Genomic DNA, 57,671 nt, shown 5'->3' with positions numbered 1-57,671 from the left:
TCGTCAGCGAATACGGCATGACGAAGGTCAGCCGCTTCACCGCTCCGAACGTCGCGCTCGCCCATGCGGACCTGCTCAAGACGACCGCCGCCGGCGAAGTCGATTATGCGGCGAGCGAGGCGTTCGCGATGGTCGATCATCAGGTGGCGCACGTGTACTGCAAGAGCGCCGCGGCGATCGATGCGGCGGCGAAAACGCTCGGCGGCCTGCCGGAAGTGGCGCACATTTACCGCGGCGATCAGCGCGGCGACGTCGGGCTCGACTGCGAGCGGGCGGGGGACCTGGTGGTGTTCGCGCACGGCGATGCGTGGTTCGAGTATCGGTGGTGGAGCGATTGGGCGAAGGCCCCGGCGTATGCATGGATGGTCGACATTCACCGCAAGCCCGGTTACGACCCCTGCGAGATGTTCGCCGATCCCGCCACGCGAAAGATCGAGGCGGATCAGCCGCAGCTCATCAAAGGTTCGCACGGCGCCCTGCCCGCCGACGAAATCGACTGGCCCGTCCTGCTGGGCCACCCGACGGCACGGGCGAAGATCGACGCGACCGACGTGGCGGAGCTGATATGAAGCTTTCAGCGGTCAGGTATCAGCGGTCAGTGAAGGCGCTTCTCTGGCTGACCGCTGACACCTGACCGCTGACCCGTCCCTTTTGCAGCAATTTCCGCGGGTTTTCCGATAAAAGACGAATGAGAAAGCCGTACAAATGGATCGTGACGATCCTGGTGGTGATGTTCATCGTATGGCTTCTGGTGAAGGTCGACGTGTGGTACGCCACGCAAAGCGCTCAGCCGCCGTCGCCCCCGCCCGAACCGCAAGGGCAACCATGATCGGAAGACTCGCCATCGTGCTGACCATCGTCGCCGCGGCCCTTGCCGGCGGATATGTCGTGCACCAGCTTCAGCCCCCGCAGCTTGCCTCCGCCACCGTCATCCGTCATCACTCCGTCAACGCCCCGACGATCGAGCAGGTGCGCCAGCTCGCCTCGCTCGTCACGCTCGAAGTGCCGATCTCCGATGTGCAGGTCAGCGAGATCGAAGGATTCACCGGAAGCGTCAAGCTGGTCATGAGCGTGCGGGGCGATGTGCAGATCGTCACGGATCTGTCGCAGGCGAAGTTTGTCGATGTGGACCGGGCGAAGCAGACGGCGGTATTGTCGCTGCCGACGCCGCATGTGTCGCGCCCCCGCCTCGATCACGATAAAACGCGCGTGCTGGAGATGACGCGCAGCGGGATGTGGAAATTCCTGCCGGGCGAAGCGGGGGAGTCGGTGCTGACCAACCGCGCGATGATCGAAGCACAGCGCGTCCTCGGCGAGGCGGCCAACCGCCCCGAACTGATCGCCCAGGCGAGCGATCATGCCCAGACAATCCTCTGCCAATTCTTCGCGGCGCTCGATTGGAATATCACCATTCAGTGGAACGCCCCCGAGAAAACCGCCGCTGTCGTCGAGTAAATCGCACGATGCGCGATAGCCGGGTCGCTACGCGACCCTGGTATGCCATGTCGCGCTAAACTGTGACGCATGTACATCGTCTACGCGATCATTCTGCTTTCGTTCAACGCGATGAGTCTGCTGCTGGTGGTGCTGGGGCTGCCGGGCAACTGGCTGATGGTGCTGGCGACGGGGGTGTTCGCATGGGCGATGTGGGATGTGCATGCGATCACGGCGATCCCGCTGGCGGCGATCGGTTTGCTGGCATTAGTCGGTGAAATCCTTGAAACGACGCTCGGCGCTTCGGGCGCCCGCAAGGCGGGGGGCTCGCGCTGGGGCGCGATCGGCGCAATTCTCGGCGCCCTTGTCGGCGGGATCGCCGGCACGTTCGTCATCCCCATTCCCGTCGTCGGCTCGATCCTCGGCGCCTGCATTGGCGCGGGCGTCGGCGCGATCGGGTTTGAGCTGGCGGGGGGGCAGAAACTCGGCGTGTCCCTCCGCACGGGCAAGGGCGCGGCCGTCGGCCGACTTTACGGCACGATCGCCAAACTCGTCGTCGGCGTGACGATCTGGCTCATCGTCGCGGCGGCTCTGTTCATTCCGTGAGCGGTGCCAGACGCTTCGCCGTGAAGCGCGGCGCAGCGTCGGCGTGTGGGAAACACGATCGCTACCTCACGGGCTGCGGCAGCGGCAATTCGCGGTCGATCGCTTCGGCGATACGGGCAAGCTGCGGCATCAGCTCGGCGAACTGCTGCGGGTTGAGCGATTGCGCGCCGTCGGACCATGCATGAGGCGGATCGTGATGCACTTCGACCGCCAGCCCGTCCGCCCCGCAGGCGACGGTGGATTTGCTCATGGCGGGGACGAGATGGGTATGCCCCGTGCCGTGTGACGGATCGCCGACGACCGGCAGATGCGTGCGATGGTGAAGCTCGACGATGGCGGCGAGCGAGTAGGTGTTGCGGCAGAACTTCTCGAACGTCCGGATGCCGCGCTCGCAGAGGATGACATTGGGGTTCCCCGCCGCGAGGATGTAGTCGGTGGCCTGCAGATATTCGTCGATCGTCATCGCCATCCCGCGCTTGTACAGCACCGGCTTGGGCTGCGAACCGACCGCCTCCAGCAGCTTGTAGTTCTGCGCATTGCGCGTCCCCACCTGCAAACAATCCGCATAGCTCGCCACCAGATCCACATCCGCCGGCGTCATGACCTCCGTGACGATCGGCAACCCCGTCGCCTCCCGCGCGACGGCAAGCATCTTCAGACCGTCTTCGCCGTGACCCTGGAAACTGTAGGGATTCGTGCGTGGTTTGAACGCCCCGCCGCGCAGCGCCGTCGCCCCGGCTTCCTTGACGATCCGGGCGGTGCGGACAATCTGTTCCTCGCTTTCGACGCTGCACGGCCCGGCGATCACGGCGACGGCCTTCCCGCCGACGACGCAATCCTTGCCGATCGTGACCTGCGTCCGTTCGGGGTGATGCTCCTTCGACGCCATCTTGTACGGCGCCAAGACTTTCATCGCCTTCGCCACGCCCGGCAGCGTCTCGAACTGCGACGGATCCTTCTTGCGGTCCTCCCCGATGACCGCGACGACCGTCAGTTCCGTGCCGGTGATGACATGCTCTTTGAGTCCCATTTCGCGGATCAGGCCCACGACCTGCTCGATCTGCTGCTTCGTTGCGTCCGATTGCATCACGATGATCATGACGGGCTCCTTGTGCCAACAAAAAGCCCCGCCTGCGGCGTTCCGCATCGGGGCTGACAGTTCGTTTCAGAAATCCGGTTCATCCGGTCTGCGTCACACCCTATGCGGTTTGTCCGCGGGAAAAGTAAAACGCAAACCAGTCAAATCGACCGTTCATGCCTTCATTATGCCCCCTGTTCCTGGTAAGTCAAGAATTTCACGCGGGGCTCGGGAAGCGGGGCGCCTTGCCCAATCGCACCGGCGCGGCAATCGAGCGGCGGGGCGCGCGACCGATGCGTCGCTCCATTTCCTCATCAGAATCGTCGTTTCCCCACGCTTTTCTCTGCAAACCGCGCGCACAGGCGCGCCCGTGCGCACGGGCGCGGAGGCCCCGTCGCGCCCATGCGCGATCGAATAAGGACTTACATAAACGCATGCGCACGGCTGTGGCGAATGCGACCAGCCGGTGCGCGAATTGCGCATCAACTGTGCGCGAAGCGGATGAGATGACCGCGTCGCGACCTCAGCGATCCAGCATGATGCGCAGGCGGGTGGGCGCCATGGCTTGAGCGCTTCGCCCAAACCGTGCGCGTTGAACACTCAAACCTCCGCCCTTCAGAGCGCGCCTTGCACTCAACGGATACGCTCTTGAGAAGCCGGAGACGGCACGAAAAGGGCCTGTCAAGCGGCGGTTCCCCACGGACGCTCAGCAGCTCTCCTTCGTGCGCCGTGCTGCCATTGTCCCGGCTTCAGGGCGTGCCTTGCCAATAGAAAAACGCACCGTCGGACGCCTGCCGGAGGCAGTAGTTGTTGCCGCCGGCGAGATTGTTTTCAAGCGGCTGGGTGTAGGTATTCTCACCATCGACATGCCCATCGGCGCAGACAACGTATTGCCATGAAGGAAGCTTGTCAGCCGGATTCCCGACGTGATTGATCATGTACTGATCGCCCCATGGGAAGGCCGGCCCGCCGCCCCAATAGACCAGATCGCAGGCGACCACGGCCTGTGCGGGCGACTTCTGTTGGGTCATCCGCCACATGGCAGGCGGGCGACGGTTCGCGTTGAAAAGCGTCGACGACACGTAAGGCGTCTCAAATACGCCCACCAGATACGCGTAGTCCATCTGCACGAAACGCCCCCAATCCGCCGGCAAATAGGTATGCTGCGCCAGCGGTTTGCGACCGGCGCTGGGGCAGATGACGGATGCGTCGTTCACGCCAAACTCCGTCAACACCTCCCAGGGCGTACCGAAGATCTGCGGCTGCGCGGCGTCTTCGTCAAAGTACGACACATCGCCGGGGTGGGCATCATTGAAAAAATGAGGCCGCGGCACTTTTGATTTCCAGTTGCGATACGACTTGGGATAGAACAACTCATTGGACGATGCGTAGTTCACCGTCGCCAGTTGGAGACCGTGCAGATGGGCCGCACAGGCCGCACGCCGCGCCATTTCCTTCGCCCGGTGCAGCGACGGGAGCAGGATCGCGATCAGCAGCGTGATGATGCTCACCGCGACAAGCAATTCAATCAGACTGAACGCCTTGTGCTTCATGCAAGATGGCGCATGCGGCGGCGAAGTCCCGCCAGCGCGAGCAGGCCCAGACCCGCTGTCAGCGGCGATGGCGCGGGAATGACCACCACATGCAGGTTGTAGTTGACGTCACCGGCGCTGGTGTTGAACGTGACGGTGGCGTTGTAGTCGCCGGGACTGGCGCCGAGAAATTTCAGGTCATACTGGACGTTGGACGCCCCGCCGGCGGTAAGGGTCGTGTTGGCGTAATCGGGTGAGGAGAACAGGCCCGCGTTCGCCCCGCCGAAACTGATGCCGGTGACGTTGATGGTCGTCGTGGGATCGCCGTTGTTGGAGAGACTCACAGCGTTGAACTGGGTGAGCATCTGCGAGGGATTGAGCGTGCCGAAGTCGATGGTGTTGCCGGAGACGGGCGACGCGACGAGCAGCGTGCTGGACCCGGTCACGGAGACGTTGTCCAGCAGCCCGTCATAGCCCGAGCCGCCGATATCGCTCATGTCGGTGAGCGTGAGTTTGACGCTGTTGCCGGTGCCGGTGAAGGTGGTGGAGACGGTCAGCCAGCCGCCGTTGGGGGTGCTGTTGTTCGTGTTGTCGGCGGCGTTCGCCGGCGACAGGACCGTGGCGGCGGTGACATCGTCAATGATCTTGTATTGCAGTCTGAAGGTGCCGGTGTTGCCGTCGAAGATTTTCTGATAATTGAAAGACAGCGTGTACGAACCGCCGGCGACGGTGTTGAAGGACTGCGACAGGACGCCGTTGGGCGTATTGCCGCCGCCGTTCCAGACCAGGGCGCGGGTGCCGTCGGTGGGCGTGCGATTGTCCATGGCCGCCGCCGTGGTGGGGATGAAGTCGCCCGCGCCGCCGGTGTGCGTCCATCCGGAGAGCGTGCCGGTTTCAAAGCTGCCGTTGGTCAGTAGCTGCGCCGCCGAGGCGCCGGCCGGCAGCGCGCCGCCGAGACTCAGCATCGCAGCCCATGCCGCGAACGCGTTTGTGCATTTTCTCAGATTCATGATTCGGTTTCTCCTTGTGATCGTGCGGGCGATTGATGGTTTGGGATGGAATCGATTCACAATGGTTTTTCCTGTAGGCCGACGATTGGGGATGGCTATCGTTCTCCCGGTGAATCCGGCGGCAGAGGCCGAACGCTGACCTGATCGATCGCGGCGTCATAATTGACGCCCGCGATATCGCTTTGATCCTTGAACCGCAGCAGGGTTCGATCACTCGTCGCGGTGAATTCAACCATGACCGTATGGAAAGCCCACGGCTGTCGTCCTTCCGCATTCACGCTTCGGTTTGTCGCCGCGCTTTTGGAGGCGATCGTACGGTCGGCGTTGATATCCCTCAATTCCGCAAGCACGCGAGCCGTGCCCGCGGCGCCTCGATATTTGGCGATCGAAAAGCTCAGGCGATACGTCACGGCCGGTATCGTGTGAAGGACTTGCTCGATCGTCGCATTGGGGAGCTGGTTGTTGGCGTTGAGGCATAATGCGTTTCGGCCTTCCATGACGAGGCCGGGCGACACGCCGGCTTCGATCACGGAGGCGTTGCCGCGAATGGACCAGGCGTTCTGGTCCGCCGCGGATTCAAAGCCGCCGTCGACCACCAGTTCTTGATCCGCGGAGATGTCCGCCTGCCGCAACGAGCCGTCCGCCTCGCAGACCATGATCTGCCCGGTGACGAGCAGATGCGTCGGCGACTGAACCTCCCGGCCGGAGATTTGAACCCGACCTTCACGAACAAGCACATAGTCGCGTCCGGAGGCGTTCGCAACGACCGTGAATCGTGTGCCCAAGTCCACCACTTTCGCCCCGCCGGGCAGATCGACGGTGAACCCATGCGCTTCGGGGCGGCAGTACGCTTCGAGTTTGCCGGACGTGAGCATGCCCCGGTTGGGTCCGGTCATTTCAAATTCACACGGGCCGGTCAGGTCGACGACGGCGGTGGATTTGAACATGAGTTGGGCGCGGCCGGAGGTGAGTTTGATCGGGGCGGTGAGGCCTTCGCCGAGGGAACGCTCGCCATCGGCGAAGATCGCGTCGGGGGACATGTCGCTGAGCATGGCGTATGAGGCCGGGGCGGCGGAGTGCGGAGTTGGGAGTGCGGAGTGGGGAGTGAAAGGCACAAAGACATACAGGAGCGTGGCGGCGAGCGCCAGTAGCGCGGCGAGCGCGGCGCCTGTCTTGATGCTGAACCCAGTACTCAGACCCCTGAACCTTTTTTCGTACCAGACGCTTCGCCCGCGGACGGGCTCAGCGTCGGCGTGGGGGGGAGATGTCCGCTGTGCGCTCACGCCGACGCTGCCTGCCCTGAGCTTGGCCGAAGGGAGCGGCGCTTCGCCGCGAAGCGTCTGGTACGGATAGGTGTCGGCGAGCAGCGTGTCGGTGAGCAGGAGTCGCACAGCCCGGCGGCGCAGGTCGGCGTCGCCGCGCAGATGTTGCGACAGGGCGGCTTGGGACTCGGCGGTCAGTTCGCCTTCGAGCAGGGCGGCGAGAAGTTCGTCGATCGTGGGGCTCATGCTTCACCCCCGGACATCCGGGCACGGATGCAGTCGGCGAGGGTTTGGCGGATGCGGAAGAGCGTCTGTCGGACGGAGCCGGCGGGGCGGCCGAGGGCGGCTGCGAGGTCGTCGATCGACGAGGCGGTCGAATAGCGACGCTGAATCAGACCGCGATGCGCGGCGGAGAGGCGGCCGAGGCACGACGCCAGCGCGGCCTTCTGCTCGGGCAGATCAAGCGTTTCCTCGGCGGCGGCGTGAGCCATTTCTTCGGCGAGGGCTTCATCAAAAATGAGCCGACTGCGGGCGAAGGTCTGACGCTGCTTGAGCACTTCGTAGTGCGCGATCTTCAGGGCCCACGCGGCGAAGTCGGAGCCGAGCGTGAACTGCTCGGATTTTTTGATGAGGACGAGATTGGTCTGCTGGAGGATGTCGTCGGCGGCGACGGCGTCGCCGACCATGGCGCGGATGTAAACCTTGAGCCGGGGCTGGACGGCGAGGAGAAGCTGGGTGAATTGGGCCTGACGTGGGTCCATGTCGGGTTCCGGGGGTCTCCGTAGGGTACACCTCGCGCGGGGGGCGGGTGTCAACATGAAGTTGGGAAATTTGGGGAGGGGGGTTGGGGGATTGGAAGCCCTCCCCCGTTGAGGGGGAGGGTTGGGTGGGGGTGGATTGCGTTAGTTCATGATGCGTCCGCATCGATGCGGATGCGTCACGACGGATGCGCTTCACCCGCCCCCAGCCCCGCCCTCAAGGGCGGGGGGTCGGAAGGGGCGCACGCCGCGAGCGGCGTCGCTAAACGGGGATGGCGGGCCGCGGCGCGGCACCCGCTAATGCGGGGGGATGGGGGTGATTTTTGGGGTGGGGGGCGTACAATCGTAACCATGAGCATTCGCGTCGCCATCATCGGGCCTACGGGGTATACGGGTTACTGGCTGATCCATCTGCTGTTGCGCCATCCGGGGGCGAAGATCACGTATCTGGCGAGTCATCGCGATGAGCTGCCGAACATTGCCGACGAGTTCCCGATGTTGCGGGGGCGGTGCGAGATGGTGTGTCGGCCGGTCGATGCGAAGGCGATCGCGGGCGAGGCGGATGTGGCGTTTTTGGGGCTGCCGCACAAGGCGGCGATGGCGTATGTGCCGGCGCTGCTCGAAGCGGGGCTGCGCGTGATTGATTTGTCGGCGGACTATCGGCTGCATGATCCGGCGTTGTATGAAATGGTGTATCAGACGCCGCACGATGACAAGGCGAATCTGGCGGATGCGGTGTACGGGTTGCCGGAGTATTTCGCGGACGACATTCGCAATGCCGATCTGGTGGCGAACCCGGGTTGCTATCCGACGGCGGCGGTGCTGGCGATCGCGCCGCTGATCCAGCGCAGCATGGTCAAGACGGACGGGATCATCATCAATGCGGCGAGCGGCGTCACCGGGGCGGGCAAGTCGCCCAAGCCGAACCTGCACTTCCCGGAAGTCAACGAGTCGTACGCGGCGTATGGTTGCGGCAATCATCGCCATCAGCCGGAGATCGAGCAGACGCTTTCGACGATCAAGGCCAGGCCGGTCACGACGCTGTTCGTCCCGCATCTGTTGCCGATCGATCGGGGGATACTCGAGACGATCTACATGGACCCGCAGGACGAGGACGTAAGCGAAGCGGAGTTGTTCGAGGCGTTCGACGATGCGTACGGGAAGGGGGGATTCGTGCGCGTGGTGCGCGACATGCCGAATGTGAAGAACGTCCGCGACACGAACTTCTGCGATCTGACGGTGCGCTTCGCCGCCGGGAAAGTCGTGGTTTTCTCGGCGATCGACAATATGATCAAAGGCGCGAGCGGTCAGGCGGTGCAGAACATGAATCTGATGTTCGGCCTCGACGCGAAGGCGGGATTGATGTGAAGCCGCAAGCGGCTTGAGGCATCGACGCGAAGCGGTTGCACGGGGGTGTATATGGTTTACGGGTGGTTTGCGCTCGCGTACATACTGACCCGTCCTTCAGCCGACCTGCCAATTGGAATGGTGATGGGGCTCGCGTTCATGAGCGGTTACGCGCGGGCGCAGTGGGCGCGATTGACGCCGCTGGTGCCGGCGGTGCTGTTGGTGGCGTATTCGTGGTCCGCGGCGGCGGCGGGTCGCGTGCCGTGGCCGATGGTGGGTATCTGCATCGGCGTCGGATATATGTTCTGGCTGATCGGTGACTGGGTGCGCGACGCCGAAGACAGATAGTTGGCGTCACGCATCGACGCGCTGCGCCGGCGTCAGACTCGCCCGCACGGCGTCAATCGGCAGTTCATGCCGCTTGCGGTCGATGAAATGATTGATGTGCGTGTAGCCGGCTTCGGTGAGGCGGTCGCACGCATCGACGAAATTCGCCGCGACGCGCTCGGGCACATGGGCATCCGCTCCGATGACCACCGGAATCTTGCGGGCGCGCATCAGCTTGAGCATTGCGACGGACGGATTCATCTCGGGAATCGTCTTGTTGAGCCCGGACGTGTTGAGCTCCATCGCGCAGCCGGTGCTCGCGATGCGGTCGAGGGCGCGTTCGATGTGGGGCTGAATCAGATGAAAGTCCCAGTCGCTGGCGGTCATGTTCTTGACGAGATCGGGGTGGGCGATCGTATCGAACAGCTCGGTCTCGGCGGCCTCGGCGATCTGGTCGAAGTAGTTGATCTGCGTCTGCATCGGCGTGCCCATGCCGAAGCGGTGCACCCACACGTGCAGGAACGGATGCACGGAGCCGAGGACGTGATTGAGATTCAATGGCGCGAGCGTGTGGCGCACATATTCGAGATATCCCGGGAAATAGTCGCATTCCATGCCCAGCCGCACATCGAGCTTGCCGGCGAATGCGTCGGTCGCGCGCTTGACGATGCGGACGTATTCATCGACTTCGTCAGCGCGCATGCGTCCGGCGTGACCGTACGAATCGGGCATGGGGTTGTGACAGGTGAAGACGATCCCGGCGAGGCCGCGCTTGTAGGCGAACATAGCGTACTCCTCCGGCTCGCCGGCGGCGTGGCGGCAGAGGGGGGTGTGACAATGCTGTTCGTAAAGCAGGCGGGGCATGCGGGCGTCCTCGGGCGGAATGGGATTGTTGACGCCTGCGCCGGCGATTTCCACCATCCGTCCGATCAGGCGTTTCTCCTGACCCGCCCGCCGCTCGATTGAATTACTTGGCGTCTTCGCTCGTGACCATCTCGACCGATGCGATCGAGCCGTTCTGCTCGAGATTCTTGTCGTAGTGCAGCGTGACGCGAAGCAGCGTGCCGCTGGCGCCCTTGATCGTCGCCGTCGGAGCATTGCAGTAGCCCGAGCCCAGGTCCGTCATGACGATCCGCTTCACCTTTGCGTCCTCGACGATCGCATACCCCTTCGCCTCGCGCGTCGGCCAGATCCTCCCGCTGTCCGGGCGAAACCGATAGTAATTCGCCACCTCGTCCAGCCGCTCGTTCGTCACGCCGTGCGGCCGCAGGACCTTCATCATCGCCTCCTTGTTCTTCCTCGCCTCCGCCTCCGTCGGCCCCCGCCCCCGCGCCGGCGTCACACCACTGAACGCCTCCCGAAACACATCCGTCTCCACCCCCAGCCCCGCCGCAATCAGCGCCACCGGCCGCCCGTAATCGTGATCCCCAATTTCGTGCCCCCCACTGAACACAATCGCCTGCTTCGTCTCATCCGCGCGTAACACCCCGGCAAATACGAAGATCGCCCCCATCGCCAGCGCCATCATGACCATCCCGTTCATGTAATTCACGCGCATGTCAAAGCTCCTGTGGTGAGAGGTTCATGCCTCCACATTCCTGACACGCACCACCCCGCCCCAATTGCGCAATTTTTGTAGGGCGGGTCATCGACCCGCGTCTTTTTTTGTGATGCACCCCATGCTCGGCACGGGGCAATGACCCGCCCTGTCGCTAAGGCATGGGCGGCGGTGTGACCCACCAATCGTCCCGCACACACAAAAAGAAAACCAGCACGCCCATCAATGCGATCAGCAGCACGACGCGGAACCACCGTGCGTTGATTTGCCATCCGCTTCCGATCCCCACTCCGATCGCGGCCAACATCGACGGGATGAGAAGCCTGCTCCCATTGCCGAACTGATCCCCCGGCGTCAGGATGCCCCACGTGAGGCTCCAAGCCGCGAATCCCACCACAGCCGCGACAATCGCGAAATTGATCTGCGCCAGTCGTGACACAAAAAGAGCCCTCGGCGAATGTGTCGACCACATCATATGCATTGAGTTTCGCAGGGCGGGTCATCGACCCGCGTCTTTTTTTGTGATGCGCCCCAAGCTCGGCGCGGGTCAATGACCCGCCCTACATGGATCGCCGCCTGTCTTGACGTAGGGCGGGTCATTGACCCGCGTCTTGCGCCATCCGATGATGCGATCCATGCCCTTCTACCGTCGCAAGCGTCTGCAAGGCGGAACATACTTTTTCACTCTCGTCACTGCTCAGCGTCAGCCCATACTCACCACCGATACCGCTCGCGTGATGCTGCGTCGCTGCATCACGGAGGCGCGTCAAACGCGGCCGTTCGATGTTTTGGCGTTCGTGCTGCTCCCGGATCATCTGCATACGCTCTGGACCTTGCCCGATGGTGACGCGGATTATTCGACACGTTGGCGTCACATCAAAGGCGCATTCACTCATCACTGGCTCCGATCCGGCGGCGCCGAGCGATCGGTATCACCGGGCCAGCAGCGTCATCACTATCGCGGTGTCTGGCAACCCCGTTTCTACGAACACACCATCCGCGACGAAGACGACCTGCGAGCGCATGTCGAGTACATCCACTACAACCCCGTCAAGCACGGTCTGGTCGCATGTCCCAAGGACTGGTTCTGGTCGAGCTTTCATCGCTATGTCGCCGACGGGATTTACTCCATCGACTGGTGCTGCGGCAACGAATACCCGCAACCCGCATCCGTCCCCACCGGCAACTGGCTCGAGTAGAGCAGGTCATCGACCCGCGTCGTTTTCTTGCGATCCGCCACAAGATCGGCGCGGGTCGATGACCCGCCCTACGTCGCTTGACCACAGTCAACATGTAACCTTAAAATGATGGTAGAATTATGAAGCTGGGGGTCTCATGTCTGCTCTCAAATGTCCAAGTTGCAATAGAGTATTTCAGCCACCTCAAAATCAGCGCCCTCGCCAGATGCGGTGCGGTGCTTGTGGAGCAGATATCCGTTTCAGTGGCAATGGCGTGCGATTGATCGAGGAGAATGTTGCTCGGAGTGGCTCTGGATTGCGGTATCAGTCGTTATTCGAGGCGGTTGGCGCATGCACAGCCGCCTTGGGGGTATTGGCAGTCGTCGTTGTATCCATATCGGCATTTTCGACCGTTCCTCAAGTACCCACAATTGATGATTCGAACGCAACTATCGGGCTATTAGGCGCGCATACATTCACAAGCGGAGAATCGAGAGAAATAAATCAATCCTATCTCGATACATTACGAGAGGCCGAACACTCCGAAAATGAATCGAATTCCTTCCCGTCTAACACTGCTGCTACCTCAATGCGGCATGGCGATTCGACGGAACCGATAGCCCCACAAGTAGCCAATTTCCAGACCCCATCCCGTTTTATTGGTCCCGCCGATCAAAGTCAACTTTTCGGTTCCGACTTCGATGACCGATCACCTTCGGTAGCTACAAGTAGACCAAACTCCGGCGTACAGTATTCGTCCAACCGCTATTACGATTACTACTATCGTCCACCTGTGGGCGAACACTATGTCAGTGGATATGTTCGTCGTGATGGCACATATGTTCAAGGCCATATGAAAACAGACTCCGATGACAGCTTCTGGAACAACTGGAGTTCAGAGGGCAACATTAATCCATATACGGGTGCTGTCGGTCATCGTAATACTTCCAGTGGACATTCGACGGGTGGGCCAATATATGTCCGCGGCTATGTGCGAAGCGATGGGACTTACGTATCTGGTCATTATCGATCGCGATAATCACGTGGGATATGCACCGTCCACCGTTTTTGGGGATCCTTCTGACGAACACGGTGTGCGGTACTCAACCTACTTGACTTTGCCGAAGAGTCGGCGGAAGGCGTCCTGCGACTTGGCGATCGACTCGGGGGTCAGAATGACGGACTTGGCCTTGGAGCGCGGATCGCTGATGAGCCCCTTTTGATGAAGCCGATCCAGCGCGTCCCAGTCGAGTCCCTTCCATGCCCGGCCCCCGTGCTCATCCACCTCATGAAGCGTCAGGTACAAGAGAGCCAGCACCGCTTCGTCAATTTTGTCGGTGTCGTAATCCATCGGTTTCATTATAGGTGCATAACGGGAGACGACGTGACAACAATCAGATTACGGCGGGTCAATCGCATGACGTTGATTCGTCGGCGAGCCAGTCCTGATGGGTGGTGAGGTCGTTCGCGAAACCCGCGGCGACGAGGACGTCGCGCCAGTCGGTTTGGGCGATGTGGACCGCTTCACGCAGCTTGTCGAGGCGGCCTTCGGAGAATTTCAGAGCGGCGAAGCGGATGCGCTCCAATGCGAACATGTCCGACTTCTCGCAGAACGGCAGATTGTGGCCGCACGCATCGACGAGCAATTGAGCGGCGAGGGGGCGCAGCGCCTCGTCGAACACGCGGTCGAGTCGGCGCTGTGTCTGCGGACTGAGGGGCGGACCGGGCATGGGACGCTCGCGGAGGGGTGTTGGAACGTGTGTGAGAAGGCGGAATTTAACGAGCCGCGACCGTCAGGGAGCGGTCACGGCGCCGCTCATAGGCGCAAGTTTCGACCGCTCCCTGACGGTCGCGGCTCGTCGATCAATTGCCTTCTCACACGCATCCTTAGATATTATCGCATCAATTCGACGGTAGAACACGCGTCGCTGTGGGGGCGAGTCGGTCGACTGCTGTGGATTTTTCAATGCGAGCCCCGCCGCTTATACTTTGGAAGTCGAATTTTGACCGGCCTGCCTACGTTGGAAGATACTCATGACTCAGACACCGCCGCCCAGTCCCGCGCCGTCCGCCGCCTCTGATGCGATCGAGCCGGACCTTTCGGATTCATCGATTTTGATCGTGGACGATAATCAGCAGAACTGCGAGCTGCTTCAGGCGTATTTAGAGGTGTTGCCCTGCAAGATCGCCACGGCGCACGACGGGATCGAGGCGCTTGCGATGATCGAGCAGAGCAAGCCCGATCTGATTCTGCTGGACGTGATGATGCCGCGGATGAGCGGATTTGAGGTGTGCCAGAAGCTCAAGACCGACCCGAGCACGCGCGCGATTCCGATCATCATGGTGACGGCCCTCAACGAGCTGGGCGACATCGAGCGCGGCGTCGAGAGCGGCACGGACGATTTTCTCACGAAGCCCGTCAACAAGCTGGAGCTGATCACGCGCGTCAAGAGCTTGCTCCGCGTGCGACACCTCAAGCGTGAACTGGACCGCACACTCGCCTACATCGAACAGGTCGAAACCGATCCGTCGCCCGACAAGGACTGATCGCCCCCGGAACCGGATCGGAATTGAGAACTCTGAATAACCACCAAGACACCAAGAACACCAAGGTGAAATCAGGGTTTTAATTCAACACGGCATTCCTTGGCGACCTTGGTGTCTTGGTGGTTCGATTCTTCACAGGCCCAATTGATCGTTCGCTCAACCAGGAGTTCATGTATGCCCATGCGTCATGTGGTCGTTCGTCGTGTTGTCCTTGTGATGCTGGGTCTTTTGGCGATGGCGCCGATCGCGCGGGCGGGGGACAAGCTCGAGTATCGCGTGCTCAGTCAGCGGCCGGACCGGTTGATCGTGCAGCTTCCCGACGGGCTGGTCGTTCTGGCGCAGCAGATCAAGACGGCGCCGGTGGCGTCGGTGCACTGCTGGGTGAAAACGGGGTCGGTGTACGAAGGCAAGTACAACGGGATGGGGCTGAGCCATTTTCTGGAGCATCTGGTTTCGGGCGGGACGACTTCGCACCGCAAGGAATCGGAAAACAACGCAATCCTCGGCAAAATCGGCGCGGAGACGAATGCGTCGACGAGCTTGGACAACGTGCGCTACTACATCAACACGTCCAGCGAGCACGTGTCGGAGGCGATCGACCTCATCAGCGACTGGATGAACAATTGTCAGATCGTGCCGGAGGAATATGCGCGGGAACGGGACGTGATTCTGCGAGAGTTTGCGATGGGGCGGGGCGAGCCGCAGCGGATTTTCTGGAAGGTGACGTCGCTGGCGGCGTATCCGAACCATCCGGCGCGCCATCCGACGATCGGCTACGTCGACGAATACATGACGGTGACGCGCGATCAGATTTATGATTTTTACAAGCGGATGTATGTGCCGAACAACATGGTGTTCGTGGTGACGGGGGACATTGATCCGGTCGCGGTGGTGAATCAGGTGGCGACGCTGTGGAAACCGTACCCGGCGAAGGGATTGCCGGGCGTGGTGCTGCCGGTGCTGGACCCGATCGCCGAGCCGAAGGAAGTCACGGGCTATGCGGATGTGGACCGCCCGCGTCTGCGGCTGGTGTGGCAGGGCGTTCGGCAGGGCAATACGGACGAATACGCGCTGGACATTCTCACGAGCGTGCTGGGCGACGGGGAACTGAGCCGGCTCAATAAGACGGTGCGCGATGCGGACGGATTGGTCACGAGCATCGACGCGTACAACTACAGCGAGCCGTGGGGCAAGGGGCTCATCGGCATCGACGCGACGTGCGAATCGGACACGATCGACAAGGCGAAGGAGGCGATCCTCGCGCAGATCAGCCGGTTGTACGTGGAGGGCGTGACGGAGGAGGAAGTCGCGCGGGCGAAGCGCAAGGTCGTCGCGGGGGCGACGTACGAATCGCAGACGGCTTTCGCGGCGGCGGAGCGGCTGGCGAGCGATTTCATCAACACGGGCGACCCGGATTATCTGGATCATTATGTCGAGCAGCTTCAGCAGGTGACGATCGAACAGGTGACGGCGGCGGCGAAGAAGTATCTGGATCCGCAGCACATGGTGACGGCGAAGCTGCTGCCGCAGAAGAATGTTCAGCCGGAGCTGAGCCGACCCAAGGAGGCGGAGCCGGACCCGCGTTTGGCGAAGAAGGGCGAAGTTTATTTGATGGATTTGGACAATCAGGCGCTGGTGAAGGAGATGATGTCGGAGTCGCAGAGCACGGCGGCGGCGCCGGCGACGGTGATCACGCCGGTGAAGATGGTGCGTCTGCCCAACGGGCTTCGGTTGATCGTGCAGAAGAACACGCGGCTGCCGATCGTGTCGATGCAGTGGTATCAGCTTGGCGGATTGATGGCCGACGCGCCGGGGCATGAGGGTGTGGCGAACGCCATGTGCGACATGCTCACGCAGGGCGCCGGCGACATGAGCGCCGACGACATCGCCCGCAAGATCGAAGACCTGGGCGCGCAGCTCAATTCCGAATGCGGCAACAGCACTTTTTATGTCAGCGCGCAGTCGCTTTCAAAGGACTGGCCGACGGTGCTGTCGATCATGTCGCAGATCGTGACGCATCCGACGTTCGACGAGGGCGAATGGGCCAAGATCAAGCCGCGGCTTCTGGCGGAGGCGGGCTCGCTCAACGACACGTGGTACCAGCAGGTTCGCAATTCGGTGCGGGCGGCGTACTTCGGGCCGGACAATCCGTGGTCACAGGCGACGGTCGGTCGGACCGGCGTGATCGAGAAGCTGAGTGCGGGGGACCTGAAGGCGTTTTACGCCGACCACATCGCGGCGTCGGACAGCGTGCTGGCGGTGTTCGGCGACGTCGACGAAGCGCAGGTCATCGCCGAGGCGACGAAGTTATTCGCCGACATGCCGGGCAAGGCGAAGGTTCCGTTCAAACCGCTCGACACGAAGCAGGCGGAATCGAAGATCGTGCAGGTGACGAGCACGAAGGACCTGGTGGCGGTGCAGATCGCGTACGGGCCGGGCATGGCGCGGCAGAACCCGGACTATGCGGCGCTTCAGGTGATGAATCAGGTGATGAGCAGTTTCCCGGTCGGCTGGTTTGATCAGGCGCTGCGCGGCGAAGGGCCGGGGCTCGTTTATGCGGTCGGGTCGGGGATCATGACGGGCGTCGCGCCGGGGTATTGGGCGGTGATGTTCAACACGAAAGTGCCGACGACGCACGAAGCGATGTCGCGGGCGCTGGCGGTGGTGGATCGCATCCGCAATGAGACGATCGACGCGGCGACGCTCGACCGGGCCAGGACGGCCGTCATCGCCGGCGAGGCGAGCGACATGCAGTCCAACGGGCAGCGTGCGTCGATGGCGGCGCTTAATGAGCTTTACGGTCTGGGCTATGCGGCCGGCGACAAGACGATCGCGCAGCTCAAGGCGGTGACGGCGGCCGATGTGCACCGCGTCGCCAACACGTACCTCAAGACCCCGCTGGCCGTCGTGCTCACGCCCGAGCCGTTCAAGGATGGCGACCTGCCTTCGCTCAACGCTTCGCCGACCCCGGCGTCCGCTCCGGCCCCGAAGGCCGCGGAGCCCGCCGCACCGCCCGCCTCGTCGCCGAAGGCGGACAAGTGACCGGGAACTGGCCATCGACACGCATCGACCTCTGACACCCATGACAAACCGCCGGCCCTTGGTCGGCGGTTTTTTCGAGGACGCATGCCCTTTTTTTGCCTTCGGGCCTGATCGCCTAAAATGATGGTGGCAATTGTTTTATGGCTGTGCGCTGCGATTGTCGGCGGCGAAGACCCCAAAAACCTTTTCGCCGGATGTCCAGAATCGTGGGCTCCGCATCGGTATGTCTATGGAGGACGGGCCGCGATTCATTTGCCGCGCGGCCGAATGACATGAACCAACAGCAAATCGTACACAACCTGCTTCAGCAGCGCGTCCAGCTGACCGGATACATCTGGGCCATCGTGCGGGACGCGCACCGGGCCGACGATGTGTTTCAGGAACTGTGCCTCAAAGCGATGGCCAAGGCGGACGAGATCAACGATCCGCCCCATCTGCTGGCCTGGTCGCGGACCGTCGCCCGCGGGCTCGCCCTCGATCTGATTCGCAAGTCCGATCGCCGCCGGCTGGTGCTCGACGAGCGCGTGCTGGACATGCTCGAAGCAGAGTGGGATGAACATGCTCAGCCCATTTCGGCGGAGATGAGCGAGGCGCTGGAGCATTGCGTCAGTCAGCTTTCGGAGCGCGTGCAGCAGATGATTCACGCGCAGTACACGGAAGGGCTCGCCACTTCGCAAGTCGCGCAGAAAGTCGGCATGAGCGTCGCGGCGGTCTACAAGGCGCTGGCCCGGTCGCATCAGTTTCTCAATGAGTGCATGAAGCGACGCATGGCGGGAGGGTCAAGCGGTGTCTGAGCTCTCCCTCAATCTGATGGATTACGCCGTTCGCTACTTCGGCTCGGAGATGTCGGCGGGCGAGATGGATCAGCTCAACGAACAGCTTCTCAATAGTTCGGAGAGTCGTCGCCAATTCGTCGCGCTCTGCACGCAGGTGCAGCAGCTCATCAACCGCGGGCAGATCAAGCCCGCCGGTTTGTCGGCGGATGTGCCGGATGTTCTGATCCTCGACGAGCCGCGACCGATTTTCCGCCGCGCGGTCGCGGTGCTGGCGATGGCGGCGGCGATCGCACTGGTGTGCGGCGTGTGGCTGGCCACATTCTCAAAGAGCGATCGTCATGACGCGCCCGCAACGGACGGCCCTTCGTCTTCGGTCGCCATGCTCACCAACATCGACGGCGCCGAATTCGCCAATCCGCAGATGAACGACAAACTCGGGCAGGACCTTTCGCGCGGCCCGATCGAACTGACGGCGGGCAAGGCGCAGGTCATGTTCCGTTCCACGGCCGTCGTCGATCTGTCCGGTCCGTGCGAATTTGAAATGACCGGCCCCAACCGCGGGCGACTCACTTCGGGCATGCTCCAGGTGCTGGTCCCCGAAGCGGCACATGGTTTCACCGTCGATCTGCCGGACGGTTCGCGCATCGTCGACCTGGGCACGCAGTTCGCTGTCCGCGTGGGAACGGACAAACGGGCGGTGGTTCAGGTGCTTGAAGGCGTGGTGCGCCTCGACACGCCGACGGCTTCGCAGACGCTCCGAGCGGGTTGGACCCGGCGGATCGTCGACGGGCGCGTCGAGGTGGTGACGGATTCGGCGGAGCTTCTGGTGCTGCCACCGACGCCGGCGATCGACGCACGAGCGTTCATCGCAGCGGTCCGTGCGCTGGGGCCGATCGCGTATTGGACCGGCGGCGAAGCGGTGAACGGCCAGGTGAAGGATGTCATGTCGGGTCGGCCGGCTCAGGCGCTCGGTGCGCTCGCCGCGGGCGGAACGCAGAGCAATCCGAATTTCATCTTTGACGGCCACACCGCCCTGAGCATCGACAATGACGAATCGCTGCTCAATCCGGGCAACCGGCTGACGCTGCTGGCGTGGGTCCGCCTCGACAGCGCCGACCCGCAGGCGATCATTCACAACTGGAGCGGCGGGAACGGGTATACGCTCGAAATCTTCGAAGGCCGCCCGGCGTTCGCGGTTGGTCTGATGCGCGATGGCAACTTTGCCGGGATCGCCGACGCCAATGCCGTCGAGCCGATGCCGACGAAGCGCTGGGTGTTGCTTGCGGGCGTGTACGACGGGGCGAAGGTACGGGTGTACATCGACGGTCGGCTCGCCGGCGAGAAGGCGGTCGCGGAGCCGGACCTGCGCGTGTTCCGCGCGGCCGGTCCCGTGATGATCGGCCGCCGAAGCGATATGGAAGACGGTTACGTTCAGGGGGCGATCGATGAAGTGGCGGTGTTGAATCGCGCCTTGAGCGCGGAGGACATCGCGGGATTGATGAGGCATGCTCGCGACGGCGGTTCGCCCGCCGCCGGGCTGGAGGCGCCCAACTTTGGAATCAAGTCCGTCAAGTGATGAGGCGAAGCTTCGCGGCGGATGGTCCGTCCGCAAAGTTTCAGCAAATCCGGTACGGCGGACGTTGAAAGGAAGAATGTGAGTATGAGAACCCAATTCATCCAAGTCGCGATCGCATTGTGCCTCGGGCTCTGCGTCAGCTCGGCCCGAGCGGGGTACTTCGGGGCGTTTATCGACAATGGCGATGTGTATACATGGAGCAGCGCGGGCGACTTCGCCACCAATACGGGCGGCGTGCTCGTCGGCAATCGGTCCGCCGGCGGCAACGGGACGAACACGACCGTGATGGCGGGTCCCAATGGGGAAATCTACGCCTGGTTCGACAACGGCGACATGTGGACCTGGTCCTCCGTCGCGAACTTCCAGTCCGACATCGGCGCGTCTTTGCTCGGCAATCGCGGCATCGATCAGAACGGCATTAATAACTCACTGGCGATGGACAACGCGGGCAACGTCACGGCCCTCTTGTTCAACGGCGATGTGTGGACCTGGACATCCGCGGCGAATTTCCTGAGCAACACGGGCGCCGTGTTCCTCGGCTCGCGCGGGGGCTTCGGGCAGAACGGCTCGAATACGGCGATCGCTTCCGATGGCAGCGGGTTCTACGCCTTCCTCATCAACGGCGACGTGTATTCATGGACCTCGGCTGCGAACTTCGCCACCGACACCGGCGCGGCTTTCCTCGGCAATCGGGCGCCGCTCGGCGACGGGAGCAACTTCGCGATCTTCGCCACCAGCGTCCCGACCCCCGCGGCTCTGCCGGCGGGTCTGTCGCTGATGGGGCTGACGGTGCTGCGTCGCCGTCGTAAATGAGCAATCGTGTACCCCCAAGCGGTCGGACGGCGAAAGCCGTCCGACCGCGTTTCATCCGGCCTCCTGCATCGAGGAACGACACCATGCGACGACGCGCTTTTACGCTCATCGAACTTCTCGTGGTCATCGCGATCATCGCATTGCTGATCTCGATCTTGTTGCCCTCGCTGGCCAAGGCGCGCGATGTGTCCAAGTCGGTCGTGTGCGGCACGCAGCTCAAGCAGCTTTACATGGCGGCGGTGCTCTACTCGTATGACTACAAGAGCGAACTGCCCGGCCCGCGCGAGTGGGTGGACAACTCGATCGCGTGGTTCGATTCGTGGAAGACGCCCGCCGCCGTGACCAAGGGCACGCTCTACAAGTACACCGGCCAGAAGGACGCCCTGTATCTGTGCCCCAAGTTCATCGACGTGTGCCCCAAGGGCGTCACGCCGGCGTTCAGCTACGCGATGAACATCTATTTCATTCTGCCGGGGCAGGTCGGCGCCAAGGGTTGGGCGGGGTATCCGAGTCTTCGCCGGACGACGGATGTGAAGCATCCGGCGAGTCTGATGCTCTTCGCGGAGCAGAATCCCTGGGTGACGTCGTACAACGGCAATGCGATGGACGACGGCTTGTTCGCCGCCACGCTGGACCCGAAAGTGCCCGGCCCGCCGTTCTCCGATGCGCTGGCGACCTATCACAACGGGGCCGATCTGGACACGGGCAAGGGCGACGCGGCGTTCGTCGACGGGCATGTGGCGACCCATTCGATCCTCGAAACCTACGACATCGCCACGCCGATTCAGTACCGCTGATGACCCGACAGGAAGACGTCATGACTGTTGATCGCCTTTGGGGCCCGACAAATTGGCAAAACTCCGCGCGACATGGGGAGGCGCGTCAGGTCATTTCGCGCCGATACGCGATGGCGCGGCTCACGATGGGGATGTTGGCGCCGACGCTGTTGATCGCGCGACCCGTGTGGGCCGATCCGGCGGAGCAGTCGTTTGAATGCGATGTGCCCGGCAACGGGTGGCTGCGCGTCGTGTATGCGCTCAATGAAGTGAGCGACTATCACCAGTTCAACCTCAGCGTCTGGGCCCGATACCGCGCGTATGGCGAGGATGCGGAACGCAGCATACTGAATCTCGGGCCGTTCAACCGGGCCACGCGCGACGCCACGCGCCCCACCAAGATCGCGCCCACCCATCTGCGCATCGCCCTTGCCGGCGTGGGCTTCCAATACCGCGTGCAGATTCAGTTCAAACCCGAAAACGGCAACAACTACACCGGGATCGGCGAGCAGTCCGGCACGTTTTAGTGCGGTTTGGCAAATCAAATAGCGTTTTCAACGAGCCGCGACCGTGAGGGAGCGGTCCAGGAACATGAATGGATGCGGGCTCGACCGCGTCGCTGACGCGCGCGGCTCGTTGGGGATGCGCGGCTGCGGACACGGCCCCGGCGAACATGAACCGGGCGGATACGAGGGAACCACCAAAAGACAAGCCGCCGGCCATCAGGTCGGCGGCTTGGTCTGTACTTCCCTCCGCACCGCGAACGGCGGGGGGCTTGGCGTTGAGGTCGGGGATCAGGGGTCGGGGATCAGAGGTCAGAGGTCAGACACTCCGCATTCCCCATTGCGCACTTACTTTTGTCGTGTCACCACGGCGGGAGTTTCGGCTCCGCGGACCCAGAGGTTGCGTCCGCCGCGCGGGCGGCGGAGGAAGCGCAGATGGCGGAGATAGCTTTTTAATGCAGTTTCGTTGAACTCGATGAGAAACTGCTCGCCGGCGGTGGGGTTGTAGTGTCGGATGGCGTCGATCAACTGGCGTTTACTCATGGGGGACGTTCCTTCTCAAAAGGTCACTGGGCCGAGGAGGATGATCGGCCGGGGGCGGGCGGATGCACGACGTGTAATATGTTCGGACGCAGGGGCGGCGCGTTATCGGAAGATGTGCGAGGTTGACGCACGTCGTCCGGTGCGGTCAACTACGCGACTGACTTGAACAGGGATGCGGCCGCACGTGGTTCACGACAAGCTTCGACACAATCTGCTGGGGGGGGGAGCCCGCTTCGTTTGCGATCGGCCGTGGGTTGTGCTGCTGGCGGCGGGGCTGCTTGCGGCGGCGTCGGTGGGGCTCACCGTGGCGCGGCTCGGATTCGATGCCGACCGCAATGACCTGATCAGCGCTTCGCTGGACTGGAACAAGAAGTACATCGAGTACCGCCGGCAGTTCTCCGGCTACGACTCGATCGCCATCGTCGTCCGCGTGCCCGGCGGGGAGGACGGCCGGTCGAAGGCGGAGGATTTCGTGCGGGCGACCGTGGCGAAGCTCGAACATCATGAAAGCGCCATCCGGCGCGTGTGGTGGGGCTACGACCCGCGGCAGATGTCGCCGATTCTCCTGCGGCTCGATCCGATGGACAGCTTCAAGACCCACCTCGCCGAAATGTCGCAGGCCGGTCCGATGCTCAAGGCCAGGAACTTCGGCGACCTGCTCAGCGCCCTGCCCGCCGCGCTGCAAAGCCAATCGAAGGACACCACCGCCGACCAGGCCGTCGAGATGATCGCCCAGTTCGGCACGCTGCTCGACGGCATCACGCAGGTGCTCGAAGGCGCCGACGCCGGTTCGACCGCGGCGGCGTTCGACCTGTCGGGGCAGAGCGATTGGCAGTTTCTGGACTCCGATGATCATCAACTGCTGTTCATCGAAATCGAGGGCGAGCCGTCCACGGACTCGGTCGACCAGTTCGAGCCGGCGGTGCGGCTGGCGCGGGCGTCGCTCGAATCGACCATGAAGCAAATGCCCGGCATCGACGCGGGGCTCACCGGCGTGCCAGTCATCGAAGCTGACGAAACCAACATGTCGATGCGCGATTCGACCTGGTGCTCGATCATCTCCGTCGTCGGCATCGCCGTGCTGCTCATCGTCGCGTTCCACAGCTTCAGCATCCCGCTGATCATGGTCGGGGCGCTGATGGTCGGCGTGATGTGGAGCTTCGGGTACCTGACCCTGGCGATCGGACACCTTCAAGTCCTCAGCGTCGTCTTCACCGTCATCCTCCTGGGCCTGGGCATCGACTTCGGCATCCATATCGTCTCGCACTTCGAATTGATCCGCCCCAATCACGCCGAGGGCATCGCGGGATTCCGTCAGACGATGATCGACACGATCCAGACGACCGGCCCGGGCATCATCACCGGCGCGATCACCACCGCGCTCGCCTTCGGCACGACGCTCCTGACGGACTTTACCGGCATGGCCGAGATGGGCAACATCGCCGCCGTCGGCGTCATGCTCTGCATGCTCGCCATGCTCACCGTCATGCCCGCCCTCCTGCGCCTCTGCCGCCCGCAGCTTCGCCACAATCCCTCCGCCGAGGGACGCCTCATCGACATGCACCGGCAGGGTTGGATCATGCAGCTCATCCATCGCCCGGTCATCACCTGCCTCGTCGCCGGCGCGATCGTCGCGCTGAGCTTCGTCGGCATGGCGCGCGTGCGCTACGACAACAACCTCATGAACCTGCTGCCCGAAGGGCTCGCCAGCGTGCGGTGGCAGCAGCGCGTGCTCGATCACAGCGCGCAGTCGCTTCTCTACGGCGTGTCGATCACCGACAGTCTGGACGTCGCCAAACGCCGGGCGGAGCAATTCCGTCAGTTGCCGTCCGTGGCGAGCGTGGGCGGCGTCGGCCTGATGTTCCCGGCCGATGAGGACGAGAAGGTCGCGCTCATCGAGGAAACCCGCAAACAGATCGCGCCGCTGCTCGATAGCCCCGTGACGCCCGAAGCGATCGACGCGGGCGGATTGGCGCAGCGATTGACGGGATTGAATCTGGTGCTCTCGATCGCGCTGAATCGCGATGACGTGAAGGCGGAGCCGAAGGTGCATGAAGCGCTCTCGCAGCTATTCGACAAGGTGCGGCGCATTCAGGAAGTGCTCGCGGATGCGAAGTTCAAGGAACATGCGTCGGAGCGCATGGCCGCCCTGCACGGGCTTTTCGTGTCGCTTCAGACGAAGCTGCGCTGGCAGATCGACCAGTCGCTTCTGACGCGCCCGCTGCGCGTCGATGATCTTCCCGCCCTGATGCGCCGCGAGGTGGTGAGCATCGTCAAGCCGGTGCGGTATCAGCTCAAGGTGTATCCGAAAGCGAATGTGTGGGACCCCGGCGCGATGAAGCCGTACATCGAGGAGGTGCGCTCGGTGGACGGGAATTTCACGGGTTCGCCGGTACAGATTTACGAGTCGGGGCTGCTGATGCAATGGAGCTATCAGAAGGCGGGGGCGCTGGCGCTGATCGCGGTGCTGATCGTGGCGTACCTGGATTTTCTGCGGCTTGTCGATGCGCTGTTGTGCCTGTTGCCGGTGTCGGTGGCGTTCGTATTGACCTTCGCGATGATGTGGCTGTTCGATGTGACGATCAACCCGGCGAACATCATCGTGCTGCCTTTGATGTTCGGCATCGGCGTCGCCAGCGGCGTACACATCATGCATCGCTACCGCCAGAACCCGCGCCGCCGCCCCGCCGGGCTCAGCCAGGGCACGGGCAAGGGCATCATCCTCACCAGCGGCACGACCATTCTCGCCTTCGCCTCGATGCTCTTCGCCGAGCATCGCGGGATTCGCAGTCTGGGCTTCGTCCTCGCGGTGGGCATCTCGATGACGCTGATCGTGTGCATGACGATCATGCCCGCCGTGCTGGAGCTGCGCAACCGCATCCACGTCTGGCGCCGCCTGCGCCAATGGCGACGCGCCCAAGACGGACAATCCAAGTAAGCGGCGCGTCGAGGCCGAGGTCTTTATCACGAAGACGCGGAGACGTGAAGACACGGAGAAAACCAGAGGCGGTTTTTTTATCCATTTGATGTTCTTCTTCGTGTCTCCATGCCTCCGTGTCTTCGTGTCAAATCACTCATCACGAGAACGAAATGGCATCGACGGACGTATGATTCTTTAGCTGCCCATGTCTGATGTGAACCCACTGCGTATCGGCATCGTCGCGACCCGCCTGGCGGGGACGGACGGCGTCTCGCTCGAGTCGGCCAAGTGGTCGGCGACGCTGGAGGCGTTGGGTCATACGTGCTATTTCTTCGCCGGGGAATCGGATCGGCCGGCGGATCGCAGCATGGTGCTGGATATCGCGCACTTCGATCACCCGGACGTGCGCGCGATCAACGAGGATCTTTTCGGCAGCACGACGCGCTCGCCCAAAACTTCGCAGGCGGTGCATGAACTCCGCCGTCGGCTCAATGACGCGCTGACGCAGTTCGTGCGGCGCTTCGACATCGATCTGCTCATCGTCGAGAACGCCCTGTCGCTGCCGATGCATGTGCCGATGGGATTGGCGCTGACGGAACTGGTGGCGGAGACGGGACTGCCGACGATCGCGCATCATCATGATTTTCCGTGGGAAAGGCCGCGTTACGACCTGACCGCCGCCGCCGACTACCTTCAGGCGGCGTTCCCCCCGGCGATGAGTCAGATTCATCACGTCGTCATCAATACCCACGCGGCGCACGAGCTGGCGCGCCGCATCGGCATGCGCTGTTCGCTCGTGCCCAACGTCATGAACTTTGAGTCACCCCAGGAATCGCCCCCGCAGCGGTCGCAGGTTCCGACGGACGAACTGCGCGAAGCGATCGGACTTAAGGACGAGGAGCTTTTGATTCTTCAGCCGACGCGCATTGTGCCGCGCAAGCGCATCGAGTGCGCGATTGATCTGGTGCACTGGCTTGATCGGCCGGCGGCGCTGGTGGTGACGCATTCATCGGGCGACGAGGGCGATGCGTATCGCAAGTATCTGGTGCGCTATGCGGAGGCGATGAACGTGCGCCTGATTCTCGCGGCGGACCGGTTCAGTCAGAAGGGCGGGACGGACGACGATGGACGGCGACTATTTTCGCTCGCCGATGCGTACGAACATGCGGACCTTGTGACGTATCCGTCGGCGATCGAGGGCTTCGGCAATGCGTTTTTGGAGGCGATCTACTATCGCCGCCCGCTGGTGATGAGCGCGTACGATATCTTCCGCGCGGACATCAAGCCCAAGGGATTCAAGGTCGTCGCCTTCGATTCGTTCGTGTCGGAAGCCACGGTTGACGCTGCCCGCGCGATTCTCGATGACGCGGCGACGCGAAAGCAATGGGCCGACCGAAACTACGAACTCGCCCGCCGGCATTATTCGTACACCGTCCTGCGCGAATGTCTGGCCAAGCTCGTGCACGAGTCGATGACGGGAATGTTTTAAGGAAGCGGTCAGCAGTCAGCATGGGGCCACTTCTGGTTGACCGCTGATACCTGACGCCTGACACCTTCTTACCACATCAACCAGACGGCCATCGCTCCGGCGATGCGCCAGGCGGCGATGGCGGAGCCGACCAGGACGCGGTCGCGGCGGGGGGAGCGGGTCAGGTACAGGCTCCAGCCGTGGGTCGCGATCATGATGAGGGCGGGCAGCAGCCAGAGCGGACCGCCGCCGAGGGCGAGGCCGATCAGGGTCAGCGCGATTTGCAGGGCGATGCAGGCGAGCATGAGCCGGTCGTAACCGCGCGGCGTCAAGCGCGTGGCGAGCGTATGCACGTCGGCTCCGGCGTCGCCGGGCCGATCCGCCCAGTCCAGCGCGATCGAGTCGGCGAGCAGGAGCGTCATGAGCAGCGCCCCGATGAGCCATTCGTGCACAACCTCGTCGTGCCGCGTCACGCCCTCGGTCACGGCCAGCCCCATCGCCCCGGCGAGCCAGGCGATGGAGATGACGATGGGTTTGACGGTGGCGAAGTCCTTGAGGCGTTTGGCCGGTCCGTCGCGGCGGGGAATGATCGGCATGACATACAGTCCCGCGATGACCGTCAATGCACCCAGCAGCATCCACGTCGCCCGATGCATCGGCATCGAAAGCACGCGCATCATCACGCCCGCCGTCGCCGCCCCCGCCCCGATCAATAGCGGCCATCGCGACCGAGCCATGAAGGCCGCGCGGCGCGGCGCGTTGACGAAGTCCTCCGCCGGGACGCGGAAGAGCCCGGCGTCGACGAGGTAGACCCATGCACACCCGACCGCCGCCCCGCAGTACCAGCGCGGTTCGAGCGTGCGTCCGAGCCAGCGCGCCGCGACGAACACGAACGCCGCCGCCGTGACGGACATGTAGAAGCTGCTGAAATAGAACCCCGACCAACCCGCCCCGGCCCACCGCCCGATCCACCCCGCCCGCGGCGAACGATCCGGGGTGTCCGGGGTGTCGGCCGGCATCGTGTTCACTTCTTGCCGATGAGGAAATACAAAATGGCGCCGACGTAAGGCACGAAGATCGTCACCAGCACCCAGATCAGCTTTTTGGTCGAGTCCATGGAGCCCTTAATGATGTCGATCAGGGCGATGATAACCAGGATCAGGTACACAATGCCGAGGATGCCGGTGTATCCGCCCATAGCCAGCACGTTCGTGAGCATAAAACCCTCCTGGATCAGCACGATCCGGTTGGGTCCATGATCGGTGCTGATAAGCGGTTTTGCAAGTTCAGCCGCGAGCCGGCGGCGAGCGCGGCGGGGCATGAAGCAATCGCCTGCGCCTCGCGGCCAAACGGGGGGCGGACACGCCGGATTTCCCATTTTTCGACGCCGATGCCCGTTGCCATCAGCGGGCGTGTCGGCTATCCTGATTGCCCCTCCTCAGAGGGATTTTCAGGTTCCCTTATCATCGCAGAGGATCACCATGCCCACCGTCGGCAAAATCACCCAGGTCATCGGCTCCACCTTCGACGCTCAATTCCCCGAAGATCAGCTTCCGGAAATCTATAACGCCCTGAAGATCGACTCCGAAGACGGCAACGTCAAGATTCATCTGACCGGCGAAGTGCAGCAGCACCTGGGCGGCGGACGCGTCCGCGCGGTCGCCCTCGGGTCCACCGATGGTCTGCGCCGCGGGCAGGATGTCGTCGATACCGGGGCGTCCGTGACCGTGCCCGTCGGCGAGGCGGTGCTCGGACGCGTGTTCAACCTGCTGGGCGACCCCATCGACAACGCCGGCCCGGTCCATGTCACCAAGCGCAACCCCATCCACCGCGAGCCCCCGGAATTCGTCAACCTCAATCCGAAGACCGAAATTCTCGAAACCGGCATCAAGGTCGTCGACCTGCTGTGCCCCTTCGTCCGCGGCGGCAAGATCGGCCTCTTCGGCGGGGCCGGCGTCGGAAAGACCGTCGTCATTCAGGAAATGATCGCCCGCATCGCCCGCGAGCACGGCGGATACTCCGTGTTCGCCGGCGTCGGCGAACGCACCCGCGAAGGCAATGACCTTTGGGGCGAAATGGCCGAGGCCAAGTTCACCGATGCGCAGGGTCAGGAACGCCGCGTGCTCGACCGAGTCGCCATGGTGTTCGGCCAGATGAACGAACCGCCGGGCGCGCGTCTTCGCGTGGCCCTGTCCGGTCTGACCATGTGCGAGGAGTTCCGCGACGCCTCCGGTAAGGAGACGCTCCTGTTCGTGGACAACATCTTCCGCTTCACGCAGGCCGGTTCGGAAGTGTCCGCGCTGCTCGGCCGCATGCCCTCGGCCGTGGGCTATCAGCCGACGCTCTCGACCGAGATGGGTCAGCTTCAGGAACGCATCACCTCGACCGACAAGGGCGCGATCACCAGCGTGCAGGCCATCTATGTGCCCGCCGACGACTTGACCGACCCCGCTCCCGCCACGGCGTTCAGCCACCTTGACGCCTTCGTCGTGCTTTCGCGCGGCATCGCCGAGAAGGGCATCTACCCCGCCGTGGACCCGCTGGCGTCGACCTCGACGATTCTCGATCCGACCGTCATCGGCGATGAGCACTACGCCGTCTCCCGCCGCGTGCAGGTCATCCTTCAGCGCTACAAGGACCTGCAGGACATCATCGCGATTCTGGGCGTCGATGAACTGTCCGAAGAAGACAAACTCATCGTGGCCCGCGCCCGCAAGATCGAGCGCTTCCTCAGTCAGCCGTTCTTCGTGGCGGAGCAGTTCACCGGTTTCCCCGGCATCTACACGCCGCTCAAGGAAACCATCGACAGCTTCAAGCGTCTGTGCGACGGCGAAGCCGACGACCTGCCCGAAAGCGCCTTCATGTACGTCGGCACCCTCGACGACGCCCGCAAGAAAGCCGAGAAGATGGCCGCGTCGGTCTGAGTCGATGCAACCAAGCGAATTCCGAAGCCCACGGCGTTACGCCGTGGGCTTTTTACTTTGCTTACGCTTGGACATTCATCGATTCCTTTTGATACATAGGTCGGGTTGATTTCTGATTTTCAGTTGGGCGTTTGATTGCTGAGTTCTTGCTATTTGGCGTCTGCATCACGCAGTCTCCTTTCCGGTCAGCTTCGTGAAGTCGACCCGAGCCACTGACGCCGCCATGTGCGCCGTGCTCGGGTGAAGATTCCGCTGGGTTTTCTGGAGCCGCTGGTGCCCCAGCAACTTCCGCAGTTGCGCGATGGGCATCTTGACGTCGTTCACTAGAAGGTGGTGCCTGTGTGGCGGAACGTATGCAGACCGCGAAGTGTGACCTTGATCACTTTGAGATGCGTGTGCAGCCACCCAAGCCACGCGGCGTTAGGGACCAATCCGCAGATGCGGATGGTGTCTACTGAGAGAGCCATCACCATTCGCGAACGCCGGGGAGGATCAGAAGAATTCGACGAGGTATTGGATGGTCGCGGGGGCGTCGGATTTGTCTTTGACGCCGGTGATGATGACCCAGTAGCGGGAGCCGGGGGCGGTGGTCACGTTGTCGGGGCGGAAGATGATGCAGTTGGGGATGGCGTAGCCGGCGGTGTCGATGTGGTAGTAGTTGAGGTTGAGGGCGGGTTCGGCGGCGAAGTCCGCGACGGCGCTGACGGGGCGAGTGACGGGGTGGACTTCGACTTTGATGTCGGACTCGACAGGGGTTTGATACTTGGCTGGGTTGAGTGTAACGCTCCAGGCGTAGTTGGGATGGAAGTAATCGCGGGGCATGTAGCCGCGAGCGGGGTAGGCGACGAAGGCCCAGTCGGAGATGTCGGCTGCGGGTCGCGAGCCGTCGAAGCTCCACATGGCTTGGTAGGTTCCGGCGACGCCGAAGCCGGTCTTGAGCATGTGCGGATTGAGGCACCATCGTCGATGTCCGAGGCGGTCGATGTTGCCGGGGTCGGAGTCATTCATGTAGCCGTTGATCGAATTGCGGGGGACGTTGTTGCCGGCGAAGAGATTGGAGTGGCCGGCGCCTTTTTTGGCGAGTTCGAAGAGGTCATCGGGCAGGCCAGGGTTGCGGTCGGGATTGTGCGTGAGTTGGCCGAGTGCGAGGCAGACCTTGGCGGCGGCGGCACAGGCCTCGTTCTTGTCGGGATCGAGCGCGAGATTCTCGTAGGGAACATCGCAGAGGAATCGGTAGATCATCAGTTGATGCACGCCATCGGCGAATGCCGCGGGGGTGGGGGAGCCGCCGTTGTCGATGGGTGTGTTGTTGATCTGTTTGCCGCGCTGGAGGATGAGGGCTTTGGACTTGGGGTAGATGAGCACGCCGTCGGCCCAGACTTCCTCGGCGGCGAGCTGACCTTTCTCATCCCAGAGCTGCCGCTTGCCATCGAGTTGATCGAGCCGGTAGGTGGACTGCTCCTTGAGTCGACCGGTGGGCCAGCGCTCGCGGTAGAAACCGGTTTTCTGGTTTTGCGCGTTGGTGAGGTATTCGAGGTGAATCTTGCCGTTGTCGAATTTCTCTTCGACGCGGCCGGCTTGCGCGGAGGCGGCAATGATCAGACATAGAGCGGCGAGCCGGAATTGAATGCTTAGCGACATCGGGGTGGATTCCCATGGGACAGGGCGGGCGATAAGAATTATAGCGCGAGTTTGATCGAGCGATTCGGGGCAATTTGTTGCACTTGCTGCGGCCTGGGGCGTGGCTGATAGAATGGATTCGGAGGTGCGCCATGCGTCTGAACACCGTGATGGTGGTGGGGATCGGGATGCTGGCGGCGGTGATGCCGGTTCGCGTTTGGGGACAGAGTCTTGAGAAGGTGCGGGATGTGCCGCTTCCCGGGCGGGCGATTCGATTTGATTATCAGAGTTTTGATCCGACGACGAAGCGGCTGTATTTCACGCATATGGGCGATGATCATCTGGTCGTCTTCGATACCGTGGAGGGGAAGGTGATCGCGCATCTGCCGGGGTTTGCGACAGCGACGGGAGTGTTGGCGATTCCGGAGCTTCACGAGGTCTACGTCAGCGCGCCGGGCGAGCGCGAGGTTGTCGTGGTCGACACGAAGACGCTCAAGACGATCGCGCACGTTCCGGCGGGGCGGTTTCCCGACGGATTGGCGTATGCGCCGCAGGCGCACAAGGTCTACGTTTCCGATGAATCGCAAGGGCAGGAGACGGTCATCGACACCGCGACGCATCGTCGGGTCGCGACCATCGACATGGGGGGCGAGGTCGGCAATACGCAGTACGATGCCGGTTCGCGGATGATCATGGCCAACGTGCAGACGAGCGGCGAGCTGGTGGTGATCGATCCGGCGAGGGACACGATCACCGGGCGCCATCCGCTCAAAGGCGGCGAAGGGCCGCACGGGCTGCTGATCCTTCCGGACAAGCGGCTGGCATTCGTCGCCTGCGAGAACGATGCGCGGCTGTTGGTGGTGGACTTGAACACGTTCGAGGTGAAGCAGGCGCTGAGCACGGGGCTTGGGCCGGACGTGTTGTCATTCGACGCGAAGCTTGGGCGGCTGTATGTGGCGACGGAGTCGGATGTCGTTTCGATCTTCGATCTTCATGACCGCACGTTGACGAAGCGCGAGGATCTTCAGGTCGGGCCCAACGCGCACACGGTCAGCGTCAATCCAGAGAATCATGAAGTCTACTTTCCGCTGGAGGATGTGGATGATCACCCGGTGCTGCGGATCATGAAGCCGACGGGGAAGTGATGTGAATTGGATATTACCCTCTTGGACCGATCAACCATGGAGCGTCAAATGAATGACAATCTATTAATGGTCGTGGCTTGGGGGGTGAAGCGGCGTCGGGTGGTGAGCATCGACAGGAGCATCAGGCCGGCGGGGAGTGCGGCGGGGGCGGGCAGGACGGTGACGGTGATGCCGCTGATGCGTGTGGCGTCGGAGGAGAGGCCCGGCTGAAGGAGTCGGACGACGGTGCCGGGGTTGATGACGATGGACTGGGCGCTTTCACTGCCGAAGAGCATGGCGTAGGGGTGTGCGGCGGTGTTGTCGATGATGGTGATGATGCCGAGGTTCTGCTCGTCGACTTCGCCGGGGTTGAGGATGACCTGCATCTGCATGGTGCGATCGCTCGAGTCGCCGTGGTTGAGCCAGAGGGTGTCGAGCGTGACGGGTTTGTCGAAGGTCAGGTCGAACGCGTCGCCGGGGCTCCACGAATTGTTGCCATCCTGCGTGCTGCCGAGGCCGAGCGTGTTGATGTTGAAGTTGCCGGCGTTGACGTCCTCGAGCGTCAGATGCACGACGGTGTCGGGGAGCGTTCCGGTGAGGGTCATCGGGCCCGCGCCGGCGGCGAGGAAGTTGTCAGTGTTGATATAGTTGCCGGAGCCGAAGGCGGAGTTGGAGTTTGAAGCGTTGTTGATGAACGAGAAGGTGGCGGACTGGCCGGCGATGGACTCGCTGGCGGCGACGACGTCGATGTTTTCGTAGGCGCGGAGGGTCGAGTCGGCGACGGCTTCGGAGGGGTTAGGGCCGTTGAATCCGCCATCGGTGAAATTGGCGGAGAGGACTTCGTCGGAACGGGCGAAGAATCCGCCGTCGTTGGTGCCGGCCCAGTCGGTGGCGACTTTGCCGGTGGCGGCGCCGATGAACTGGTTGTTGATGAAAAGCCGGACGGTGGCGTTGGAGCCGGACAGATCGACGGAGGCGACGATACTTGTCGAGACGTCGAGCAGGGCATCAGGCACGGCGTACATCAGGGCGGTCGAGTCGCCGCCGAGCTCGCGGTTGCCGGACCCGTCGCGGAGCTGAAGCGTCAGGTCGCCGGAGGCGCGGAGCAGGAGGGAGAAGCCGGTGGTGGACCCGCCGAACTCGAAGAGGGTCCGGTTGGAGCCGGGGGTTTTGTCGTGGATGGTGGTTTCGAAGGCGAAGGTCACGTCGGAGGTGGAATCGAGATTCGCGTCGGCGTCGACGGATCCGTCGTTGTAGCGCGAGCTGCTGATGGTGCCGGTGGAGAAGGTCGTCGTCGGCGTCAGCAGGTCCAGGTCATTGATGTTGACGGTCGAGGCGGCTGCGAAATGAGCGGCCGACAACAGGGCAGCGGACGTGAGGGCGCTGTACCGGAATCGTTCGGACATGATGGACTTCCTCTCGGAATCGTTGCTGCGGCGAACCCTTCATTCGCGAGCACGATGCGCAGGATCGACGCACTTCGTCGGCGCAGCAGGCGCCGCGATCGCATTCGATCGGCTCATCCGCATCGCGCGACAGGTCACCGGGTTCGACGAAACGCGCAGCGCGACCGCTGAACGATCGCCGTGAGAACGGCGGGGCTCATCTTTCTCTAAGCCGACACCAAAATCCGATGGTTCCTGTCTTTCTCTCGCGAACCGTGTCCATGATGGACACACCTTTTATTCAAGGTCGATGCTACTGGATGACCTAGTGCATGGCAACACTTTTCTCGCGATTTTCGCAGTATTTTTTAATGCTGTTGCGGTACCGGATTTCATGCGGCTTTGGACCGGCCTGCGGCGCGTCCGCGGCGCAGCAGCAGCCATCCGCCGATGCTCATCATCGCCCACGACGCCGGCTCGGGCGTCACGACCGGCGGGGCGGGTTCGGTGGCGTTGAAGTTATCGAAGGCGAAGCCGCGCGGGTGACCGGCGGTGCGGTTCTGGAATATCTGAATGATGGCGATGCCGCCGTTGAGATTCGCGAAGGAAAATGTCCAAGGCAATCCCGACAGGGAGCCGGGCTCATCGTACGCTTTGCCCAACGGGCTCACCTGCGTGCCGATCGGATTGTCGGCGAGCAGGTCGGCGACGGAGGCGAAGGCCTTGACGGTGTACTGCTCGGGGAAGCTTTGCGGGCCGGCGGCGTTGGAGTCGATGTCCCAAATTTCGCCCGACGCGCTGACGGGCAGTTCGCCGGAGTAGACGATCAAAAAGCCCTGCGTGTTCATATTCGTGTCGACGCCGTTGTTGGTTCCGCCGCCGATGTCGTCACCGTCTTCTTCGGGTCGGATCATCCAGTCGCCGCCGATTTTGCCGGGCGTGGCGTCGTAGTCATAGAAGTAGGGCTGATTGCCGATGCCGTGCGTGTAGCCATGCGGGTCCTCAGCGCCGGGATCGCTGGGCGCCGGGCCGACGGTGCCTTCGCGATCTTCGAAGTGCGCGACGACGTCGATGTCGCCGTCGTTGTCGGTGTCGGTGCCGAAGCTGACGGTGGTGAGTCCGACGGTGTAGCCGCCGACAGCCGCATCATCGACGGGCGTAGCCCCGCCGGGCGTCATTTCGAAATCGATCACCGCCGCGTTCGCCTCGTGCACCAGTCCGACACAAAGCACAAACGTCGCAGACATGAACCCCGCGCGCAGCGTATTCATCGTCACACCTCCAAGTTGTCAAATTGCGCCGCCCCCACCGGATAGACACGTCCGGGCGGAGGAGCAGGCGCAGCATCTCACGAGGCCGGATGCAAGGGCGATGCCTGAACGGCGCGAATGCGCATCATTTTTTTAACTGATGAAATAAATAGGTTTTAGCGGGAGGAGAAAATTCGTCCGCGCAGCCAGATCACGCGCGGGCCTGTACCAATGCGGTACGCGCGCGGTCGAAGCGGTACAAGAAGCCGCGAATTTTCCGAGGGATTTGCACAAATGGACCGGCGGCCCGGCGATCAGGGGCGCGCTTCGAACAGGCGCCATGCCCGCGACTGATAGACGCGATAGTTGGATTTGCCCGAGAAATATCCCGATTCGCCGCCGGGCAGGTTCAGGTCGCGGATTTCGAAGTCGGGGTCGTTGTAAAAAAGGACATGGCCCCCGAGGTAGAGGATGTTGTAGCCCTCGACATGGTGAAAGTCGACGCCGCGCTTGGGCTGTGCGAAGGCGTCCGCCATCAGCGCCGCCCCGGGTGCATCGCGCGTCATCTTCGCGCTGCGCCATGTATCGACCGCGTCATAATTGGGCGAGCCGAACATGCTGTTGTAGTGATACGACGTCTGCATGTAGAGCTGACCGGCGGGAATCTTCGACACATCCTCGAACCATCCGCCGCCGGTCTGACCGAATCCATCCGTGCCGGACGTCTCATACTGAATCCACGGCAGGCGCCAGCTCGGGCAATAGAACATTTTGCCGTTGGGCAGATAGCCCATCGTCACGAGCGCGCCGTGCTTGGTGAAATTGCCGCCGTATTCGGAGCCGCGCGTCGGATGCGGATTCGTCCAGTCGTGCACCCATACCGCATAGTGCCCGCTGTTGCCGATCTTGCTCTTGTCGTGGGTCTTGTCCGCCCGGTCGTGGGCCGCGTCGTACGAGGGCTGTCCCGCCACGAGATTCCAGTCATGATCCTGAGCCCATGCCAGATGCGCCACGCCCGTCTGATGCAGGTTCGAGGCGCAGACGACCCGCCGCGCCAACTCGCGCACGCGCCCGTACGAGGGCATAAAGATGGCGATGAGCACCACGATGATGGCGACCACCACCAGCACTTCCACCAATGTGATGCCGCGACTGAAGCGCATCGCATCGATCTCCATTACAAGCCGCCCGACCGGAATTCACTGCCGCAAAGTGTGTCGGACCCTGTCGATGATACGGCCGGGCAGGGGCGCCGCCAAGAAAAAAATCAGCCATTTACGCCGTGATTTGCGGGGAATCGTCGTCACGCCGCGCGGCGTGGGTTCGGGTGTTGGGCTCGCGCGGGCGGGGAGTTAGAATGATGGAACCTAAGTTCTGGAGAGCGCATGGAATCCAAAGCGGCGGGATCGGGTGTGGCGGAGGCGGTCAGTGAGACGGTCCGCGCGACCAGCGAGCAGGTCGTCAAGGCCCACCGCTACATGCTCGATCAGATGAAGCGCGTCATCGTCGGACAGCACGATGTGCTGGACCTGATGCTCATGGGCCTCTTCTGTCAGGGCCATTGCATCTTGGAAGGCGTGCCGGGGCTCGCCAAGACGCTGATGATCTCCACGCTCGCGCAGCTCACCTCCCTCGAGTTCGGCCGCATCCAGTTCACCCCCGACCTCATGCCCTCCGACATCACCGGCACCGAAATCCTTCAGGAAAACCGCACGACCGGCGAGCGCGGCCTGCGCTTCGTCAAGGGCCCGCTCTTCGCCAACATGATCCTCGCCGACGAAATCAATCGCACCCCGCCGAAGACTCAGGCGGCGTTGCTTCAGGCGATGCAGGAATATCACGTCACCGCCGCCGGCAAGCGCTACGACCTCGATCGCCCCTTCTTCGTGCTCGGCACGCAGAACCCGATCGAAAGCGAAGGGACGTATCCGCTGCCCGAAGCGCAGCTCGACCGCTTCATGTTCAAGATCAAGGTCGACTATCCCACGCAGGACGAGGAAATCGAAATCGCCCTCGCCACCACGTCGCGCGAAGCCGAGGCGCTGGAGCCCGTCCTTCAAAAGAGCGACATCCTTCAGATTCAGCACGTCGTCCGTCAGGTCATCGTCGCGCGCCCCATCGCCGACTTCGCCGTCCGACTCGTCCGCGGGACGCGCCCCGGCGATGCGGCGAATCACGATTACGTCAAACACTACCTCACATGGGGCGCCGGCCCGCGCGCGTGTCAGGCGCTTCTGCTGGGCGCGAAGGCAAGAGCGCTTCTCGATGGCCGTGCGTCCGCATCGATCGACGATGTCCGTGCCGTCGCTAAGCCCGTGTTGCGTCATCGACTCGTGACGAGCTTCGCCGCCGAATCCGAAAACGTCGCCTCCGATGACGTCGTCGATCAACTCCTGCACGATTTGCCGGAGACGATATGAATAGTGGGTCATTTGCCTTTCATTAACCAATAACAAATGCCCAATGCCTAATAGCAAATGCATTGGCTAATGGTCATTAGGTATTTGCTATTGGTTAATGGAAAGACATGCCGAACTGTCTGCCCGCGCTGAGTATTTTCATGGCTAAGCGTCTTCTCGATCCCAAAGGCCTCGGTCTCGTCGGTCGCATGGAACTCGTCGCGCGGCAGGCGGTCGAGGGTTTTCTCTCGGGCCTGCATCCGAGCCCGTATTTCGGGTCGAGCGTCGAGTACGCGGATCATCGCCCCTACAGCGTGGGCGACGAAATCCGCACCATCGACTGGAAGCTCCTCGCCAAGACCGACAAGTATTACGTCAAGCTCTTCGAGGAAGAGACCAATACCCGCTGCACCCTCATCCTCGACACCTCGCGCTCGATGAGCTTCGCGCCCAGCGACGGCGCGCTCGACAAGCTGACCTACGGGATGTTCATGGCGGCGGCGCTCGCCCATCTGATGCTCCGGCAGAACGACGCGGTGGGGCTCGCCCTTTTCGATCACGCCCTGCGCGAATATCTGCCCGCCCGCGCGACGCCCAGTCACTTCCGCAACATGCTCAACCTCATGGAGAAAACAACGCCCGGCGACGACACCGACATCGCCGGCGTCCTCCACGAACTGGCCGGCCGCATCCCCAAACGCGGCATCATCATCCTCATCTCCGACATGCTCGGCGACGTCGACAAGCTCATGGACAGTCTCGGACATTTCAAATATCAGCGGCACGAAGTGCTCGTCTTCCACCTGATGGACCCCGCCGAACGCACGTTCCCCTATGAAAAGCTCACACGCTTCAAGGACATCGAAGGCGCCGGCTCCGTCATCGCCAACCCGCGCACCATCCGCAAGGCCTACCTGACGCGATTGAACGAATTCCTCGACCGCCTCCGCCGCACATGCCTCGAACGCGACATCAGCTACGAACTGATCCTCACCGACCAGCGCTACGACAAGGTGCTCAGCGCGTACCTGGCCCGACGCAACCGCACGATGTGACGCTGCATGATCAATCCGCTTCTACTTTGGTTTCTCCCCGTCGCGCTGGTGCCGATCGCGCTGCACCTCATTACGCTCTACCGTCTGCGCACGGTGGAGCTGAGCACGTACCGCTTTCTGATGGAAAGCTACGTGCAGCAGCGGCGGCGGGTGAAGCTGCTCGAATATCTGCTTATGCTGCTGCGGACGCTCTTCGTCCTGCTGATCGTGCTCACGATGGCCCGGCCGGTCGTCGACCGGTTCGCTTCCCTCTTCGGTTCGCAGGCCGGTCGGGATGTCATGCTCGTCATCGATTCCGGCGCGACGATGGGCCTTCGCACCGGTGGGACGACGGCGCTGGAGCGGGCCAAGGCGGTGGCGAAGACCGTCATCAACCAGCTCGGCCCCGGCGATCACGTCACGCTGATCCGCGCCGCTCACAAACCCGACGTCGTCGTCAGTGCGTATGCGTCCAAGCCGCTGCCGATGCTCGAAGCGCTCGACGCCATCAAGACCGACCTGACGCCCGCCGACGTTCCCGCCGCGATCGGCGAAGCGCTGGCGCAGCCGCCGCACGGGCCGCGCATCGTGTATGTCATCAGCGATGCGCAGAAGCGGGCGTGGTCCGTGCTGCGCGAACATCCGGTGCTGCGGAAGATCGACGACGAGACGCGTCTGGTCGTGATGAACGTCGGCGCATCGGAGCCGGTGGCGAACCTCGCGGTCGTCGGCGATCCGCCGCGTGCGGGTCGGCCGGTCGTGGGGCTGCCGGTGATGCTCACGGCGACGGTCGCGGCGGGGCGGACGAACGGTCCGGTCGACGCCCGGCTCGCCGTCGTGCTCGATGATCAGCAGGTGTCGCAGGTCGATCTGAATCTTCAGCCGGGGCAGAAGCTCACGCGGGCGATCACGATCGTGCCGACGCACGCGGGGATCGTCCGCGGGCGCTTCGAGCTGCCGCCCGATGCGTTCACGGATGACGATCGGTATCTGTTCACGCTCAACGTCGAGCCGCAGATCAATGTGCTGCTCATCACCGCGGCGACAAACGTCAGCGGCGAAAGCGATCCGAAGCTCTACATCCGTGCCGCCCTGCGGGCGCCGCTTCTGGCGCGCGACACGGGCGGCACGAGCGGCAACGAGGAGCAGCGCATCGCCGAGTCGTTGGCGCTGACGCAGATCAACGAGAATCAGATCAATGATCCGCAGCTTGCCAATGCGGATGTGGTGATCATGGCGGACGTGTCGATGGATGCGAACCGCGGGCGGATGCTGCGCAAGTACGTCGAAGACGGCGGGGGACTGTTCGTCTTTGCCGGTCCGCACGTCGTCGGCGCGGATTATTCCAAGCATCTGATCACGACCGAGACGATATCGGGTTCGACGACGCCGTTGTGGTTCGATGCGCCCGTCGGCGACCCGGACAACGAGGCGACGTTCGTCCCGATCGCCACGCTCGATCTGCACCACCCCGTGCTCAGCGCCTTCGAGTCGCGCGAGGACAAGAACGAATTCTTCGGGACCGTGCGGCTCTACCGGTATTTCCCCATCGCGATGAGCGGCGGGCAGAACACGAGCACGACGATGCTCATGCGCCTGGCCGATCGACGCGGGGCGATGGCGGAAATGTCGATCGGGCGGGGCCGGGTCATGCTCGCCGGTTTCGCCGCCACGCCCGACTGGTCGAACCTTCCGCTCAAGCCGGAGTTCGTGCCGCTTTTGCTGCGGTCGGTGGCGCATCTTCGGCGGGACGCGCAGATTCGCGCGGTCGACGCGGTGCGTCCGCACGAGCCGGCGCCGATTCAGCTTGCGGATCGATGGGCCAATGCGAGCGTGCAGGTGGTCGGCCCGGACGACCGCCCGCAGGCGCTGGACATGCAGCGCAGCGATGACCGCATGGTCGGCGCCTTGATGAGCACGGATCGCAAGGGGTATTACACGTTTTCGATTCAGCCGCCGCGCGATGCGCCGGGGCAGATGAAGACCGAGCAGCGGGGATTCGCGGTGAACCTCGACATGGAGGACGCGGGCTTTGAACCGATGAACGAGGCGAACCTCCGCGCGATTTTCGAGCCGCACAAGCTCGTCTACCTCGCCGGCTCGCCCGATGATCCGGTGCTCACGGCCCAGCTCACCGAGCGCAAGGAAATCTGGCGGGCGCTGATCTGGACCATGTTCGCCGTCATCGGCCTCGAGTTCCTCCTCTCGACGCTCAAGCCGACGAGCGCGACGGGTTCGACCGGCGGCGGGATGGGCAGCGCGGTGCGCCGCTTCGCCGAACGCCTCGGCGCACGATCGAACGTCGCGCCCCCGAAACGCCGCGACCTTGCGGGAACGCGAAAGTAGTGAACTTCTGAATCGCTATAATGGAACACGCATGGATCCGCTTCACGCCGATCGTCGCGCCCTGGTGGAACTCATCGATGAGACCGCCCATCAGCTTCGCCGTCATGAGCTGATCAGCGGGTCGGCGTTCGTCGAGTTGGGCGCAGTCGGCTGGCTGCTCTTCGCCGTGACGCTCGACATGCTCTTCGCCATGCCCGTGGCGATGCGTGTCCTGGTGTGGGCGGCGTTCTGGATCATTCTGCTTTCGGCGCTGGGCTACGGCGTCGTCTGGCCGACGTTCCGCAGGCGGAAGGCCGAGGAAGTCGCGCTGCGCATCGAGCGCGCCATCGGGGGCATGCACAATCGCCTGCTGACCGTGCTGGCGCTGGACGCGGCGAACGGGCAGAGCAGGGAGAACCCCGCGTTCGTGGCCCGGCTCATCGAGCAGACGCGCGCCAAGACGGCGGACTATCGCGTTGAGCAGGTGGCGAACCCGGCACGGATGCGGCGGATGGTCACCGGGGCCGGGGCGACGGTCGTGCTCATCGTACTGATGGCGGCGCTGTTTTCGGATCGGATGCCGACGGCCTTGGCGCGGATCATGATGCCGACGGCGAATCTGCCGCCGGTGACGTGGCTTCGCATCGAGGCGGCGGGAGACCTTGAGGTTTTGCAGGGCGAACCGGTGAAGATCGGCGCGATGATCACGCGCGGCGAGGCGGCGTCGCTGACGCTGCATCTCAAGCCCAAGGGCGAAGCGTGGGTGCAATACCCGATGGGCTCCGACAGCGCGACGGACTTCAGCTTCACGCTCAGCGCGGCGACGGGGGACTACGAATACTTCGTGAGCGGGGGCAAGACGTGGACGCCGACGTACCGGATACATGCCGCGCCGCGTCCGATCGTTGAGGACGTCAAGTATGCGGTCCTGCTGCCGGACTACATGAAGCTGCCGGAGCCGCGGATCGTCAGCGCCGATGCGCCGCGCATCGAAGCGCCGATCGGATCGACGCTGCGCCTCAGCGCCAAAGTCGGCGGCGAGCCGGTGCGCGGCGAGATGGGCTTATTCGAACCGAAGCAGGTCACGACGCGCAAGACGATCGAACAGGAAACCGTGTGGTTCGAAGACGAGCTTCCCGCCGACGCGGTGACGCACGGCGATTGGCGATGGTCGACGGTCCGGGCGTTCAGCGGCGTCAAGTCGTTCACCTTCGGCTGGAACCGCGAACCGTTCGCCTTCAAGACGCGGCTGTACCCGATGAGCGCCGCGCCGGAGTCGACGCTCTTCGTGTACGTGTGGCTCGATCCGCAGAGCCCGCCGCAGCGTCTAATCGTCAGCTACCTGGACAACGGCAACATCGACGCGGTGGTGTGGGGCGCGAAGCTGGCTAATGCCAGCCGGGAGCGCACTCGGTTCGTCTATGCGGGCCCATTGCCGGAGGGTGGGCAGTGGACGCGGCTGGTCGTGCCGCTGTCGATGATGATCGGGGATCGGTCCAGGCAGGGCGTCAAGCTCGACGGGATGAGCTTCGAGATCGACTCCGGCCGGGCGTTTATCGATCGGCCCGGCTTCTTCACGAGCCGAGGCGAAGACGTGCAAACGACGGAGCTATTACGGCTCGGTCAGCGGTCGATGGACCTCGATGGCAAGAGCGGCGAATGGACCGGCGCGATGACGATCGAGCGCGATGTGCAGGTCGGCGTGACGTTCTACAACAAGCTCGATCATGCGAGCCGGACGCGCAAACCGATGGCGATCGTCGCCGCGAAGGACGAGCCGCCTACGGTGACGGTGGAGCGGCCGGGGCGGGACGTCATGCTGGCGGAGCCGGCGGCGCTGCCGATCACGGCGCGCGCGTTTGATGACTACGGCGTGGGCCGCGTGGGGATTCAACTGGGCGTCAGCGAAAACGAACTGCACTCGGTGCGGTGGATCGAGACGTATGACGAGCCGGCGACGATGCGGCTGGCCACGACGTCGATCGACCCCGAGGCCGAGCTGCTCAAGCCGGGCGCGAGTCTGTTTTACCGGGTGGTCGTCGAAGATCGCAAGGGTCAGTCGGTGAGCAGCGCGGTGTATCGTCTTTCCATCGCCGCGGCGCCCACGGCGAGCGAGGCGGACAAGGGCGCGCCGCCGCTCGACGGGCTGCTCAAGGGACTGGGCGAACTGGTGAGCATGCCGATCAAGGCGGTCGATGCGGCGGCGTCGGGGCTGTTCAAGGATCTGCCGGACCATTTGAAGAGCGCGGACATCAAGCGCGACGGGTTCAAACACGCCGACGGGACGCCGATGAGCGATGAGGAAATCGCGGCGCTGTTCAAAGGCATATACAACGGACTCACCGACGCGCAGCGTCAGCAGCTTGCGCAGCTCAACGCGCAGCTCGACGATCAGGAGAAACAGATCGACGACCTGGCGAAGCAGCTCGCGGCGACGTCGGATCAGGCGAAGAATTCGCCGCTGTCAGCCCCGGGCGAGGATGCGGCTTTGGCGAACATGGCGCAGGACGCGCAGGCGATGGCGCAGCAGCTTGACGCGAAGGCGGTGTCGGAGGGCGAGGCGGCGCAGCTTGAGCGACTCGCGCGGACGGAGCCGCTGACGCCGGCGCAGCGCGATAAGCTGGCGGCGATGCAGACGCAGCTTCAGCAGATGCAGGCGGCGCGCGGGAATCTGGCGAAGGACCCGGCGGCGGCGCAGGCGCAGATGAAACAGGTCATGGCGCAGCAGGCGGCCCGGTCGGCCAGCGATCAGATCGCCGACCTGCAGAAGCAGCTTCAGATGCGCCAGCATCTGCTCGAACAATGGAAGGCCCAGCAGCAGGAACTGGCCCAGCAGACGGAGAACGCGCCGGCGTCGAAGCTGGATGAAATCTCGAAAACACAGAAGGATCTTGACGAGAAGGCAGCGGAGCTGATGGCGAAGAATCAGCAGCTTCTGAGCGATCGGCCGCGGAAGGCGGACGAACTTCCTGAAGCGCCCTGGGCGCCGCCGGGGCGAGTCGAGAAGGTCGCGCCGGTGGAGAAGGACACGCCGGACCCGAACAAGGTCAAGGAATCGGCAGGGGGCGATCAGCAGGCGCAGGCGGCGAAGGATGAACAGAAGATGAAGGATTCGGACTGGTGGGACAAACCCATCGAGGCGACGCAGGAGAATCGGCGGACGGAACTGGATGAGCGCTTCGCGGGGCGCGATCGGCCGGTGGAACGGTTGCCGGCGAAGGAAGGCGCGGCGGGTCAGGCGGAGCAGACGCCGCGCCAGCGATTGCGCGAGCATCAGGAGCGGGCGCGGCAGGAACTGACGGAGAACTCCGAGCAATTGCGCGGCGCGATGGGACAGACGGACGCGGCGCAGCAGCAGCTTGGGCCGGCGATGGCGGCGGCGCAGCAGCAAAGTCGCGGCGAGTCAACGGGCCCGTCGCAACAGACGGGCGAAGCTGCGGCGAAGTCGACGGCCCAGTTGCAGGCGGCGCTCAACTCGCCGGATGTGCAAAGCGCGCTGGCGATGGCGCAGCGGGCGGCGGGGCAGGCGGCGATGACCGGCAGCGCACGCGGCTCGGCGACCGGGCCGACGAACTCGACGACGCCGCCCGGCGGGCGCAGCTTCGGTTCGCGCGGATACACCGGCAAACCCGGCGAGATTGACGAAAGCGGCGTGGAGGCGGTCGGCGTGGACGGGGCGAAGCGGGCGGCGCTGTATCGTTTGCCGCCGCGCGTGCGCGAGCCGTTGATTCAAGGTATGAACGAGCACGGGCCCGAGGGCTATCAGCCGCTCATCGACGCGTACTACCGCCAGCTCACGCGCGAGGCGGAAACGCAGCCATGAGCGACTGGTTCTTGCGTCTGATCGGGGTGCAGGAGCGCATCGGGGCGCAGGTGGATCGTGTGCAATGGCTCTGGTCGCGCCCGCAGTGGTTGATTTTCGGATTGCTTCTGATCGGGCCGGCGGCTTGGTTCATCGTGCGTCGTCATCGCGCGGCACTGCCGCATATCGGGGCGAAACCCCGATGGGCACTAAGCGTCTGTCGCATTCTGGTGCTGCTGCTGTTGGTGATCGTGCTCGGCGGGCCGTATGTGCGGATGGACGAGACGATTCATCAGAAGCCGGTGCTGGCGTGGATCATCGACGAGTCGGGAAGCATGGACCTGCCCGCCGGTCCGTTCGACGCGACGGGCCTCGCCGCACTGGCGCGCGAGACGGGGATGATCGAGCCCAATGATAAGACCGGCACGCTGCCTAACCCATCGGCGGAAGATCGCAAGAAGCTCAACAATACGTCGCGCGCCCAGTTGCTCGACGCGGTGCTCGAACATCAGAAGACGGCGGCGTTCAAATCGCTCGATGGCCGGTTTGACGTGCGGGTGTATCGTGTCGCGCGACAGGTGCGGGAAGTCACGGGGGACAAGTCGCCGAAGAAGCTCAGCGAGGCGGACGCGGGGGAGACGGCGATCGGCACGGCGCTGAATCAGGCGATCGACGATGCAGCGGGGCGGACGCTGGCGGGGATCGTGGTGTTTTCGGACGGGCGCTCGACGAGCGGGCCGGACGTGATGAGCGTGATCCATCGTATCAGCGGCGGGCTCGATCGCGGGTCGCATGCGGCGACGCCGATCGTCTCGGTGCCGGTCGGGTCGGACGAGCCGGCGCCGGATGTGGCGGTCGAGGATGTCTTGGCCCCGACGCAGGCGACCAAGGGCGACACGGTCAGCTTCGTCGCCACGATCGGCTCGCGCCGGTTCGACGGGCGACAGGTCGAGGTGCGGCTCATGCGCGGCGAGAAGACGATCGATCGCGCGAAGGTCACACTCGCCGACGCCGCCAATGTGCAGGCATCATTGAGCTACACCCCCGACGAAGTCGGCGAACAGATGCTGCGCGTCACGGTCGATCGGCAGAACGAAGAGCCGGTCAAGGTCAACAACACGCGGGCGGTGCGGCTGCGCGTCGACACGGATCGTCAGAAAGTTCTTTATATCGAGGGGAATCCGCGCTGGGACTTCCGCTTTTTAGATCATGCGCTGCGGCGGGACCGGGGGTTGGATGTGCGGTTCGTGATGGAGTCGCAGTTGCTCGCCGATGGGACGAAGCCGGAGGATCTGCCGCGTGCGGCGAAGCTGCCGACGGATGCGGCGGGGTTCGCGGAATACGGGCTGGTGATGCTCGGCGACATTTCGCCGGCGATGCTGCCGCCGACTCTTCAGGAGGCGCTGGTCAAGGCGGTGGAGGACGAAGGGGTGGGGCTGATCGTGCAGGCGGGGACGGAGCACATGCCGATCGATTTTCTGGATGCGCCGCTGGGGAAGCTGCTGCCGATGAAGTTTGAGGTGCGGCCGTCGGAGAGCGAGGCGGGGGTGATGACGGCGGGCGCGGAGGCGCCGGCGTTCGCGCCGTTCCGCATGACGGTCACGCCGGCCGGTTCGCTGCATCCGGCGTTCGCCATCTATCCGAACGCCACGAAGAATCGGCAGCTCTGGTCGCAGATGCCGCCGTTTTACTGGGCGGCTTCGGCGACGCAGATCACGCCGGCGGCGACGTTGCTGGCGGAGTACGAGACGCCGCAGGGCAAGCGGCCGCTGATCGCAGAGCAGTTCGTGGGTCGCGGTCGCGTGTTCATGCTCAACACCGACGGCACATTTCGTTGGCGCCGAAACATCGGCGATGTGCTGTTCTATCGGTTCTGGGGTCAGACGGTGCGCCATGTGACGCGGAGCAAGCAGCGCAGCGGGTCCGAAAGCTGGATCGAAGCGACGCCGGCGGAAGTCGAGGTCGGGTCGGAAGTGTCGGTGGAGCTTTACGCGGTCGGCGCCTCGGGGCGGCCGGTCGATGATGCGGAGATTCGGCTGGAAATCACGGGCGAAACGGAAGGCGGCGCACCTCCGCCGCGCAGCAGCGTGACGGTCCGCCGCACGAACCAGGGCGGGTACTACCGCGGGCTGTGGCGCGCCGAGCAGGCGGGGGCATTCACGGTCAGCTACAACGATGCGAAGAACCGCAAGGTCGGCGCGATGGTGATGGTCAATGAATCGGGGCGTGAACTGATCAAGCCGCAGGTCGATCGCGATGCGCTGGGGACATGGGCCGACGCCACGGGCGGGTCGCTCATCGAATTGGGCGATGTGCATGAACTGCCGGATAAACTGGCGGGGGAGGCGGTGACGCTGCATCGGCCGCGCGAGCGCGAGGTATGGGACAATTGGCTGACGCTCATGTTGCTCGTCGGTCTGTACTGCACGGACGTGGGGATTCGACGCTTGCTGGGGCTCACATGAAAAAGCGCAATGCATGCATCACGCTGTTGATCGGATTGCTGGCGGCGACCCATGCGCGGGGACAGGGCGTCGAGGACACGGTGCTGCCGGATCCGCAGCAGATGGCGCGGATCGAGGCGTCGGTGGATCGTGCGATCGCGTATCTGGCGCAGCAGCAGCGTGAGGACGGGACCTGGCCGCAGGGCATCAACGGTCGCGGGGGCAACAACGGGATCAACGCGATGTGTCTGCTCGCCATGCTCGGCCGCGGGCACGCGCCCAACCGCGGGCCTTACAAGATGGTGGTCGATCGGGGCGTGCGGTTCATACTTTCGACGCAGGACACGAAGGGGCTTTACGCTTCGCCCGCGCCGTCGCACGGGCCGATGTACGAGCATGCGCTGGCGACGCTGGCGATGATCGAGGCCTACGGGTTCATCCCGCGCATGGAGATGCGGCGAAGCGTGCAGCGGGCGGTCGATCTGATCGTGCGCTCGCAGAACGGCGAAGGGGGATGGCGCTATCAGCCCAACTCGACGGACGCGGACTTGTCCGTGACCGTCATGCAGGTCGTCGCGCTGCATGCCGCCATGAACGCCCGGCTCAACGTGCCGCAGGAAACGATCGACAAGGCGCTGGCCTATGTCAAGCGCTGCGCGATGCCCGAAGGCGGCTTCGCCTATCAGCCCGGTCAGGGCGCCAAGCCGGCGCAGACCGCGGCGGGGGCGCTGTGCATGCAGTTGCTCGGCGCGTATGACGATCCGGCCGTGGCCAAGGCGCTCAAGTATCTTCAGGACCGCGATTACAATTCGAACATCGATCCCTATTTCTACTACATGAGCTACTACGCCATGCAGGCGCACTTTCAGGCGGGCGGACAGCAGTGGGCGATCTGGCATCCGCGCGTCAGCAAATTCCTGCTCGCGACGCAGAACGAAAACGGCTCGTGGCCGGGGTACGGGGAGCAGAACCTCAACGGGCAGGAGGCGAGTTGTTACTCGACGGCCATGGGCGCGATGTGCATGGAGGTCTACATGCACTACCTGCCCGCGTATCAACGATGAAGACACTCGCGCTCATCATGTCGCTCGCACTTGCCGCCGCCGCATCCGCCGGCGGGATTCGCGCGACCGTTCAGTCGCCGTCGAAGATCAACTCCATCGCGGCGATCCAGCGCCAGTACACCGATGAGGGCGTCTTCGGCAAGTCGTTCCCCGGCCGCGTCGACGGCGATCAAATCATCATCGACAACCTGCCCGATGGCGCCACGTACGATCTGCACATCGAGACGGAGCAGGGGACGATCGAAGGATGGGACGCGCAGGTGCCGCGCAGTGATTATGAGCAGGAGCAGCCGCTGTCCATCGAAGGCAAGCACGCCATCTTCGACAAGCTCGCGGCGTATTTTGAAAAGCACTACCCCGATGACGTCGTCGTGCTCGACATTCAGGGCAACATTCAGAACGCCGCACTGCTGGTGGCGCAGCTTCGGCGGCGGGATTCGGTCGGCGGGGGCTTCAAGCCGGGGGAGTGGGCGTGGCGCGTCGATCGGTTTCAATATGAGAATCCGCAGGAGCACAACTGGGCCCCGTATCAGGAGCGCCCGTTCTACGCACTGGAGCGACGCCGACTTTTTGAGAAGGATTACGCAGCTCTTCGCATCACTTTCGATCGCCGGCTCGGCGGGATTCGACTCGATGCGGATCATGCGAAGCGCGATCTGGGTATAATCCAATTGCCCGTCGTCGAGGCGGGCGTACATGCGGTGAACGCCGAGGGTTCACCGACCAAGCCGATCATCGTCAAGCCCCGGCCCGAACGCTGGCCCCAGGAGTAGCACGCATGATCACGCCCGTCTCCCGTCGGCTTACATGGCTGTTGCTGCTTCTGATGACGACCGCGTCGCCGGCCGAGCGGCAGCTTGGCACGATCGGTCCGCCGCCGCGCAAGGACCCCCAGCGCGAGACGGCGGCAGAGGGCGTCCCGCCGCTGCCGTTGCCGGCGACGCCGCTGCGCCGCAGCGAGCCCAAGGCCGAGCCGAATCCGCCGACGTTCGCCGCCCGGCTCGTCTATGGCGCCGATCAGGATTACATGCCCAACCCCGGCGATCTGGACAATCTGCTGCGCCATGTGCGGGCGCAGATCGACGCGTGGTACGGGCACACGGTCGTGAAGATCGACGAACTCGTCGCCATGCAGAAGGCCGGGCAGACCTACACCGTGCCGATGATCTACATGACCGGCTACGACGGTTTCACCTTCACGTCCGATCAGCGCGAAGCGCTCCGCAGTTACCTGCTCGACGGCGGCACGCTGATCGCCACCGCCGCGCTCGGGTCCGCGCAGTTCAACGAATCGTTCAAGAGCGAAATGGCCGCCATGTTCCCGCAGCGGCGCTTCGATGTGCTTCAGCTCGATCACCCGATCATGCGGGCGTACTACAAATATGCCAACGTGCATTACTTCACCATCACGCAGGGCGTGCATACGCGCACCGAAGGCCCGCCGTATTTGATGGGCCTCAACATCGCCGCTCGCACAGCGGTGATTCTTTCGCCGTATGACATGACCTGCGGGTGGGACGAGTTCTATGCGCCCGCCGCGCCGCGACGGGGCGATCGTCACCCGGCTCCGACGCTTGCGATGCTTCCCGAAGATGCGATTCGGCTCGGCGTGAACTTCGTGTCGTATGTCTCCGCCGAGCGCCGCTTCGCAAAAAGTCAGGCCGAAACCCGCCCGATCCTCGGCGATCAACCCGAGCAGCGCGCCGCCGTCACGATCGCGCACCTGCGCCATCAGGGCGACTGGAACGCCGACCCCAACAGTCTGTATCAGCTCATTCGCCTCACCGCCGACCGAACCAGCGTGCCGATCGCGTTCGACATCAAGGACGTCGACCCGGTGCTGGAGCAGATCGCCGACACGCCGATCGTGCTGATGACGGGTATGGACGAACCGCAGTTCACCGCGGCGCAGATCGACGTGCTGCGTCGTCATCTTTCCGCCGGCGGGTTCCTCTTCATCAACAACACCTCGGGGTTCAACAAGTTCGATCGCGAGGCGCGGGCTTTGATCGCATCGATCTATCCGACGCTCAAGCTCGCGCCGCTGCCGCCGGATCATCCGATCTATCACGGGCTTTACGAGATCGACCAGATGCGCGACGCCGCCACGCTCGCGCCCCGGCCCCCGGAGCTCGAAGCGGTGAGCATCGACGGACGCGCGGTGATCGTGTACTCCAAGAACGACACGCTGGCGATGCTCAAGGGGATTCACGATCCGTATGCCAACGCCTATGACGCCGACAGCGCCCGCAAGCTCGCCTTAAACATACTCACGTACGCGGTCGGTCGCTGAGGTTGACGTTTTGCCGTACCGACATTGATGGAGACACGCATGTCCAGACTCGGCTCCGGTCCGCTCGCTGACAAGATCGCTTCGCAAACCGCGCCGACTCCGCCGCCGGCGCTCGACCCGGCCGTGATTCAGCGCCTCGGCGCCGCGCGGCAAACACTCCGCGACGAAATCGGCAAAGTCATCGTGGGCCAGACCGCCGTGCTCGACGATCTCTTGACCGCCATCTTCGCCGGGGGCCACGCCCTGATGGTCGGCGTGCCCGGCCTCGCCAAAACGCTCATCGTCTCCACCATCGCCCGCGCGATCGATCTTCACTTCAAGCGCATTCAGTTCACCCCCGACCTCATGCCCGCCGACATCACCGGCACCGAAGTCGTCGAGGAAAACCGCGCGACCGGCGAGCGCACGTTCCGCTTCGTGCCCGGGCCCATCTTCGCCAATATCGTCCTCGCCGACGAAATCAACCGCACGCCGCCCAAGACCCAGGCCGCGCTCCTTCAGGCCATGCAGGAAAGGCAGATCACCTCCAGCGGCGTGACGCATGACCTGCCCAGCCCGTTCTTCGTCCTCGCGACGCAAAACCCCATCGAACAGGAAGGCACCTACCCGCTCCCCGAAGCGCAGCTCGACCGCTTCATGTTCATGCTCAAGGTCGATTACCCCTCGATCGCCGAGGAACTCGCCATCGTCAAGGCGCCGGCTGCAACGATGGACCCGAACATCGAGAAGGTGCTGACCGCCGGAGAGATCATTTCGCTGCAGAAGTTGATTCGACAATTGCCGGTGTCGGACCATGTGGCGATGTATTGCGTGAAGATCGGTCGAGCGACGCGGCCGGGGGAAGCGATGGCGCCGGGACATGTGAAGCAATATGTGAGCTGGGGCGTCGGGCCGCGGGCGATGCAGGCGCTGGCGACGGCGGCCAAGGCGCGGGCGGCCTTGACGGGCGAATTCAATGTGACATGCGATCACGTCCGCGCGGTCGCGCCGCAGGTGTTGCGCCATCGTGTCGTGCCCAACTATCACGCCGAGGCGCAGGGGCTTTCCGCCGATTCGATCATCGCGGAACTGCTCGACAAGGTCAGCGAGCCGACGCCGCAGGAATATGACGCGCTGGCGGGTCACTGATATGACGACGTTTCCCGGACAGTCGAGCCGCTTTCTCGATCCGGCGGCGCTGGCGAAGCTCAGGAACATGAGTCTCGCCGCCCGGCTGGTCGTCGAAGGTCTGTACTCGGGTCAGCATCGTTCGCCGCACCGCGGGTTCAGCGTCGAGTTCGCCGAGCATCGCCAGTACACGCCCGGCGACGAGCCGCGTTATCTCGACTGGAAGCTCGCCGCCCGGCGCGATCGGCTCTACGTCAAGCAATTCGAGGAGCAGACCAATCTCCGCTGCTACATCTTGCTTGACGCCAGCAAGTCGATGACCTACCAGTCCGCCGGCCCGATGAGCAAGCTCGACTACGCCCGGTACTGCGCCGCATCGCTGGCGTATCTGATGCAGACCCAGCACGACGCGTTCGGCCTGATCGTCCACGATGACAAAACCCGCCTCAACATCCCCCCGCGGCAGGGCCACCGTCATCTCGCCGCCGTCACCGAAGCGCTCGAAGCCGTCGAACCCGCCGGCGAAACCGATCTGCCCGCCGTGTTTCACGAGCTGGCCGAGACGCTCAAGCGGCGGGCGCTGGTGATCGTGCTCAGCGATCTTTTCAGCGGGTCCGCGCCGCCGGAAGCGCTGCTCGATGCGTTCGGGCATTTTCGTCATCGCAAGCATGAGGTCATCGTGCTTCAGATGCTCGACCGCGATGAGCTGACGTTTCCATTCGTCGATGCCGGTCAGATCGAGGACATCGAAACCGGGCGGATCATCAGCGCCGACGCCGAGGCGGTGAAGCGGCACTACCTCGCCGAGCTGACGCGCTATCTGGATGCGATCCGCACTGGCTTGACCGCGCGGCAGATCGGGTATGCGCTCGCCGACACGTCGCAGCCGTTCGACACGTTCCTGGCCCGGTACCTGTCGCAGCGGCAGGCGGCAAGCCGCGTGAGGATGACGTAACCGATGATCTTCCTCGCCCCCTGGTTCCTGCTCGGCACGCTCGCGGCGGCGATCCCGCTGCTGCTTCATCTGCGCCGCAGCCGACAGAGAAAGAAGATCGTCTTCTCCACCACGCGCTTCTTCGACGAGCAGTTTCTGCGAAGCGCCCGGCGCGCCCGCGTGCAGGATCGACTGCTCATGTTCCTTCGCATGGCGCTGCTCATCCTGTTCGCGCTGGCGCTGGCGCAGCCGCTGCTGCGCATTCCGGGATTGTCGGGCATTTTCGGCTCGGGCAAGCGCACCGTCGCCATCGTGCTCGACGACTCGGCGTCGATGGCCGCCGGCGACGCGCGCGGGTCGCAGCTCGACCGCGCCAAGGCGGCGGCAAAACAGCTAGTCGATGATCTGTCGACCTTGCGCGGCGATCGTGTGACGATCGTGCTCGCCGGTCGCCGCGCCGCCGGGCCGACCGTGCTGTTCGACCCGCCGACGAGTGATCTGGAGCAGGCGCGGCAGGCGATCGCGCAGGTGACGCTCAGCGATCTGGCAACGGATGTGCAAGGAGCGCTCGACAAGGCCGGCGAAGTGCTCGGCACCGCGTCGGGCCAGCAGGAAATCGACGTCATCAGCGACCTCGCCGACGCCGCATTGCCCGCCGCAACCCCGCTCGATCCGGGCCCGACGCGCGGGCTCATGATGGTCTCGACCCAGCCCGCCCAATCGCCCGCCAACGTGTCCGTCGACGCCGTGCAGTACAGCTCGCCGCGCCCGCTGCTCGGCGTCCCGTTCACCTTCCGCGCCCTCGTCAACACCGACGGCGACCCGATGACCGTCAACGTCAACCTCATCATCGACGACAAGATCGTCGCCACACGCTCCGTCGAACTCGCGGCCGGTCAGCGCCAGATGGTCCGCTTCGTGCATCGCTTCGCCGACGGCGGATGGCACACGGGGCGCATCGAAGTCGACGGCGCGTCGCTGACGCATCCCGATGCGCTCGACGCCGACAACCGCCGGTACTTCGCGCTCTTTGTCAATGACCGCATCCGCATCGGCGTCATGAACGGCGCCGCGTCGGAAATCGCCTCGGCCGACGAATTGTTCTTCTTCCGCGCAGCCCTCGGGGCCGGGGCGAACGAAACGCCGGTCACTATCGATACGCTCGATGCGAGCCGCCTCGATGCCGACAAGCTCGCGGCGTATCCGATGTTGATCCTGGCCAATGTGTCGGCGCTTTCGCCCGCGGCGCTGGCGGCGATCGAACATGCGGTCGACGGCGGAACGAATCTGCTCATCACGCTCGGCGACCGCGTGGACATGGACGCCTACAACGCCATGATCGGCCCGGCTCGTCTGCACGGGGGATTGTTGCCGGGCCGACTCACGCAGCGGCTCGACGATCCGACGCGCGGCGGGTTCGTCGCATGGGTCGATCCGTCGCATCCGGCGATGGCGGGCTTCGACGCAGGCGAACTCGGTCGTCTCGCGTCAATTAAGTTCGACAAGCGCTTCGCTCTCGAGCCGGGTGGCGCATCGGTGCTGATGGAGACGGATGGGGGCGACGCTTTGATGACGGAGAAAGCATTCGGGCGCGGGCGGGTGATGATGTTCGTTTCGACGCTCGACCGTGACTGGAACAATCTCCCGCTCGAGCCGCTGTTTGTGCCGTGGGTGTATCGGGTGGTGAGTTATCTGTCGGAGCCGCCGGTGGGGCGGAGCGGCTTTTTCGCCACGGGCGACACGGTGCAGTTGCCCCGGTCGATCGCGTCGCAACAGTCGCCGTTGATCACGACGCCCGGCGGAAGGCCCGCGTATGCGGATGCGGCGATGCGCTTTTCACAGACGGATCGGGCGGGTGTGTACACGGTGCGCGATGCGGGAGCGCCGGCGAGTGCGCCGCCGCTGTACGCTTTCGCGGTGAACATGCCGCACGACGAGTCGCGGCTTTCGTATTTAAACAAGGCGGCGGTGGGCGAGCGGGTCGACCCGGCCGCGGCGTGGGTGTACATCGATCAACCCGAAAGCATCGCGCAGGCGGCACGGGCGGCGCGGCAGGGTTGGGGGCTTTGGGATGCGCTGCTGGTCATCGCGCTTATGGTTGGTTTGTTCGAGCCGGCGCTGGCGAACTGGCTCAGCCGGCGTCGCGAGGCGGCGGAGGCAAATCCCTTGTCGCGCCGCGATGCGATCGGCGACGGCGCCCCGGCGGCGAAGGAGGCGGCGTGATGAACGCGACGCTCTCCGTCATGACGCTCGAGAACTTCGATCCACCGTGGCTTTGGGCGATCGTGATTCTCGCATCGGTCGGCGTGCTGGTGCTCACGTATGCGCGGATGTATCAGCGGAGCGGAAAGCGATTGGCATGGTGGCTGATGGCGCTGCGGTTGGCGGCGGTGGCGCTGCTGCTTTCGGCGCTGGTGAAGCCGGCGATCACGCATCAGACGCGCCGCGTGCACAAGCCGGCGGTGGCGATCGTGCTCGACGATTCGCAGAGCATGGGCCTCGATCACGCCGGTCGGACACGGTACGAGAAGGCCAAGGCGTGGATCGCCGCGTCGCCGCTCGGCGAGCGATTCGACGTGCGGCTCTTCGGCATGGACGGGCGGAAGCTCGACGCGCCGCCGGCGGAACCCAACGGCGAACAGACGAATCTGATGCGCGCGGTCGAAGCGGCCGAGGCGTCGATGCGCGGGCAGGGGCTTGCCGGCATCGTGCTCATCAGCGATGGGCAGGACACGACCGGCCGGGCGGACTACATGACGCTTGCCGATCTTTCCGAACCGGTGTACGCCATCGGCTTCGCTGCCCCGCGGCGGGAAAGCGGCGGGGCGTTCGATCTGGCGCTCCTCTCGGCGGAAGGGCCGGCGCGCGTGCGCGTGCACAATGCGGCGACGGTGCAGGCCCTCGTGCGCAAGGACGGCGGGGAGGCGACGAAGTCGACCTTGACCATCGAGCGCGGCGGAGCCGTGCTGCACACTCAGCCCGTCGACCTGCCCGCCGGCGCGATCACGCAGCGCGTCTCCGTGACGTTCACACCCGACGAGCCGGGCGATTTTGTGATGACCGCCCGGCTGGCGACGGCGGCGAACGAGCCGACGGGAGCGAACAACATGACGATGTTCAAGATGCGCGTCGATGCGGAGCCGATGCGCGTGCTCTTGGTGGAGGGCACGCTGCGCAGCGAACTGACGTACCTGCGCGATCGACTGCGGCAGGACCCGGATGTCGACCTCGTGTCGTTCGTGCGATCGGCGAACCCCGACAAGCTCGCGGGCCCCGGGGCGGGCGCGCTCTTCGGCAATGAAGTGATCAGCAAGGAGCGACTGGCGAAGATCGACGCGGTCGTACTCGGGGATTTTGAAGGGCGCATGCTCGACGTCGCGGCGTACCGCGCTCTGCGCGAATGGATCGATCAGGGCGGCGGGATGATCGTCATGGGCGGCTACCGCAATCTGTCGAGTCAGGGCCTTACGGGCACGCCGCTGGCGGACGCGCTGCCGATCGAACTGGGCGGGCCGGTGCGGCAGATCGATCAGGCGTTCAGTTTCGCGCTGACGCCGGCGGGCATGGCGCATCCGGCGATGGTCATGACCGGCGACCGCGCGACGGACGAAGCGGCCTGGCGCGATCTTCCGCCGCTGCTCGGATGCGCCGCGGCGGGCGATGTCAAAAGCGGGGCGACGGTGCTGGCCGAGCACGCCTTCGGCGGATCGTCGCCGACGCCTGTGCTCATTGAGCAGAAGTTCGGCAAGGGCACGGTCATGCTCATCACCGCCGACTCGACCTGGCGCTGGTCGCGCTTCGCCCGGCTCGCCGGCCGCAGCGATACGGTGTATGTGCGGTTCTGGTCGCAGATCATGCGTTACCTCGCCCATCGCGATCTGACGACGAGCACCGTGCTGTCGATCGCCACCAACGAACCGTCGTACGAGCGCGGCCGAAATGTGATGATTCGCGTCAAGCGCAATCCCGCGGCGATGACCCCCGGCATCGCGGCGGGCGAGACGGCGCTGCGGCTGGAGGTGCGCTCGCCCGACGGAACGGCGACGCCGCTCAAGGCCGAGCCGGCGGCGGGGGATGCGGATGCATGGACCGCCTCCTACTTCCCGGATCGCGGCGGGCGATTCGAGATCACCGCCCGACTCGTCACGCCCGGTGTGACCGGCGAGAAGGACGCGGCCAGTCAAGTCGCCGAGTTTCTCGTGCGCGGATCGAAATTGGAAATGGACAATCCGCTGACGAATCCGACGTCGATGGCGCAGATCGCGCGCGTCACAGGTGGACTTTACGCGGACATCGACAATACGGGGGAGCTTTCGAAGATGCTCGCCAACCTCGGCGACGAGCCGCGCGTGGCGTACGAGGCGAAGACGGCGCACCTGTGGAATCATCCGCTGGTGCTGATGATGTTCATCGCGATGACGAGCGTCGAGTGGTTCGTGCGGCGGCGGAACCATCTGGCATGAAGGCAGGGTGACTCATGACCGAAGCGTACATGATGCTGGTGGATCAGGTCGGGGCGGTGCGGCAGGCATGGCGCTTCCGCCGGGCGGTCGAGACGATCATGCTCACGCTCGGCGTCGCGGCGGCCGTGCTCACGGCGACATCGGCGCTCGATCAATGGATCGCCTTCGGGCACGTCGGCCGCGTCGTGCAGGCGGCTTGCGTGTACGGCGCGGCGCTGGCGGCGGCGCGGCATGCGAGTCGGACGCTGCGCACGGCCCATCACGACGATTTTTTCGCCGCGATGATTGAGCGTCGTCATCCCGCTTCGCGCAACCGCATCATCAATGCGCTTCAGCTTGGGCGCGAAGCGACATGGACCGCGCCGGCGTTGATCGAGGCGATCATTGAGCAGGGGGCGATCGCGATGGACGACCTGGAGGCGGGCCGCGTGGCGAGCGAGCCGGCGATG

48 protein-coding genes (2 of these 48 only partly in view) are annotated in these 57,671 nt (G+C 63.8%); 31 read left to right on the top strand and 17 right to left on the bottom strand.

The window, feature by feature from the left end:
• From GC162_03785 to GC162_03775, 3 genes are all read left to right on the top strand, one after another.
• Positions 1-569: the final stretch of an alkaline phosphatase family protein gene (locus tag GC162_03785; GenBank protein MBI1367755.1), read on the top strand. 748 nt of this gene lie to the left of the window's left edge; only the last 569 of its 1,317 coding nucleotides appear in the window; its start codon lies off the left edge, out of view; it ends in the stop codon at positions 567-569.
• 136 nt (positions 570-705) lie between these two features.
• Positions 706-1,455, top strand: coding sequence for a DUF4230 domain-containing protein (locus tag GC162_03780; GenBank protein ID MBI1367754.1), 750 nt, complete (start codon positions 706-708; stop codon positions 1,453-1,455).
• Between the two features lie 69 nt (positions 1,456-1,524).
• On the top strand, positions 1,525-2,040 hold the full coding sequence (locus tag GC162_03775) for a DUF456 family protein (protein ID MBI1367753.1): 516 nt from the start codon (positions 1,525-1,527) through the stop codon (positions 2,038-2,040).
• A 61-nt stretch (positions 2,041-2,101) separates the two neighbouring features.
• Here GC162_03775 and aroF read toward each other — a convergent pair whose 3' ends face one another.
• From aroF to GC162_03750, 5 genes are all read right to left on the bottom strand, one after another.
• Complete coding sequence (aroF, locus tag GC162_03770; protein ID MBI1367752.1) at positions 2,102-3,139, bottom strand: 3-deoxy-7-phosphoheptulonate synthase; 1,038 nt, start codon at positions 3,137-3,139, stop codon at positions 2,102-2,104.
• A 728-nt stretch (positions 3,140-3,867) separates the two neighbouring features.
• Positions 3,868-4,671 (bottom strand): prepilin-type N-terminal cleavage/methylation domain-containing protein, encoded by an 804-nt coding sequence (locus GC162_03765; protein MBI1367751.1) that lies wholly within the window; start codon positions 4,669-4,671, stop codon positions 3,868-3,870.
• Positions 4,668-5,660, bottom strand: coding sequence for a hypothetical protein (locus GC162_03760; GenBank protein ID MBI1367750.1), 993 nt, complete (start codon positions 5,658-5,660; stop codon positions 4,668-4,670). The genes GC162_03765 and GC162_03760 overlap by 4 nt, the downstream gene beginning before the upstream one ends.
• 95 nt (positions 5,661-5,755) lie before the next feature.
• On the bottom strand, positions 5,756-7,168 hold the full coding sequence (locus GC162_03755; protein MBI1367749.1) for a DUF642 domain-containing protein: 1,413 nt from the start codon (positions 7,166-7,168) through the stop codon (positions 5,756-5,758).
• Complete coding sequence (locus GC162_03750) at positions 7,165-7,740, bottom strand: sigma-70 family RNA polymerase sigma factor (GenBank protein ID MBI1367748.1); 576 nt, start codon at positions 7,738-7,740, stop codon at positions 7,165-7,167. The genes GC162_03755 and GC162_03750 overlap by 4 nt, the downstream gene beginning before the upstream one ends.
• 291 nt (positions 7,741-8,031) lie before the next feature.
• Here GC162_03750 and GC162_03745 point away from each other — a divergent pair, with 291 nt between their 5' ends.
• Together GC162_03745 and GC162_03740 are read left to right on the top strand one after the other, a co-directional pair.
• The gene (locus tag GC162_03745; protein ID MBI1367747.1) at positions 8,032-9,048 is read left to right on the top strand and encodes an N-acetyl-gamma-glutamyl-phosphate reductase; all 1,017 of its coding nucleotides are present in this window, start codon (positions 8,032-8,034) and stop codon (positions 9,046-9,048) included.
• A 138-nt stretch (positions 9,049-9,186) separates the two neighbouring features.
• Positions 9,187-9,375, top strand: a complete 189-nt coding sequence (locus GC162_03740) for a hypothetical protein (GenBank protein ID MBI1367746.1) — start codon at positions 9,187-9,189, stop codon at positions 9,373-9,375.
• 6 nt (positions 9,376-9,381) lie between these two features.
• On the opposite strand, the gene GC162_03735 is transcribed toward GC162_03740, so the two are convergent.
• From GC162_03735 to GC162_03725, 3 genes are all read right to left on the bottom strand, one after another.
• Positions 9,382-10,218, bottom strand: coding sequence for a histidinol-phosphatase HisJ family protein (locus GC162_03735; GenBank protein ID MBI1367745.1), 837 nt, complete (start codon positions 10,216-10,218; stop codon positions 9,382-9,384).
• Positions 10,219-10,321: 103 nt separating this feature from the next.
• Positions 10,322-10,912 (bottom strand): hypothetical protein, encoded by a 591-nt coding sequence (locus GC162_03730; GenBank protein ID MBI1367744.1) that lies wholly within the window; start codon positions 10,910-10,912, stop codon positions 10,322-10,324.
• Positions 10,913-11,066: 154 nt separating this feature from the next.
• Positions 11,067-11,387, bottom strand: a complete 321-nt coding sequence (locus tag GC162_03725; protein ID MBI1367743.1) for a hypothetical protein — start codon at positions 11,385-11,387, stop codon at positions 11,067-11,069.
• 160 nt (positions 11,388-11,547) lie between these two features.
• On the opposite strand from GC162_03725, the gene GC162_03720 reads away from it, so the two are divergent.
• Positions 11,548-12,111 carry a transposase gene (locus GC162_03720; GenBank protein ID MBI1367742.1) on the top strand — a complete coding sequence of 188 codons (564 nt, stop codon included), beginning with the start codon at positions 11,548-11,550 and terminating at the stop codon, positions 12,109-12,111.
• 1,087 nt (positions 12,112-13,198) lie between these two features.
• Here GC162_03720 and GC162_03715 read toward each other — a convergent pair.
• Together GC162_03715 and GC162_03710 are read right to left on the bottom strand one after the other, a co-directional pair.
• Positions 13,199-13,441, bottom strand: a complete 243-nt coding sequence (locus tag GC162_03715) for a hypothetical protein (GenBank protein ID MBI1367741.1) — start codon at positions 13,439-13,441, stop codon at positions 13,199-13,201.
• Between the two features lie 58 nt (positions 13,442-13,499).
• A complete protein-coding gene (locus GC162_03710) occupies positions 13,500-13,820 on the bottom strand; it encodes a hypothetical protein (GenBank protein ID MBI1367740.1) in 321 nt (106 codons plus the stop codon).
• 304 nt (positions 13,821-14,124) lie between these two features.
• On the opposite strand from GC162_03710, the gene GC162_03705 reads away from it, so the two are divergent.
• The 8 genes from GC162_03705 (at position 14,125) to GC162_03670 (ending at position 22,147) form a co-directional block, all read left to right on the top strand.
• Positions 14,125-14,637: a response regulator gene (locus GC162_03705; GenBank protein MBI1367739.1), complete on the top strand. Its 513-nt coding sequence runs from the start codon at positions 14,125-14,127 to the stop codon at positions 14,635-14,637.
• Between the two features lie 174 nt (positions 14,638-14,811).
• Positions 14,812-17,679 carry a hypothetical protein gene (locus tag GC162_03700; GenBank protein ID MBI1367738.1) on the top strand — a complete coding sequence of 956 codons (2,868 nt, stop codon included), beginning with the start codon at positions 14,812-14,814 and terminating at the stop codon, positions 17,677-17,679.
• Positions 17,570-17,803 (top strand): hypothetical protein, encoded by a 234-nt coding sequence (locus GC162_03695; GenBank protein ID MBI1367737.1) that lies wholly within the window; start codon positions 17,570-17,572, stop codon positions 17,801-17,803. The genes GC162_03700 and GC162_03695 overlap by 110 nt, the downstream gene beginning before the upstream one ends.
• A gap of 16 nt (positions 17,804-17,819) precedes the next feature.
• Positions 17,820-18,473, top strand: a complete 654-nt coding sequence (locus GC162_03690) for a sigma-70 family RNA polymerase sigma factor (protein MBI1367736.1) — start codon at positions 17,820-17,822, stop codon at positions 18,471-18,473.
• Positions 18,466-20,031, top strand: a complete 1,566-nt coding sequence (locus GC162_03685; GenBank protein ID MBI1367735.1) for a hypothetical protein — start codon at positions 18,466-18,468, stop codon at positions 20,029-20,031. The genes GC162_03690 and GC162_03685 overlap by 8 nt, the downstream gene beginning before the upstream one ends.
• An 84-nt stretch (positions 20,032-20,115) precedes the next feature.
• On the top strand, positions 20,116-20,844 hold the full coding sequence (locus tag GC162_03680) for a hypothetical protein (GenBank protein ID MBI1367734.1): 729 nt from the start codon (positions 20,116-20,118) through the stop codon (positions 20,842-20,844).
• Positions 20,841-21,641 carry a prepilin-type N-terminal cleavage/methylation domain-containing protein gene (locus GC162_03675; GenBank protein ID MBI1367733.1) on the top strand — a complete coding sequence of 267 codons (801 nt, stop codon included), beginning with the start codon at positions 20,841-20,843 and terminating at the stop codon, positions 21,639-21,641. The genes GC162_03680 and GC162_03675 overlap by 4 nt, the downstream gene beginning before the upstream one ends.
• 20 nt (positions 21,642-21,661) lie before the next feature.
• Positions 21,662-22,147, top strand: coding sequence for a hypothetical protein (locus GC162_03670; protein MBI1367732.1), 486 nt, complete (start codon positions 21,662-21,664; stop codon positions 22,145-22,147).
• Positions 22,148-22,471: 324 nt separating this feature from the next.
• On the opposite strand, the gene GC162_03665 is transcribed toward GC162_03670, so the two are convergent.
• Positions 22,472-22,666: a hypothetical protein gene (locus GC162_03665; protein ID MBI1367731.1), complete on the bottom strand. Its 195-nt coding sequence runs from the start codon at positions 22,664-22,666 to the stop codon at positions 22,472-22,474.
• A 172-nt stretch (positions 22,667-22,838) separates the two neighbouring features.
• Here GC162_03665 and GC162_03660 point away from each other — a divergent pair, with 172 nt between their 5' ends.
• On the top strand, positions 22,839-25,604 hold the full coding sequence (locus tag GC162_03660; GenBank protein ID MBI1367730.1) for an MMPL family transporter: 2,766 nt from the start codon (positions 22,839-22,841) through the stop codon (positions 25,602-25,604).
• A gap of 187 nt (positions 25,605-25,791) precedes the next feature.
• Positions 25,792-27,075: a glycosyltransferase gene (locus GC162_03655; GenBank protein MBI1367729.1), complete on the top strand. Its 1,284-nt coding sequence runs from the start codon at positions 25,792-25,794 to the stop codon at positions 27,073-27,075.
• 68 nt (positions 27,076-27,143) lie between these two features.
• Here the strand turns inward: GC162_03655 and GC162_03650 are convergent, their stop codons facing one another.
• Complete coding sequence (locus GC162_03650; GenBank protein ID MBI1367728.1) at positions 27,144-28,073, bottom strand: hypothetical protein; 930 nt, start codon at positions 28,071-28,073, stop codon at positions 27,144-27,146.
• Positions 28,074-28,078: 5 nt separating this feature from the next.
• Complete coding sequence (locus tag GC162_03645; GenBank protein MBI1367727.1) at positions 28,079-28,273, bottom strand: hypothetical protein; 195 nt, start codon at positions 28,271-28,273, stop codon at positions 28,079-28,081.
• Between the two features lie 262 nt (positions 28,274-28,535).
• Here GC162_03645 and atpD point away from each other — a divergent pair, with 262 nt between their 5' ends.
• Positions 28,536-29,978, top strand: a complete 1,443-nt coding sequence (atpD, locus tag GC162_03640) for a F0F1 ATP synthase subunit beta (GenBank protein MBI1367726.1) — start codon at positions 28,536-28,538, stop codon at positions 29,976-29,978.
• 492 nt (positions 29,979-30,470) lie between these two features.
• Here the strand turns inward: atpD and GC162_03635 are convergent, their stop codons facing one another.
• The gene (locus tag GC162_03635) at positions 30,471-31,619 is read right to left on the bottom strand and encodes a hypothetical protein (protein MBI1367725.1); all 1,149 of its coding nucleotides are present in this window, start codon (positions 31,617-31,619) and stop codon (positions 30,471-30,473) included.
• A 131-nt stretch (positions 31,620-31,750) separates the two neighbouring features.
• Between GC162_03635 and GC162_03630 the strand changes: the two genes are divergently transcribed.
• The gene (locus tag GC162_03630; protein ID MBI1367724.1) at positions 31,751-32,743 is read left to right on the top strand and encodes a hypothetical protein; all 993 of its coding nucleotides are present in this window, start codon (positions 31,751-31,753) and stop codon (positions 32,741-32,743) included.
• Positions 32,744-32,787: 44 nt separating this feature from the next.
• Here GC162_03630 and GC162_03625 read toward each other — a convergent pair whose 3' ends face one another.
• The 3 genes from GC162_03625 to GC162_03615 all read right to left on the bottom strand — a co-directional run bounded on the left by GC162_03625 (position 32,788) and on the right by GC162_03615 (position 36,535).
• Positions 32,788-34,128, bottom strand: coding sequence for a hypothetical protein (locus GC162_03625; protein MBI1367723.1), 1,341 nt, complete (start codon positions 34,126-34,128; stop codon positions 32,788-32,790).
• A 371-nt stretch (positions 34,129-34,499) separates the two neighbouring features.
• Positions 34,500-35,378 (bottom strand): PEP-CTERM sorting domain-containing protein, encoded by an 879-nt coding sequence (locus GC162_03620; protein ID MBI1367722.1) that lies wholly within the window; start codon positions 35,376-35,378, stop codon positions 34,500-34,502.
• Positions 35,379-35,671: 293 nt separating this feature from the next.
• Positions 35,672-36,535: a hypothetical protein gene (locus GC162_03615; GenBank protein ID MBI1367721.1), complete on the bottom strand. Its 864-nt coding sequence runs from the start codon at positions 36,533-36,535 to the stop codon at positions 35,672-35,674.
• A 207-nt stretch (positions 36,536-36,742) separates the two neighbouring features.
• On the opposite strand from GC162_03615, the gene GC162_03610 reads away from it, so the two are divergent.
• The 13 genes from GC162_03610 to GC162_03550 form a co-directional block, all read left to right on the top strand.
• Positions 36,743-37,777, top strand: coding sequence for an AAA domain-containing protein (locus GC162_03610; protein ID MBI1367720.1), 1,035 nt, complete (start codon positions 36,743-36,745; stop codon positions 37,775-37,777).
• A 107-nt stretch (positions 37,778-37,884) separates the two neighbouring features.
• Positions 37,885-38,811 (top strand): DUF58 domain-containing protein, encoded by a 927-nt coding sequence (locus tag GC162_03605; GenBank protein ID MBI1367719.1) that lies wholly within the window; start codon positions 37,885-37,887, stop codon positions 38,809-38,811.
• A gap of 6 nt (positions 38,812-38,817) precedes the next feature.
• Positions 38,818-41,136: a VWA domain-containing protein gene (locus GC162_03600; GenBank protein ID MBI1367718.1), complete on the top strand. Its 2,319-nt coding sequence runs from the start codon at positions 38,818-38,820 to the stop codon at positions 41,134-41,136.
• A gap of 31 nt (positions 41,137-41,167) precedes the next feature.
• Positions 41,168-44,938: a hypothetical protein gene (locus GC162_03595; protein MBI1367717.1), complete on the top strand. Its 3,771-nt coding sequence runs from the start codon at positions 41,168-41,170 to the stop codon at positions 44,936-44,938.
• Positions 44,935-47,382, top strand: coding sequence for a hypothetical protein (locus tag GC162_03590; GenBank protein ID MBI1367716.1), 2,448 nt, complete (start codon positions 44,935-44,937; stop codon positions 47,380-47,382). Before GC162_03595 ends, GC162_03590 begins: the two co-directional genes overlap by 4 nt.
• Entirely contained in the window at positions 47,379-48,425 is a 1,047-nt protein-coding gene (locus GC162_03585; protein ID MBI1367715.1) for a prenyltransferase, read from the top strand. Before GC162_03590 ends, GC162_03585 begins: the two co-directional genes overlap by 4 nt.
• Before the next feature lie 17 nt (positions 48,426-48,442).
• Positions 48,443-49,198, top strand: coding sequence for a hypothetical protein (locus GC162_03580; protein MBI1367714.1), 756 nt, complete (start codon positions 48,443-48,445; stop codon positions 49,196-49,198).
• A 5-nt stretch (positions 49,199-49,203) separates the two neighbouring features.
• On the top strand, positions 49,204-50,718 hold the full coding sequence (locus GC162_03575) for a DUF4159 domain-containing protein (protein ID MBI1367713.1): 1,515 nt from the start codon (positions 49,204-49,206) through the stop codon (positions 50,716-50,718).
• Between the two features lie 39 nt (positions 50,719-50,757).
• Entirely contained in the window at positions 50,758-51,846 is a 1,089-nt protein-coding gene (locus tag GC162_03570; protein ID MBI1367712.1) for an AAA domain-containing protein, read from the top strand.
• A 1-nt stretch (position 51,847) separates the two neighbouring features.
• Positions 51,848-52,780, top strand: a complete 933-nt coding sequence (locus tag GC162_03565) for a DUF58 domain-containing protein (GenBank protein MBI1367711.1) — start codon at positions 51,848-51,850, stop codon at positions 52,778-52,780.
• 3 nt (positions 52,781-52,783) lie between these two features.
• Positions 52,784-54,982, top strand: a complete 2,199-nt coding sequence (locus GC162_03560; GenBank protein MBI1367710.1) for a VWA domain-containing protein — start codon at positions 52,784-52,786, stop codon at positions 54,980-54,982.
• Positions 54,982-57,222, top strand: a complete 2,241-nt coding sequence (locus GC162_03555; GenBank protein ID MBI1367709.1) for a hypothetical protein — start codon at positions 54,982-54,984, stop codon at positions 57,220-57,222. Before GC162_03560 ends, GC162_03555 begins: the two co-directional genes overlap by 1 nt.
• 14 nt (positions 57,223-57,236) lie before the next feature.
• On the top strand, positions 57,237-57,671 hold the start of the coding sequence (locus GC162_03550; GenBank protein ID MBI1367708.1) for a hypothetical protein. The gene runs 2,784 nt beyond the window's last position; 435 of the gene's 3,219 nt are visible here — the first part of the coding sequence; it begins with the start codon at positions 57,237-57,239; the stop codon falls past the right edge of the window.

The sequence above is a fragment of the Planctomycetota bacterium genome, from assembly GCA_016125255.1.
In the GTDB taxonomy this organism is placed as follows: domain Bacteria; phylum Planctomycetota; class Phycisphaerae; order Phycisphaerales; family Zrk34; genus RI-421.
This window is presented reverse-complemented; position numbering and strand designations above follow the sequence as displayed.

Bases quoted from the DNA above. Each gene is read 5' to 3' on its own strand.
- GC162_03775 (MBI1367753.1), top strand. From the start codon at position 1,525: ATGTACATCGTCTACGCGATCATTCTGCTTTCGTTCAACGCGATGAGT.
- GC162_03670 (MBI1367732.1), top strand. From the start codon at position 21,662: ATGACTGTTGATCGCCTTTGGGGCCCGACAAATTGGCAAAACTCCGCG.
- GC162_03765 (MBI1367751.1), bottom strand. From the start codon at position 4,671: ATGAAGCACAAGGCGTTCAGTCTGATTGAATTGCTTGTCGCGGTGAGC.
- GC162_03695 (MBI1367737.1), top strand. From the start codon at position 17,570: ATGGCGACCTGCCTTCGCTCAACGCTTCGCCGACCCCGGCGTCCGCTC.
- GC162_03660 (MBI1367730.1), top strand. From the start codon at position 22,839: ATGCGGCCGCACGTGGTTCACGACAAGCTTCGACACAATCTGCTGGGG.
- GC162_03675 (MBI1367733.1), top strand. From the start codon at position 20,841: ATGAGCAATCGTGTACCCCCAAGCGGTCGGACGGCGAAAGCCGTCCGA.
- GC162_03715 (MBI1367741.1), bottom strand. From the start codon at position 13,441: ATGGATTACGACACCGACAAAATTGACGAAGCGGTGCTGGCTCTCTTG.
- GC162_03680 (MBI1367734.1), top strand. From the start codon at position 20,116: ATGAGAACCCAATTCATCCAAGTCGCGATCGCATTGTGCCTCGGGCTC.
- GC162_03690 (MBI1367736.1), top strand. From the start codon at position 17,820: ATGGCTGTGCGCTGCGATTGTCGGCGGCGAAGACCCCAAAAACCTTTT.
- GC162_03560 (MBI1367710.1), top strand. From the start codon at position 52,784: ATGATCTTCCTCGCCCCCTGGTTCCTGCTCGGCACGCTCGCGGCGGCG.
- GC162_03705 (MBI1367739.1), top strand. From the start codon at position 14,125: ATGACTCAGACACCGCCGCCCAGTCCCGCGCCGTCCGCCGCCTCTGAT.
- GC162_03570 (MBI1367712.1), top strand. From the start codon at position 50,758: ATGTCCAGACTCGGCTCCGGTCCGCTCGCTGACAAGATCGCTTCGCAA.
- GC162_03735 (MBI1367745.1), bottom strand. From the start codon at position 10,218: ATGCCCCGCCTGCTTTACGAACAGCATTGTCACACCCCCCTCTGCCGC.
- GC162_03595 (MBI1367717.1), top strand. From the start codon at position 41,168: ATGGATCCGCTTCACGCCGATCGTCGCGCCCTGGTGGAACTCATCGAT.
- atpD (MBI1367726.1), top strand. From the start codon at position 28,536: ATGCCCACCGTCGGCAAAATCACCCAGGTCATCGGCTCCACCTTCGAC.
- GC162_03710 (MBI1367740.1), bottom strand. From the start codon at position 13,820: ATGCCCGGTCCGCCCCTCAGTCCGCAGACACAGCGCCGACTCGACCGC.
- GC162_03590 (MBI1367716.1), top strand. From the start codon at position 44,935: ATGAGCGACTGGTTCTTGCGTCTGATCGGGGTGCAGGAGCGCATCGGG.
- GC162_03555 (MBI1367709.1), top strand. From the start codon at position 54,982: ATGAACGCGACGCTCTCCGTCATGACGCTCGAGAACTTCGATCCACCG.
- GC162_03645 (MBI1367727.1), bottom strand. From the start codon at position 28,273: ATGCTCACGAACGTGCTGGCTATGGGCGGATACACCGGCATCCTCGGC.
- GC162_03620 (MBI1367722.1), bottom strand. From the start codon at position 35,378: ATGAATACGCTGCGCGCGGGGTTCATGTCTGCGACGTTTGTGCTTTGT.
- GC162_03665 (MBI1367731.1), bottom strand. From the start codon at position 22,666: ATGAGTAAACGCCAGTTGATCGACGCCATCCGACACTACAACCCCACC.
- GC162_03605 (MBI1367719.1), top strand. From the start codon at position 37,885: ATGCCGAACTGTCTGCCCGCGCTGAGTATTTTCATGGCTAAGCGTCTT.
- GC162_03720 (MBI1367742.1), top strand. From the start codon at position 11,548: ATGCCCTTCTACCGTCGCAAGCGTCTGCAAGGCGGAACATACTTTTTC.
- GC162_03625 (MBI1367723.1), bottom strand. From the start codon at position 34,128: ATGTCCGAACGATTCCGGTACAGCGCCCTCACGTCCGCTGCCCTGTTG.
- GC162_03760 (MBI1367750.1), bottom strand. From the start codon at position 5,660: ATGAATCTGAGAAAATGCACAAACGCGTTCGCGGCATGGGCTGCGATG.
- GC162_03700 (MBI1367738.1), top strand. From the start codon at position 14,812: ATGCCCATGCGTCATGTGGTCGTTCGTCGTGTTGTCCTTGTGATGCTG.
- GC162_03755 (MBI1367749.1), bottom strand. From the start codon at position 7,168: ATGAGCCCCACGATCGACGAACTTCTCGCCGCCCTGCTCGAAGGCGAA.
- GC162_03630 (MBI1367724.1), top strand. From the start codon at position 31,751: ATGCGTCTGAACACCGTGATGGTGGTGGGGATCGGGATGCTGGCGGCG.
- GC162_03725 (MBI1367743.1), bottom strand. From the start codon at position 11,387: ATGATGTGGTCGACACATTCGCCGAGGGCTCTTTTTGTGTCACGACTG.
- GC162_03575 (MBI1367713.1), top strand. From the start codon at position 49,204: ATGATCACGCCCGTCTCCCGTCGGCTTACATGGCTGTTGCTGCTTCTG.
- aroF (MBI1367752.1), bottom strand. From the start codon at position 3,139: ATGATCATCGTGATGCAATCGGACGCAACGAAGCAGCAGATCGAGCAG.
- GC162_03600 (MBI1367718.1), top strand. From the start codon at position 38,818: ATGATCAATCCGCTTCTACTTTGGTTTCTCCCCGTCGCGCTGGTGCCG.
- GC162_03740 (MBI1367746.1), top strand. From the start codon at position 9,187: ATGAGCGGTTACGCGCGGGCGCAGTGGGCGCGATTGACGCCGCTGGTG.
- GC162_03750 (MBI1367748.1), bottom strand. From the start codon at position 7,740: ATGTTGACACCCGCCCCCCGCGCGAGGTGTACCCTACGGAGACCCCCG.
- GC162_03650 (MBI1367728.1), bottom strand. From the start codon at position 28,073: ATGCCGGCCGACACCCCGGACACCCCGGATCGTTCGCCGCGGGCGGGG.
- GC162_03610 (MBI1367720.1), top strand. From the start codon at position 36,743: ATGGAATCCAAAGCGGCGGGATCGGGTGTGGCGGAGGCGGTCAGTGAG.
- GC162_03780 (MBI1367754.1), top strand. From the start codon at position 706: ATGGATCGTGACGATCCTGGTGGTGATGTTCATCGTATGGCTTCTGGT.
- GC162_03635 (MBI1367725.1), bottom strand. From the start codon at position 31,619: ATGTCGCTAAGCATTCAATTCCGGCTCGCCGCTCTATGTCTGATCATT.
- GC162_03580 (MBI1367714.1), top strand. From the start codon at position 48,443: ATGTCGCTCGCACTTGCCGCCGCCGCATCCGCCGGCGGGATTCGCGCG.
- GC162_03655 (MBI1367729.1), top strand. From the start codon at position 25,792: ATGTCTGATGTGAACCCACTGCGTATCGGCATCGTCGCGACCCGCCTG.
- GC162_03730 (MBI1367744.1), bottom strand. From the start codon at position 10,912: ATGCGCGTGAATTACATGAACGGGATGGTCATGATGGCGCTGGCGATG.
- GC162_03565 (MBI1367711.1), top strand. From the start codon at position 51,848: ATGACGACGTTTCCCGGACAGTCGAGCCGCTTTCTCGATCCGGCGGCG.
- GC162_03745 (MBI1367747.1), top strand. From the start codon at position 8,032: ATGAGCATTCGCGTCGCCATCATCGGGCCTACGGGGTATACGGGTTAC.
- GC162_03615 (MBI1367721.1), bottom strand. From the start codon at position 36,535: ATGGAGATCGATGCGATGCGCTTCAGTCGCGGCATCACATTGGTGGAA.
- GC162_03585 (MBI1367715.1), top strand. From the start codon at position 47,379: ATGAAAAAGCGCAATGCATGCATCACGCTGTTGATCGGATTGCTGGCG.